We start from the raw sequence: 57,671 nt of genomic DNA, 5'->3' as shown, positions 1-57,671 counted from the left end.
CCAAGAAAGTGAGGGCTAAGACTATCCAGACCCCAGATATTTTTAGCACCGCTATTGGCGAATTGCTTTGCGTCAGCTTTTCACCTTTTACGGATGGTAAGAATTTCATCGCCAATAGTGCAATGACCCCACCTAGTACACCAAGCACGATAAACGATGTGCGCCACCCTACTTGCGTACCAATAAAAGTCATAATCGGTAACCCAAGACTCACGCCAAAGGTGTTACCCGCCATAATAATAGTAATCGCCTTACCCTGCATATTCTCGGGCACCAATTCAGTACCGTAGGCTGCAATCATTGGCCACATAATACCGGCGCAGATACCACCCAAAATACGCATGACCACGATGAGAGAATAAGAAGAAGTGAGGCCGACGACGATATTAGAGACAGCAAAACCTGTCAATAAAGCCATAAGGAGAATCTTTCGATTGACCCACAGCGTCATACTGATGAGTAGAATGGCAAAAATCGCTGATGCGAGCGCATAGATACCGACCAAGAATCCGACTTGGGTCTGTTCGATACCAAGACCTGCTGTCATTTGCGGCAAAATACCGGAAGGCATCAGCTCTGAGAGAATACCGATAAAAGTAACACTGGCCATGAGACTAAAGATAAACCAAGAAAGAGGATTTTGTCCGGTGCTATTGGTTTTTGCCAGACCGTCTTTTGAATGAGTGATTTCTGAAAAAATAGCCACATCCTCTCCTAGTTGAATGAAGTGTTCAGAAGATTAGGTAACCTTCCTTTATTAATAAGTCCGTCCATAAAAACCTAACCATCTCTAAAATGACGTTACAGCCTGTTTGCCCTTTGTAGGAAAGCGTCACGGGCTCTTTCACTTACCGCAATTTCTTTCTATAGTGGATAAGTCTAATAGAGACTGATACTTAATAGAAATCGTGAATATAGCATTTCTGATTGACTGCTCTATTAATAACTATAAGAGCCATTAATAAGTCAAAAAATAACAAGGATAATAATATGCATGCTAAAAAGTATAATATTCGTACTGCTGGACAAGCCAATATTCCAGTCCTCGGACTGGGCACCTGGCAGTCAACCGGTCAAGATTGTATCGATGTCGTTAGCCAAGGTCTTAAGATGGGCTACGAACATATCGATACCGCCCAAGCTTACGGTAATGAATTCGAGGTTGGTCAAGGTATTAAGCAATCGGGCGTCGCTCGTGATAAATTCTTTTTGACCACAAAGATTTTCCCTGATGATATGAAGTTTGAGCCAGAAAAACTCATGGCAGCAGCAAAACGCTCATTAGAGAATTTAGATACCGATTATGTGGATCTGCTACTCTTGCATTGGCCTGACGACCGCGTACCACTATCTGAGACAATCCCAGCACTATGTGAGTTGCAAAAGCAAGGTTTGACGCGCCATATCGGGGTTTCTAATTTTAATATTGCCAATATCATTGAAGCCAAGAAATATGCAGATGTGCCGATTGTGGTCAATCAGGTTGAGTTTCATCCCTTTATTAAGCAAAAAACCTTGCAAACTTTTTTGAACAATCACCATATTCTACTTGAAGCTTATTCGCCACTTGCACGCGGTGATGTGTTTGACAATGAGGTTATCAAAGAAATCGCTGATAAGCATAACATCACGCCTGCACAAGTATCGTTGGCTTGGATTCTGTCAGACAAGCACCGCGTTGCTATTCCAAAGACGTCTAATCCTGACCACTTACAAGGTAACTTGGATGCAATGAAGGTGCATTTGAGTGCAGAGGAACTAGAGAAAATTGGCAAACTTGCCAGTAGTGATGGACGTAAAATCGAACATCCTGATTATTCACCTGAGTGGGACGATTGATTGACGTAAAATCGTTATATACTTAATCAATTAATAATTTACTAAACAAAAAAAGCCACCGAGCAAATCGGTGGTTTTTTTATTGGTATTCGCAACCACTATTGTTGAAGCGTTTTGGTTTCATGTATCGGCTCAGCAGGGTTATATTGCTCAGAAGAAGGCACTGCGACGCTCCGATTGTTTTCTTTCATCGATTTGGCCACCTCTGGCGGCATATAGTTTTCATCATGCTTGGCCAATACTTCACCAGCCACAAAGATGTCGCCTTGCATCTTACCGGTAGCGACAACGCCTGAGTTTTCAGCAAATAAATCTGGCAAAATACCTTGATAGGTCACAGGTACGGTCGATTGAAAATCCGTGATGGCAAACTCAACGTTCAATGGATTGTCTTCGGCGCGTTGAACACTACCCGCGACTACCATACCACCAGCACGAATACGCTTGTCTTGCGGTGCCTCACCTTGCGCAATCGCGGTAGCATCAAAGTAGTAATCAGTCTGTTGCCCAATAGCATAAATAACCAACACCACGGCTATCGCTGCCCCTGCAAGCGTAAACATAACCCACATCAGTTTTTTGCGACGAACTGCGTTCATACCACTACCTCATTGATGAGTCGCTGTTTTGTAGAATATAGACAGTCTATAAAACAGAAAATATTAAAGAAACTACCATTAGAAAAACGTTCTAAAAATGTCTTTCTAATCGTACTCTTCTAATAGCTATATGGTAGCATTTTTCGCATAAATCAATAAGCCCCTAGCAACTGACGGGGTCATATCTTTACAATTGAGAGATCATAATTTTGTGAGCTAACGTTATGATATTAAAATATTTTTTACATCGGTTGCTTAGTTTTAGAATTAGGAGTTTTAGCCGTACGCTGTGCTTGCCGCGCTTGCTGAATAGTCAGCTGCTTGATTAAAGCCTGTCGTTGCCTGCGACTATAAATAACAAAAGCCAGCATCATGCCAACGGTAATGGCCCAGCATGACCAAACGAACACGCCATGCTTACCCATGGCAAGAAATTCAGATACGCTATAAAAGTAAGGCTGCATAATATTTTCCTAGCCGTTATTTGTTTTGGCGACAGTCGTTGCCGTCATTTGGCTTGCCCGCGAATATACTCTTTGACCCACGCTTTACCTTGATCACGATACAAGATAAGCGTATTGGTACGATAAATCGCTAACGTCGCGACCAATAAATAACTACCGACAATCATTAGTAATAATGGCATCCACATATCTGCAGACATTTTGGGCGCGGCGGTTAGAGTAAAGGTCGAGCCTTGATGCAAGGTGTTCCACCACTGTACCGAATACTTAATAATAGGCAAGTTTACTGCGCCAACAATAGACAAAATAGCGGCAGCTTTACCACGATTGGCAGTATGCTCAAACGCGGCAAACAGGGCCATGACGCCCGCATACAAAAATGCCAAAATGAGCATAGAGGTCAAACGCGCATCCCAAACCCAGTAAGTGCCCCACGTCGGTTTTGCCCAAATAGAACCCGTAATCAAGCTAATCACACAGAGCAAAAATCCTAGCGGAGCAAGCGCCTGCGCCACAAGACTGGCAGTCTTAATTTTCCAAACCAAAAAAATGACCCCGAGCACTGCTAAGGCAAAATAAATAGAAATGGCAATGCTAGCAGCAGGCACGTGAATAAAGATAATGCGGTAGCTATTACCTTGTAGGTAATCAGGCGGCGCAAAAGCGAGACCCCAGACACTACCGATCACAAGACAAATAGTGGCTAATATTGCCAGCCACTTGACCCAAGGCGAAAAAATGCGAAAAAACTGCTTGGTACCCACAGTGGTCAAAAAGCCCTGCCAGATGCGCTGCCACAGGCTAGGAGATGAGATGTTATTCAGGTTGGGCATGGGAATAAACCTATTGGCACAGCGTATTGGTTGTAACCGATATAGCGCATCATGGGCGCGACTACCTGTCAACCTGCCGGCGTTAAACACTGGATAGAATCTACGAGTGATTGTTTACTTAGTTAGCTGGCTATTATAGCAAAGTTGCCAGTTTTCAACATGCTGTTAATACATTGGGTTTAAACGACTGGGTGTTGATAGTACAGAAAGTCTACTGTTTAATTGAGCCATGACATTTTTAAGGTCATCGCAATCACCCATGGCATCACCAACACTGAAATAATACTACCTGCCAATAATAATGCCAGTATCGGTAAGCCATTAAGACCAGTGGCAAATAAATCCACTGCTCCTGTGGCAAAAATCAACACCGGCAATTGCATTGGTAAGGCGATCAAAGGCACTAGCACTGCACCATTCTTCAATGACAGCGTCAAACTACTTGCCACTGCTGACAGCATCAAGAGCATCGGACTGCCGGTCAAAATAGACGCCATCAATATCCACGCCTCAAACCAGCTAAGCTGAAACAAAGGCACGGCAAGTAAACTAAGCGCTGCCACAATGCCACTACTAAAAATCCAATGGATGACTAGGCGGATGAGCACCCATAACGGCAGCGACGCTTTGGCAACAACCAATTGCGCCAGTGTGCCATTATCAAGAGCGGGCTTAAATAAGCCATCAACACCCATTACTAATGACAATAGAGCAGCAATCCACACCGCTGAGACCCCAAGACGCTGTAACAGCGCAGGTTCGCTACCAACGGCTAGCGGAAACAAGGTGATAATCACTAAAAACAGTACCAAAGGGTACAACCATTGTACTGCCCCTTGCTGCTTTACGTGCCACTCGCGCCGCCATAGCTGCATAAAGCTGATAGCGCGCGCAGGTGATACGCTAACGTTTGAGCTTGTGTTAACCTTGTCTACTGGCTCGTCTATTTCTATCATTTATTCGCTCTTCCACGGATGACTGGCACACTTATACTACTTATCACACTTATGCTAACAACATTCAAACCATATAGTCGGACAAATCGAGCACTTGATTGGCGACGCCGACAGCCTGATGACTGGTCATTAATATAGCGCCGCCAGCATTAGAAAATTCGCGTAATCTGTCTTCCATCCGCGCCACCATATCGACATCAAGAGCAGTAAAAGGCTCATCAAGTAGCCATAACGGTGTCACCTCAGGGGTCAACAAGTAAAGCCGTGCAAGGGTGATACGGCGGGTTTGTCCAGCAGATAAATGGCTTGAGCTAATCGTCTCAAAGCCTTGCAGTCCAACCCAAGCTAAAGCGTCATCGATATCAGCAACACTTGGGCTGATGCCGTATAAATTCAACAGAAAGGTGAGGTTTTGTGCGACCGTCAGATTTGGATGGATACCCAACTGATGCGACACATACAAAGGCTGAATAGGTAAACTTGCAGATCCTTGATAGTAAACTTGACCTTCCAACACTGGTAATAATCCAGCCAGCTGCATCAGTAGCGTCGTTTTACCCGTACCATTAGCACCAATCAGATGACAAATACTGCCCGCCGGTAAATCGAGCGCAACGCCTTCACATAGAGGGACTTCACCGCGCTGAACGGTCAGCTCATCAAGCGTAAGTAAGGCGATATTCAGAGCTGTCATTCAAACCTCGTATTATTTATCAAGCGGCAGTCAATATTCATCACCAACAAATATCATGTTCGTGGCATAATACTTTATGCTTACCCCAACCACACAGTATAACAAATTGTCGATAACTATGACCTCAAAACCTATGCAGACTTCAAAAGATAGCCAACATTTAGGTACGCCAGCGCTGACCATTGACAGCTTAATCGAGGCACAAGTTGCCTTTATGCAGCAATGGTTACGCACGCAAGCTGAACCGCTGAGCATAGAGGCTTGGCAGTGGTTTGCTGCCCAGCCATTGAATAAATATGTCAGCGCCGATGATTTGCAACATCTGATCAACGACTGGCTACTGAACCAACCGATAACGGATGTGATACGTAAAGATATTCGCGATATCTTGCATACGATTATTTATCATCCGGTCAATGACAATGTGCCGTTGTCTGAGCTGGTAGATGACACTCAAGTGCAGACCTTAGCCGATTATGTGGGTAGCCATGAGCAGCAGCGTAATGTTTTGATTCATACGCTAGTCGGCAACGAGACTTTTGCAGATTTGCTGACGCAAACGCTCTATCACGCGATCAACGACTTTATGGAAACCACGCTGGATAAAGCAGGCGCTGCTGGTAAACTGATGAAATTTGGGCGCAGCTCTTTTGAAAAGGCGACCAATAGAAACCTTGATGAAAAACTGCAAACGTATTTGCACCGTAATATTAAAGACTTAGCACGTCGTGCAGAAGCCAATGCCCAAGAGCACTTATCAAATGACGAAGTCGCTCGGTTGCTAGTAAGCGGTTGGGCAAGAATCAAAGATCAGCCCATTAGCCAACTGCAAAATTATTTAACTGATGAGCCTGGCAATAGTAGTATCGATCATATTGAAGCCAGTATTCAACAGAGCTACAACCGTCTGCGTATGTCGCCTTATCTGCACAGCCTCGTGTCAGCCAGTATCGATACGTGGTATGCCAACCATCATGGCGATAGCATGGCAACGGTGGCCGCGAGTTTATATATAGATGAGCAAGCCATGACGCAATTTAGTAGTGCCCTACTGCCCATCGTATACGATGCGCTTGAAAGTCCGTGGTTGGCAGCGCATATAGGTGAGATGTTGCAAGCATTTTATGCGCAGCCCACTATCAAAGAGGGTTTGGTGTTTAATAATAACTAACTGACTGTTTTTGCTTATCGGTCATTTTTTAATATCATCCATTTATATATCAACACAATACCTATGAGTCAACGTAATAAACTCAGCTTGTGGCAAAAACTCAAACGGCTACTGACTGCTTCAGCACCGCAGTCTATTATCCATGGCGCAAAAATGCCAACACAGGCAGCAGCGGCTGACGATGATATTGATCTTGATATGATGCAGGCAGGAATCTCGAGCGCCAATACTCGTAATAGCGATGAGGCAAATACGGCTGACTCTACTGGCAGTTTGACCAGTCACCGTGATAATAATCATGATAGCGAGCGCTCGCAAGCTCAAGCGAATTTGCAAGCATCGCAGCAAGAAACCAATGAAACGCCCATCGTCGACTGTCTAAAACAGTACTTTAGTAATAATCAGTGGCAATATACCTATTATCGACCCAGAAGCAGTGACAGTCAGCAATCGCATCACTTATCCTTAAGAATGCGGCATAAACAACTGAACTGTGGCTACCTATTTCGGGTGCAAGAGAAAAACAAGCTGCTAGCGGTCTATGGAATTTTGCCATTTTTAATACCAGAGAGTCATCAAAGTGCAGCGATGTTACTGATTACTCAAATCAATTATGACATGCTGATTGGCAATCTAGAAATGGATATCAACGATGGCGAGATACGCTACAAGCATGCCATCGATGTCGAAACTATTGGTATTAATGACGAAATCATCGAACATTTACTACAAAGTGTCATTGCCATGACCACGGTAGCGAATGAGCTGTTTAGTGATTTACTCAATAACCAATATCCCGCTGAAGATATGCAAACGTTATTAACAGAGCTGCGTCAACAATCCGACTCACGCACCTTCTTTTTGCCGACTCAGTTTGTCCAATAAAGATGCTTAAGTTAAAAAGTAGTTTATTTAAGAAAATCTCTTAACTTACAAAAGCCCTTTAATTTAGAAAGTCTATTAACTTAAAAAAGCCTTTTAACTTAAAGAGTTTAGCAAAATATAAATCAGTCATTCGTCTATTTTCTACCCCTTTATCACGCTTAATAAAAAACCTTCTAAAAACACCTTATCACCTCTTAAATACCGACACACTTAAACATTATGCTAAAAATTGCTTACTCCGACGTCTTTCGTTATTCCGTACCTGACAAGCATCGTTTTCCCATGCAAAAATATACGATGATTCCTGAGCGCTTATTGGCTGAAGGCACTATCAGTACCGATAGTTTCTTTGCGCCTGCGCGATTAAGCGAAGAGGAGATTTTGACCACTCATACGGCAGACTATTGGTATAAACTTAAAACCCAAACCTTACCGCGCAAGGAAGCACGCCCTATCGGCTTTGAGATGACTGAAGCTTTAGTCGATCGTGGTCGTCATATTGCCCATGCGACTTATGAATGTGCGCTTTATGCTCAGCAATATGGCGTGGCGATGAATGTCGCCGGCGGTACGCACCATGCATTTGCCGATCATGGCGAGGGCTTTTGCGTGTTTAATGATGTTTGTATCGCGAGTAATTTATTATTAAATCGTGGACAGGCGCAAAAGATTTTGGTGGTCGATTTAGACGTCCATCAGGGCAATGGCAATGCTAGTATTATGGCAAATGAGCCACGGGTTTTTGTGTTTAGTATGCATGGCGCCAAGAACTATCCATTTCGCAAAGAACTATCTGACCTAGATATTGAACTTGCCAACGATACTGGTGATGCTGAGTATTTACAGATATTAGAGGACACGCTACCGCGCTTAATTAGCGACGTTGCACCAGATATGATCTTTTATCAGTCTGCGGTCGATGTACTGGCGACCGATAAACTGGGTAAGCTTGGATTGACACAAGCTGGTTGCAAGGCGCGTGATGAATATGTGTTACGTCAAGCAAAAGCCGCCAACATCCCCGTTGCCATCGTCATGGGTGGTGGCTATTCAGAAGATATTGAAGATGTGGTTGAAGCGCACTGTAATACTTTTCGAGTGGCGCAGCAGCTTTATTTTGGTAAGGCGGTTTAAATAGTGACTTTGTCGCATATCGATGCTTAAGACAAAATGAAAAAACGTCAGAAAGTTAGCGAGGTTTTATATGGCAAAAATATTGATTGGTATAGGCACTGTGTTCATTGTTATCGGAATCATTTGGCTGGTGTTTCCCAGTGCGTTTTCGTGGATAGGCAACATGCCAGGAGATATTAAACACAAATCAGGCAATACACGCGTGTATTTTCCGGTCGTTACCATGATAGTGATTAGCATCGTCGCTACCATCTTACTGAATTTGTTTAATCGTTAAATCACCAGCGCAAATATGAGTGACGACATGCCAAGCATACCTTTGACCTAAAATCTAAAACTTAACTAACACCGCAAACTGCTTAGATTGATAAAAATGCCGTAACTCCTTGCCAACCCACGCGCAGCCCAAGTACGGTCAAAATTAATAAAATAAGCTGACGAAAACGTGCTTGTGGTAAATAACGACGTAAGCGGATACCAACTAAAAGGGCGACAATAGATAAAACACTCAGCAAAGTAATCAGCTGCCATTCACCACTACTCAGCGCCATGATAGGCTCACGCAATACAATGATTTGGGCGATTTTACCCAAGAAATAGCACATATTGCCGACTTTGGCGACGGTGTTTTTATCATCGCTGGCAGACAGTAGATACATCATCAATATGGTCGACATTGCATTGGTCGCGCCGCCAATGATACCAGCACTCAGTCCAACGATAATCAGCACAGGCTTGGTAGCAGGTAGCCGAATTTGCTTGCCGAGTAGCGCACTGATCACATAAAAGCCAATGACAGCCGCCAATACCAATAAAATATAAGCGCTATCGACCCATAGCAAGAGCTTCGCGCCCACAATACTACCGAGCAGGCTAGTTAAAGCGAGCAGCCAATAACGCCTGCCGTAATAGATAAAGTTTTGCCAAATAGTGCGACCACCACCCGCCAGCCAAGTCATTGCATTAAGCAATAATGACGGGAATATCACCAATACAATGGCGTGTGGCAACGGATAGATGCTGGCAAGCGCAGTGGTGGTCACCAAGGTCACACCCAGACCGCTAATCCCGTGCAGCAATGATGCCAGCGCAAAAATCACAATCAGCAATAACGTCTGGGTGCTATCGCTATCTATCATATTTGCCACCAGTATTTAGTGTCTAATAGCGACATTAGCGAAAGCATAACTAGGGCGTGTCTTGTGCATTGTGACGCTGCCAGATAGCTTTACCAATAATACTGGCCAACTGCTCAGCTATTTTATCTTTGCTTGCTTTCTCTAGCGTTACTGCTTCATTCTTATAGCGCTCAGAGAAAAACACTTGCATCGCATTGTCATCACTGGCAAAACCAATATCTGCACGCGACACGTCATTACAAGCAATCAAATCTAGATCTTTAGATATCAGTTTACCGCGAGCATAGCGCTCGACATCTTGCGTTTCTGCCGCAAAGCCGACGACAAATAGCGCTGGATGGGCAAGCGAAATGGTTGCTAAAATATCAGGATTTTTGACCAAGCTCAGCGTCATGGCATCTTGGGTTTTTTTAATTTTTTGCGGGGCAGCCTCTTCAGTACGATAATCAGCAACCGCCGCCGTCGAAATAAAGACATCTGCGACTCTCACGCTATCATTGGTAACCATGGCATCAACATCGTGCTCATCGCTGCAATCACAGTCACCGTGGTGATGAGCATGATGATCTTCGTGTGAGTGTTCGTGTGAATGATCATGCTCATCTTCAGAGATATACTGTAGCGCACTATGCGTACCTTCCACACATTGCTGTGCGACAATCAGCATCTCTTGCGCGGACAACACATCAATACGGGTGACATTAAGCGGTGTGGGCAGTGCTACTTTACCACCCGCAATCAAAACCACGTCTGCACCAGCGGCCACGCAAGCACGCGCTAAAGCAAAACCCATTTTACCGGTAGAGTGATTGGACAAATAGCGTACCGGATCAATCGCTTCGACAGTTGGTCCAGCAGTAATCACCACTCTTTTACCTGCCAATAATTGCGGCGTGGTTTGCATGGCATTAAATAACAACACCTCAGCCAATAACTGCTCAGGTTCGGGCAATCGCCCTGCCCCCACATCACCGCAGGCTTGTTCACCACTGGCGGGCTGTATAATTTGGTAATTCATATCACTTAAGGTTTGGACGTTCAGATTCACCGCTGGATGCGCCCACATTTGCTGGTTCATCGCTGGAGCAATAATGACTGGTGCCGTCGTTGCTAGGCACACGGTCGTCAACAGATCGTCTGCCATGCCCATTGCCAGACGCGCCAGTGTATTGGCAGACGCTGGCGCAATGACGATTAAGTCCGCCCATTTGGCCAATTCAATATGACCCATCCCCGCCTCGGCTTGCTCATCCAGCAAAGAGGTATGCACCTCATTACCTGTCAAAGCCTGCAGCGTCAGCGGTGTGATAAAGGCCTGTGCGCCTGTGGTCATAATGACACGCACATCAAAGCCTGCCTTGATGAGCAGACGGGCAAAGATAGCGGATTTATAAGCGGCGATACCGCCGGTGATAGCGAGCACAATATTGGACATAAGCGTGGCATCAATAAAAAAGTTGAAAGATAAAATTGCGCTTATAGTAACAATTATGAGATAAGTTGGGTAAGGTTTTCCGCATTTATATCATATATCTAGCATTCATCCCCCATTAAGGAGTGACAATGGCGATTAAAGACTGGCATGAAGATGATCGACCTCGAGAAAAACTGCTGAAATTTGGCGCCGCTCACTTAACGGATGCTGAAATATTAGCGATATTCTTACGCACTGGCACCCAGTCGCAGTCGGCAATCGAGCTGGCGCGTCATTTGATCGATGAGTTCGGTAGTCTTGCCGAGCTATTGGCAGCGCCGGCACAGACCGTGCTTGCTTGTCATGGTATCGGTCCTGCCAAGTACGCACAGATACTGGCGTCGCTTGAGATGGGTACGCGTTATTTAGACAGTAAGCTAAAGACAGGGCAAGCGCTTGGGCGCTCACAAGTCGTCAAGGACTATATCAGCACCCAATTGCGCGGTGAGCATCGTGAAGTCTTTGCCGTCCTTTGCTTAGACAATGCGCTAAATCTGCTAAACTTTGAAATACTGTTTACTGGTGGCATCTCGTCGTGCTCGGTCTGTATCAAGCACGTACTCCGTCACGCGTTGAGTCACGCTGCTGGTCAATTAATCGTCGCGCACAATCATCCGCATACTGATGCGACTCCTTCAACGGCAGATAACCTATTGACCTACGAGCTAAAAAAAGCCTGTGATTTGATAGATTTATCCTTGGTAGACCACATCATCGTTGGACGTAATGAAACATTATCTTATGCCGAAAGCTGCTTAGCGCCCTTCGGTTAGTCGAAAATATAATTAGTTCTATAGTCGGTTCAAGATAATTCAGGTACAAAAAAGGCGAGTAAAGATTTATAGGCCATCATTCAAGCGAGATTAACACCGTAATGCTTTGAGAATGGAGCTCCAGTTGTGTTAAACCAATTATAGCGCTGGTTTATTGACGATATATCTAGGGCGTGTCCTCATTTTAAAAATGATCATAAAAATGAGATAAATTGCCCTCAAACGAGGAAAATAGCGCAAATAATATCGGGATATTAATCAGCAATTTGACGATGTTTGGCAAAATTTAGCCATTTTTAGCCCATGTAGATACAATCGCTTGAATTGAGGACACGCCCTAGTAGTTGATACATATTATCGACACAGAATAGCATTTTCGCTATTGATAGTTATCATTAACTATTTCATATTGGTAGCTAACTTTCGCTCAGTTATTTATATTTTGATTCATTAGTTTTTGTAGAGCATCAAACGTATATTTCTAATGGTCAGCAATGCTTGTTTTATCCTACTTTTTTTTGACTCAAGAACAGTGCTTTGAGTCGAAATGATGTTGTGATAGACGTTTATAAGTTTGTTTACCAATAGGTTTTTAGTTTTTAATAGCATGGTTATATAATTAATGACATTGTTTGTTTTAAAAGGGTTTTGATTTCCCGTTAATTGATTTAAACCCCTGATCTTAAATAAGATGCTTTCTCAATATAATTTTTTTCTGAGTTTTACCCCATTTTCCAGTTAGGTTTTACCAAGGAGACAGTCATGGCAGTTGGCTTATTTATTTTGGCAGTAATCATACAGTTAGCCACGGTTTTGGCCATATTTTTGCTGTCTTTATCGCGCGTCACTGGTAGTATAGTCGCCATTATTGCTGTGGTCGTGACCGCTATTATCAGTCCATGGTCGCTCATTTTGGGCATACCGATATTGCTATTGTGTCTGGTGCTGCTTGTCGCGCCTCTGCGTCAGTCACTGCTGACCAAGCCTGTTTACAAGGCACTTGCGGGTGCCATGCCTAGCATGAGTGATACGGAACGTGAAGCCCTAGATGCTGGTACTAGCTGGTGGGAAAAAGAGCTGTTTATGGGTGCACCGAACTGGGATACCTTTGCCAATTATCCCTATCCACAGCTCTCTGCAGAAGAACAAAGCTTTATCGATAATGAGGTAGAGACGCTGTGCGCCATGATTGATGAATGGAAAATCCATCATGATGATAAAGAGCTGTCTCCTAAAGCATGGAAATTCATTAAAGAAAACGGTTTCTTAGGATTAATCATTCCGAAAGAGTACGGAGGTCTTGAATTTACCTCTTATGCACAAAGTCGGGTGATGAGTAAAATCGCCTCACGTTCGCCGACCGCTGCTGTGACCTGTATGGTCCCGAACTCGCTCGGCCCTGGTGAGCTGCTCATGCATTATGGTACGGATGCGCAAAAACAGCGTTGGTTACCCGGTTTAGCCAAAGGCGAAGAAGTGCCTTGTTTTGGTCTGACTGGCCCCGAAGCAGGTTCTGATGCTGGCGCGATTCCTGATACTGGTGTGGTGTGCTACGGAACTCACGAAGGCAAGCAAATGCTTGGTTTGCGCATGAATTTTTCTAAGCGTTGGATTACCTTGGCCCCTATCGCTACCGTGGTTGGCTTGGCCTTCAAAATGCACGATCCTGAAGGTTTGCTTGGTGACCCCAATAAGACCGATTATGGCATTACTTGTGCGTTGGTTCCTGCCAGCCACGAAGGGGTCATCACAGGACCTCGTCATAACCCCATCGGCTCGCCATTTATGAATGGTACTGTCGATGGTACAGACGTCTTTATCCCGTTGGATTACATCATCGGTGGCGTTGAAAACGCTGGACGCGGTTGGCGCATGCTGATGGAATGTTTGGGTGTGGGCCGCGGTATCTCCTTACCAGCGTTATCTACCTCAGCCAGTGAGATGACTTATCTGTCTGTTGGCGCGTTTGCCAAGGTTCGTGAACAGTTCAAAATCTCAGTCGGTAAATTTGAAGGCGTGCAAGACGCTACGAGTCGTATGGCCAGTAATACTTATATGCTAGAAGCCTTTCGCCACTTAGTTACCTGTGGTCTTAACCAAGGTGGTACGCCATCAGTAATGACTGCAATGGCAAAATACTATGCGACAGAAACCATGCGTAGTGTGGTCAATGATGGTATGGATGTCGTTGGTGGGCGTGCTGTGCAGATGGGTCCACGTAACTTTTTGGCCATTCCTTATCAGTCCATTCCGGTATCTATTACCGTAGAAGGCGCGAACATATTGACGCGTTCATTGATGATATTTGGTCAAGGGGCTATGCGTTGTCACCCGTATCTATTTGACGAATTACAACTTCTACAGAGCGAAGACAAAGAATCGGCGCTCAAAGAATTTGATACGTTGTTCTTTAAACATTTAGGCTATACCTTTAATCGCGGGGCAAAAGCCTTTATCGCAGGTTATGTCGGTGGTAGCAACGATGCGCCAAGCTTTGTCGATGACTTTACTCGCCCTTATTACAAACATATCAACCGCTTAAGTGCCAGCTTTGCCTTAACAGCAGATATGGCATTAGGATTATTGGCAGGTGACTTGAAGCGCAAAGAGATGCTCTCTGGCCGTTTGGCAGATATTCATGGTCATTTATTCATTGCGACGGCTATCTTGCAGTTTTATGAGCATGGCAGCAAATCAGAAGCCGAACGTTTACATGCCGAGGTCGCGCTACAGAATAGCCTCTATACCATTCAAGAAGCCTTTGTTTCTTTCTTTGCCAACTTCCCGAATCGTATGGCGGCTGGTGTTGTGAGCTTTGTGACATTCCCAAGTGGTCGTATCTTTACCCCAGCGAGCGATGAGTTAAAAACCAAACTGGGTGATGTCTTTATGGATGATCATGAAGCCAACCCGTTCCGTGATTACCTCAAAACCATGGTCTATTATAATACCTTACCTGATGATGTCAGCGGTCGTATGGAGCACGCTTATCAGACGCTACTTGAAGTCGAACCATTGTGGCAGAAGTTCAAAAAAGCGGAGCATAAAGACAGCTTCGAAGGCTTGACGTTCGAAGATCATGTGGTCAATGCTAGTCAAAGCGGTGATATCACTGAAGAAGAAGCGGAGCAACTGATTAGATATAATGGTCTACGCTTCGATTCATTATTGACAGATGTGTTCGATGAGCATCTTGAGGTAGCACAAGAGCGTGAAAACCCTCATAGCTTAGAAAATGCTGTGCACAAGCTGACTGATTATGCGCAACTAAAAAATGATGCCCAAGCAAGAAATGGCACAGCGACCAATAATACGGTTGCAGCGGCGGATACTCAAGAGCAAACGGGCGATGCCAATCCTGATCACGGCTATGAAAGTGATGGCGATGTAAAAATGGTAGATGAGCAAAATACTGTCGAAGAAATACGCGGGCAAGCGGATTTTGATGAGTCTAATCCAGAGGCAGAAGCGCTAGATCCTCGTTATCGTGACGCCGAGTCGACTCTGAATCAGCGTATGAGCTACAATCATAGCCTTGATAAAGCAGACTCTGATTTGCCTAATCATTCAGACTTAACCTCGACCGAGACAATAGCCGAAAGAGCCGAGGAAGCCAAGGACAGTAAATGGCAAGATGGTCTCCGTCGTGATGAAAACGATAAAGCTTAAATGGTAATCAAAGAGACTTATGTTTAAAGGGGCTTATGTTTAAAAAGACTAAGGTTGAAAAAAACTAAGGCCCAAAGAAACTAATGGGCGCTAAACGTCACTTAAAAATACTGACAAGCAACTATTTATAATCAGTATGGCTTATACCTACTAATCTCACTTAACCTTGAACGTTAAATTGCTATTTAAATCAACCATATCACTTAAAAAAGCGAGACTGTCTACTTCAGACGGTCTCGCTTTTTTTACCTCAAATAATGGCCAATTATATTCATAAAAATCCATACAAATCTTCTTAACTTTGCGTCTTTTTGAGCACAAAAGAATAAATGGAACGGAAAAAATCGCTAATGTCACGTTATTTAAATCATAAAAAAATCTTGCAGTACCCTTAACAATTATTTTATATTGTCAAAAAGTCTGACACCAAGTAACAAATTAATATAGACGTAACAATATCAGGCGTTGAGACAACAATCATAAATGTATTGATTTATTGCCGTACTGACTACTGAGCGTTGCATATAAAAGGATAGAGGTTATGTGGAAAAATATGGGACTAACGGGCAAGATTATTGTTGCCATGATACTCGGTATCGTACTGGGTTTACTTATAAACTATTCAGGGCTAAACGCTGAAGGCAGTTTTGTTAATACGTACATTACCAATGGCTTCCTTGCCATTATCGGTAAACTGTTCGTGAATTCGCTCAAAATGTTGGTTGTACCTTTGGTGTTAATCTCACTGATTTGCGGAGTTTGCGGGATTGGTGACATCCGTTTGCTGGGTCGTATTGGTACCAAAACCTTTATGATCTATATGATGACGACAGCATTAGCCATTGCGACAGCCATTGGGCTGGGTATCGTATTTGGCATTGGTAAAGGCATGAATGTCGAGACCGCAGCAGAATTTGAAGCAGCCTCTGCGCCACCTCTGCTTGATGTATTCTCCAATATTATCCCATCTAACCCCATCAGTGCGATGGCAAATGGCGATATGCTATCCATCATCTTTTTTGCCGTCCTAATCGGTATTAGTATCTTAATGGTTGGTAAGCCTGCTAAAGGGTTGGTAAAAAGTTTAGAATTGATCAACGAAGTCATCTTGAAGATGGTGACTATCATTATGAATCTTGCACCATATGGTGTCTTTGCGCTATTGACCAAAGCCATGGCTGAGCTCGGCTTAGACTTAATTTGGTCATTGCTTGGTTACGTTGCGGTATTGGTTGGCTCACTGGCTTTCCATTTCTTTATTACCATGATGATTGTCCTCAAGTTATTTTCAGGCTTATCGGTCAAAACCTTTTTGGCAAAAATGCGCGAAGTTCAGATTTTTGCGTTTAGTACCTCAAGCTCGAATGCGACGATTCCGATTACCTTACGTACTGTGACCAAGCGTATGGGGGTTAATAACTCTGTCGCGTCGTTTACCGTTCCTTTTGGCGCTACCATCAACATGGATGGTACGGCTATCATGCAAGGAACGGCGACCATTTTCATTGCCAATATTTATGGTATTGATTTGGGTGTGACCGAATATCTGACAGTTATCTTAATGTCAGTATTGGCCTCGATCGGTACGGCTGGCGTACCGGGTGTTGGCTTGATTATGCTGTCCATGGTATTTGCTCAGGTGGGCTTACCTATCGAAGGTATTGGTCTTATCTTAGGCGTGGATCGTATTCTTGATATGCTTCGTACCGCAGTGAACGTCGGCGGTGATGCAGCGGTGACCGCTATTGTAGCAAAGTCAGAAAACAAAATGGACGTTGCAATTTATAACGATCCTGATGCGGGTGCCAAAGACGTGTTTGATGGTCATATCGATGAAGACAACGAGCGCGAGTTCTCAAATGTCTTTAGCGATGGCATTATGGGTAGTGAATACGATGACGTCGATCGTCGCTAACCATAATTAACCATAGTCAATCTCATAACAATTGGATAAGGTGTCAGGCTCGCTTAGTCTACTACTTGTAGTACTTTCACCCACCTTCCTTGTATCTACATCAGATTGAACCGACTCTATAAAATTTGAATGCTTATTCAAATAAAAAACCTCAGTCAAATTGGCTGAGGTTTTTTTTGGTATAGTCTAAAGCATGTTTACATCAAGGAAACTAGCCAAGTACGTATTTGGTTACCATGGCTAAGCAGACCAACACAATCATCGGACGAATCAGCTTACTACCGCCTTTGACGACCATATGCGAGCCAAAATAAGCGCCGATCGTCTGTCCCACCATCATTGCCAGCCCTACTTTCCACAAGACATTGCCGCCCAAAATAAAGAAAATCAGCGAGCCAATATTGGTCGATAAGTTCAAAACTTTCGCCGCGCCTGTTGCTTCGATGATCTGACGCCCACGCAGTGCTACATTACCTAACGCAAAGAACATGCCGGTGCCCGGACCGATATAACCATCGTAAAAACCAATTAAGGGTGCAACGACTTTTTGCCATTTGCCTTCTGAGATGCGCGGTGCCGCTTCTACTTCGCCAAGCCTAGGTGCAAACAAGGTATAGATACCGATCGCGGCAATTAAGAAAGGAATGAGCTTTTCGAGCAAGTCAGGCGGTGACATCTGTACGGCGATAGTCCCAATAACCGAACCGATAAAAGCCGCAATAATGGCGACTTTGATACGTTGAGGCTTGACGACCCCTTTTCTAATCATGGTGATGGACGCAGCCAATGCGCCTGAAGCCGCTTGTAGCTTATTGGTACCTAGCGTGAGCACTGGCGGAATATTCGCCAGTAGCATGGCTGGGATAGTCAATAAGCCACCGCCACCTGCGATAGCATCAATAAAGCCTGCCAACGCTGCCACAGCAGTGAGCATTAAAATAATCTCTAACGAGAGGGATAAGTCCATGACGCCGACCTTCAACATTGAGGATAAAAAGAGAAACAAACTTTAGAAAACAATCTGTAGAAAACAACCCTAAAAATAAAAGTGAAATCGAGAGTAAGAACACCGCAATCAAACAGGCAAAAAGCGCCTAAATAACCGCGTGCGCAAGAGCATCTGTGTGCACGTAATGCCACTCATTATAGAGATAAAAGACTAAAAAAAGCCAAAAACGTAACAAAGTCTGCTAGATTTGTCTAACAGGTTACTGAAATCTTTAAGAATAATATTTTATTGACAGCAGATTTTATAGCTTATTTCCGTCCTGCCTTTCACCATATTGCTGTTATTCCACTGTCATTTCGCTATTATTGCGAGCGTAAGATAGTTTTATGGTTTCAGTTTGACGGATTTTGTTGTCTATCTGAATGAGATTATGAGAAACTGTTAGCATCTAGCTGCGCCAGCGTCAAAGTTGCCAGTATAGACACTTGAGGTTATTGAATTATTTAGCAAATTGTATTTAGTAAATGAGGATGATATGGCAATAAAAAGAATCAAAGCATTTTTCGAATTTGAGGCAGCAGGCGGTATCGTCTTAGCATTGGCTGCCATTGCTGCAATGATCATTGCCAATACACCTCTCAACGTTTGGTACGAGGCTTTTATTCACGCCCCCGTATCCATTCGCATTGGCGACTTTGGCATTGCTAAGGATGCGCATCATTGGATCAACGATGGTCTGATGGCGATTTTCTTTTTCTTAGTCGGGCTTGAGCTCAAGCGTGAAGTCTTGATTGGTGAACTCTCTAACGTTAAGCAAATTATCCTGCCCGCTGGAGCGGCGCTGGGCGGCATGATTATGCCCGCCATTGTCTATCTGCTCTTTAACTATAATGAACCTGATTTTTGGAAAGGCTGGGCAATCCCTGCCGCGACGGACATTGCTTTTGCTTTGGGTATCTTAAGTCTTTTGGGCAATCGCGTTCCTAACTCATTAAAAGTGTTCTTGGTCTCTATTGCTATTTTTGATGATATTGGCGCCATTTTAATCATCGCTTTATTTTATACCAGTGACTTGTCATTGGGCTCTTTAGCCGTCGCTGGTTTATGCCTGCCGTTTTTATACCTCCTCAATCGTCGCAACGTGACGAGCATCACCCCATATCTACTCATCGGTGTGATTATGTGGATTGCGGTACTCAAATCTGGTATTCATGCGACGTTGGCAGGTGTAGTGTTGGCTCTATTTATTCCAATGTTTGATCGTACTGATCCTGAGCATTCGCCATTAGAAGAGCTGGAGCATGATCTACAAAATACCGTCTCTTTTGGTATCTTGCCGTTGTTTGCCTTTGCCAACGCGGGTATCTCGCTGAAGGGTGCAGGCTTCGCTGAACTGTTCCACTCGGTACCGCTGGGTATCGCTGCTGGTCTCTTCATCGGTAAGCAGTTAGGAGTTATGATTATGTGCTGGTTAATCTTTAAACTTGGCATCTCAACCATGCCACGAGGCATGAACTTTAAACAAATCTATGGTGCCGCCTTACTATGTGGGGTTGGTTTTACCATGAGTTTATTCATCGGTGGCTTAGCATTCGCAGGCGACACTCCATTATTTGATGAGCGTTTAGGTATTATCATGGGGTCAATTGTTTCTGGTATCGCCGGTTACATGATGCTCAAAGCAACGCTAAAAGAAGACATCAACAGCACTTCGGTAGATTTGACCCGTCATTAATACGATTGACGGGCAATAAGGGAATCGATAAGTAACAGATGCAAGCGATAGAGGATGGGTGTAGAGACAAATATGGACAAAAAGTACAATGGTTTGAATTCAGACACCCATCGTCAGTCGGCATCTTCTTACCAGCGTCATGGTCGTACTACTGCTATCGACGATCATAGCGACTTACAGGTTTTAAAGCGCATCAAGCGTTATTTATTACCAAAGGACTTTGTAATCTCGCAAGATTTATTAGACGAGATAGTGGCAGGCTACGATATTGGCGATCCGTTGGCAGATACTTTAGCCGCTGATGGCATTCGTTTTGCCAAACCTTTACAGCAATTCATTATTAATGATCGCAGTGCAAAATTTGATACCAATCTGATAGATAACCCTGCGTTTAACGCCTTAACTGAGCAATTCAGTGGCCATCCTGCTTGGTTCGATCCCAAGCTTGCGCACATTGGGGCAGTCGCCTATCGCCGTTATCCATTGATGCTGATTTGGCTATTACGCAACGTCGCGCTGATGGCAGGCTATAGTATCCCTGCCCTCTCCTTGCCACTCATTCAGACCGGCGCTTTGATGCACGATGCGCTGCCGCGTTTGATGCGTACCTATGCTTATATCTTAGCCGTCTCTGAACATCCACAAGTCACTGCGCACATAGCTAACGGCCGCAAGCCTATCGACCAAGTACTAGCGATTGGCTCTGAAGGCTGGCGGCAATCTATTCAGGTGCGGCAAATTCATACATTGGTACGGCAGAATTTATTAAAAGGTAAAGGCAATGCTGCTAAGGGCGTCATACCGAGTGCCGATCAGCATCATAACCCCGATGGCAGCTGGAATACGATTTATTGGGGTCTGCCCATCAACCAGACCGATATGATCGCCACCCATTTGCAGTTTTCGTTGTTGATAATGCGCGGCCTACGACTACTGGGCGCACGCATCAGTCCCGAGGAGGCGGAAGGTATTTTACATTTATGGAATCTTGCGAGTTACTGGATGGGGGTGGATTTAGAGCGCTTGCCAACAGATGAAGCAGCGTGCTGGGAGTGGTTATATACCTATTTATCCATTCAACAGCTTGACTTTAAGATGGGACAACCACTAGCAAAAGCCTTGCACGATTTGCCTCGTCAGCTGATGGGTGAAGACAATCGTCGCGGGCGCTTCGTCGAGATGGTCAATGCCAGCGTGACTCGCACTCTAGTCGGCGATGATATCGGTGATGGCTTAGATTTGCCCAAATCAAAGATACGCTTTGGCGTCTTATCTTCGGTGCCGATTCTCTTTGCTCTTGACACTGCCAGACAGCACAATCAAGCCGTAGCGCATAAGTTAGAAGCCTTCCGTGCCAAACGCCAAGACAATATGAATTGGTGGCTTAAGAAAAACGATGACTATTATAAGTAGTCATTAGAATAGGTGAAAGCATTATCAATCGCCTCGACACTCATTATAATCAATCTATAACGGATAGGTTTACTCATGGTTTTGGGTGAGAAGTTATCAGCCGCTCATTCTTACTGCCTTACGTTTTGCGCTTGTTCATTTTGGATACGGTAGTACCATTCCAATTGTCGATCAAACCCCGTTTCTAACAAACTGGCGATGACGCGTCCTGTCAACCCCCAAACCGTCTCACCATCCACTTGCCAGCTGGGCGTAAGGATGGTCGCAGTCTCCTCTTGCATCGTATACTCTATCGCATACTCTACTGTCGGCTGTGTGAGCAGCGCTTCAAAATCTGCCCAAAAGATGCGCGATATCTCACCCATCTCAGGCACCAATACCAGACCCGGCGCAATGAGCGCCACAATAGGACGGACACTCATGCCGCTTTTGGAGGTTTGGATAGGCAGTTGACCGAGCAGCTGGACTTTGTTTGGTGGTAGCGCCGTCTCCTCGCAAGCTTCACGCAGCGCGGTGATGACGTTATTGCCATCGCCTATTTCATACTTGCCACCAGCACAGGATACTTCGCCAGCGTGACTGTTCATATGAGCTGCACGGCGCGTCAATAGCAGCTTAGGATGACGCTCATGAGTGATAGCAACCAAGACTGAGGCATCAGCTATCGGTGTCTGATACAGGCTGTCTAAGATACGAGCACTGCGCGAGGTATTTTGAGAGTTGTACATCGCTGGACTGGTCACCGCGTTTAAAGTTTCATGCTGCACCCGTTCTGCCAACTGTCTCAGCGTCGGATGACGAATAAAAGTGGGTACAGCGACTGACAATTCACTAAAAGGTGCAGACTGCTTGGGGGTTGCCATTATAATTGCCTTGTATTTTTATCGGTATAAAGCCTTGTCACCATATCCTAAAATCGCTACGGTACTGCTGATATCGATATTACTTCTCACTGACTATATTTGACGATGTTTAGCAAAATTTAGCCATTTTTAGCCCATTTAGGTACAATCGCTTGAATTGAGGACACGCCCTAACTAAAAACCTAAAATAATCTCTGAATCTAGATTAGCGCAATCGCCTGTCAACTGCATGCTATTTATGTGACTGCTTATTTGTATCATCAGAATTGCTTGAGGCCGTTTGGTTAATAGAATTATGCAATGTCACTACAAGTGAAATGATGCGTTACTGTTATCATCATTCTGTGCCACGAAAATGTGTGCTATCTTAAGGTAATAACGATTATTTATAGCACTCTTGTGGAATGACGCTTAACCTTGAGTATAATCAATCCACCATGATATCGATACAAACAAACTGAGTGCTAGCAATTACATTACACCCCCATCCTTTCTCATCATAATAACAAGGCAGTTTATATGCGCTATTGTCTACAATGTGGCCACGAGGCTGAACGTAAAATACCGGCCACTGATAATATACCGCGTTTGGTCTGCCCGAATTGCGGCTACATTCACTACGAAAACCCAAAAGTCATCTGTGGCTCATTGGTCGTGCATAAGCAACGTGTGCTGCTATGTCGCCGCGCAATTGAGCCACAATATGGCTTATGGACGCTGCCCGCAGGCTTTATGGAAAATGGTGAAACAATGGCGGAAGGTGCTGCGCGTGAGAGCTTTGAAGAAGCGGAAGCGGTGGTCACCAATCCGCACTTATATTGTTTATATGACATCCCTGATATCGGGCAAATCTATAGCATCTATATCACCGAGTTAAAAGACGGCGCTTACGGTATTGGCTCTGAAAGTCTGGACTGCGCTTTGTTCGCCGAAGAAGACATTCCGTGGGATAAGCTTGCCTTTGAAGCCGTGCGCCGCACTTTAAAAAGTTATTTTGCCGACCGTCAGCAATACGATAACCATGAGAACTTTCCCATTCATCAAGAGTTGATTGGCAAAGACCAAGCCATTAAGCGTTATTAATACAGCTTTTAAAAATACTTACCGGCAATAAAAACCGCCGCTTTCAATATAAATATTGAAGGCGGCGGTTTTTTTATACAGTCAATAATTTGCTATGACTGATTTCACGATAAGTCAAAAACTAGCTTTTAATCTTACAAACCTTAAAGCCAAGCTCTTTCACTTGCTCTTCTTTATCATAAGGTGCTAATACTGCACGAACATGATCCTTTCCTTGCAAATATTGCTTAGCCACACGTTGTATGTCAGCAACTGTCACGGCCAATATGGCTGCACGCATTTTACGTTGCCAGTCTGCACCGCGATTATGCAAATCAGCAAAACAAGCTTTGATAGCTTCACCTGCTGGAGAGCCTGGTTTATCCATACCTGAGATAATACCTAAGATGGCTTCTTCCAACTGCTCATCGGTTTGCGGCTCATTTAATAACCATTCGATACTGGCATCAAAATGCGCAAAGGTTTCAGCACACTGCGGATCGCGGTAGCTAAAGAACTTAAAGGCGCAAGCATTGGCATCGTAGCCTGCACCGCCACCATAAGCACCGCCGCGCTCACGGATAGCACTATGCAAGTAACCATTACGCAGATAAGGCGCTAATACCATCAAGGCAGCGGTATCAGGATGGTCGGCTGCTGGCACGGTATATGCGCTAGCATTATGATAGACGTTGGTCGGAACTAGCCACGCCAAATCTTCAACATCGAGCGCCACACCACTTTCTAGTGCTTTGACCGCGTCTGTCTCGCCATTTAACGCCGCATCAAGTTGCAACTCGGCAAACTCGCTTGGGATATTGTCTTCAATACCCGCATCAGAGTTTGTGATTTTTTCCGCAATCTTTGGCGCTTGGCTGTCTTTCCAGCTATCAACGATTAAGTTACTTAAGCGTTCGGTTTGCTCGGCTTCACAGATAATAACGGCGTGCTTAGGTAAACTGATTAAACGTTGATGTAAATCCATCAAGCTGGTTGCCAATTTATCCCACTGTGCATCATCAGTACTGGCATGGGTTAAGAAGTCTTTTAGCGCGTTTAGTGCTGGCAGACCGCTGCGCACATATTCTAACTGTGCTTGGCGACTCATGCCGCGACTGGCAGTTTGCATCGCATAAGAATGCCCTGAACCGGCAAGGTTTGATTGCCAACCTGCTTGACGCTGCTGCAAAATCTCTTTAATACGGTCATGCTCACTAAAGACGCTGTGCTCCATGACTTCTTTTAGCAAGTCAATGGCCTCAGGCTTGCGATTCAACGCGCGCGTTGCCACAACAAAATAGCTGCTAATCGCTTGGCTGTCATCGATATTAGTGCGCTGACTGATACGTGCCGTCACCCCTGATGAATGCGCCGCTTGCTTGGCTTGCATTTCATGAGCGCTTAGCGAATCGGTACCGAGCTCAGATAATAAGCTTAAGTAAATAGGCAACAATGGATGATTAATCACTTCATTAACCGGTAGCACGCTGGTATCCTGATTACCAATCGCATCGGTCAACGGCACAATCACTTGATAATAATACAAGCCATTGGTACCCGCTTCATATTCAAATAAGGTGCTCTCTTGCCCGCTTAAATTCACTTGTTTTTGCGTGCCTTGCTTAAAGCTGATATCGGTCGGGACATCTTCTAAGCCAACTTTTGGCAATAGGCTTAAATCATCAGGTGCTGCTTGGCGCGCTGCCAAATCTAAAGCCTGTTGTTTTAAGATAGCTTTATCATCAGCGGTCAAATCCATCGCAATGGTATCAAGACGGGTTTGCTCAGCTGCTGCAAGGCGGGCAGTTTTTTCGCTGTCAGGCGTCATAGTGACACGGACACGATGCTGATTATCGAGTAAATGAGTCTTGATTAAATTCGGTAACCACTGCGCATCTTTTACTTGCTCACGTAGCCACTGCAAATGCTCGTCAACTTCCCAGACGTCGATAGGGTTGCCATCATGAATCGCCGTGCTAAAGCCTTCTAGCATGAGATTCAAACCATACGGCATGCTATCACCACCGATATGGCGCTGATCAATCTCAATTTGATGCAAAATGGTTTCAATGGTTTCATCATCAATCGGTTTGCTCGCGACCTGTTTAAGCAAATCAATAATCCCCTGCTCTACCGCTTCGGCATGCTCAGGGTTTGAACCACGCAGACCGGTATAAAAGACCATTTCATAATGACTGTCGTCGAGTCCCAATAGCGGACTTGGCGCTTTACCAAGTGGATGGCTATCCAAATACGCGCGCAATGGCGAGCCAGCATGCTCAACCAGTACGCCCTCTAGTAGACGCAGTGCTAAACGCTGCTTTGGATCGGTAATTGATGGCAATAACCACGCCACCACATGATGGGTTTGGTCAGGACCGGCTTCGTCAGCGGTATAAGTATCGACCGCGCTAATCGGTGCAGACAGACGTTTTTCTGGACGCGATACATGTTTTTTGCCGGCTTCAAATTGAATCAAGGCATCTTCATGAATTTTCGCTTGCGTTTGGGCAACTGGAATATTACCAAAGCTCATAATCACACTGTTTGATGGGTGATTATGGCTTTGATGAAATTCAACCAGCTCATGATGGGTCAAGTCAGGAATATCAGCAGGATCGCCGCCTGAATTATAATGATAGGTCGTCGTTGGGAACAAATGATGGGCGACCGTATGATAGAGCTGGTCAATCTCACCACTCATCGCGCCTTTCATCTCATTAAAGACGATACCTTTAAACTGCGGCTTATCATTTTCGTCTAACTCGACACGAATGCCTTCTTGGGCAAAATCAAGCGGATGAATATTAGGGAAAAATGACGCATCAAGATAAACGGCAAGTAAGTTAAAGTAGTCGTTCTTATTTTGCGTGGCATACGGATACGCCGTCCAATCGGCAGCCGTCATCGCATTCATAAACGTGTTCAATGAGCGTTTAATCATCGAAAAAAATGGGTCACGGACAGGGAATTTCTCAGAGCCACATAAAGCCACGTGCTCTAAAATATGCGCCTCACCTTTTGAATCCATTGGCTGAGTGCGAAAGCCGACCAAAAAGGCATTTTCATCACTCGGGTGTGCCAAATGGTAATGCATGGCCCCAGTCTTAACATGCTGACTGATCAGCACATCCATCGATAGCGCCTCAATGTGGCGATGCTCAATCAGCTCAAACGCTGGATGTAGCGTTAAATCTACAGTAAATGGCGTGTCAGTCATAGTTGTCCTTATAGCTTATTAGGTAAATAGCACCCTGCAATTCAGGGTAAATAGAATGGTCAAAAGGTGTGATGTATTGGTTTTTATAGTGGCAAACGCTAGTCATGAAAACAATTGGTCTAGCGCTAATAGATGGGGTTGGCAGATTGAGAAGTCAAGACAGTGACAGCAGAAAGAACAGTGCTGATACTACAACTAGGAAGCACGACACCGCAACCGTTTAAAAGTACGCCGACATTACTTAACAGCAGCCATCAGTAGTGCTATAGTTAAGACTACTTGCTACGAGGAGCACCTCATGAGTTACCAACATATTTTACTGGTCACCGACTTGTTATCTGATGCCGACACAGTGGCACAAAAAGCCAAACAGATCGTCGATAACCGCCCCGGTTCTAAGCTATCTGTACTGCACATTGTCAAAGACACCATGGTCGGTTTTGGTTATGAGTTGGTGCCCGCATCAAGCTTATATGACCAGATTGACGATGAGCGCTGCCAAGAGGCACGAGCCAAATTGGCACAATTCTTAGAGCGCAATGGCTTAACTGCCGTTAATGCCGAGGTAACCACCGCCATCTCTAGTAGCGAAGGTATCGTCAACTATTGCCATAAGCATGACGTTGATCTTCTGGTCATCGGTCGCCATGAGCGTCATGGTATCGTCGCATGGCTCAGCGGTGCCACAGCAGATAATATTTTGCCAAACGTCCCCTGTGACAGTTTAGTCGTTAGACTTGACAAGCCCGTATCAAAACGCAGCTAACCTGAACCCAAATATCGTTTTGATAAATGGTTTGTATAAGTTGATAAAAAGCGCATCGGTGAGCAATCTACGGGGCGCTTTTTTTAGCTCATTCATTTTAGCCCTAACTTATTTATTATCCTATTCAATAATATCAATAAAGGTCTGCCAAATCGGGCTTTGATGGCGGGCTTTGTGCCAAACTAGCCACCATGTGCGTGACAAATCGATACCGGCTATTTTTACTTGTACCAACTTCCCTGCTGCTAGCTCTGCCTCGATAACGTGTTGTGACAGACAGCCAAGCCCAATATCGGCACTAACCATACGCTTGATGGCCTCTGACTGTTGAATAGCCATGACCACTTTTGGATCGGGTAAGTGCTTTAGTAACTGCTCATCGATAATCTGCCGTGTCCCCGAACCTGCCTCCCTTACCAATAAAGGTAGCTGTGCCAATTGCTCGATCGTCAACAAATAACAATGCTCGTCCTTGTCATAGTTGACCAATCCTGCCAACCATTTGCTATGGTGTTTAGCAAATACCATCAAGGTATCGGTGCGCCACTCTCGCTGCTCGATGACTTTTATATCAGTCGGACGCGGCATGCCTTCGACCACAGCAATATCGATGTTTAATTGCTCAACCTCGCTGACCACCTCTTGCGTATTAGCAATGTAGACATCGACATTGGCATCCGGTAGCACCTCATATAGCTTGGCAAGTAGCGGCGGCAATACATAGTTGCCGATGGTGGTACTCGCACCAATATGAATCTGTCCTGCTTGATATTTATGATAATGCTCTAGCGTTAATGATTGCCCCAAGATCGCTTGCGCTTGTACATACACGGGATGGGCGTTGGGATGTTGGTTAAGCCTGCGCCCGACCCGTTCAAACAAGGGCATTTGCAACCTTGACTCGAGCTCAGTCAACGCGCTACTCACCGCAGACTGTGATAGATGCATCTCTTCACTGGCACGGCTGGTGCTACCTGTCTGATAAATACTAACAAATACCGCCAATTGCTTGAGGGTAATTTTCGGTAGCGTCTGCATGGGCTTTTTCATAATCTTTCTAACATCCTATACAAACTATAAATTTAAAAAATCACTTAATATTAAAAACCAATTATTAACCTACTTTTTCGATAGCTTGTATCTTATTAATCTGTTTTTATTATAAATCAGCTTGGCTTATACTGTCTATTCATAAGCTTATGCTTATTTTGATTATCAATAATAGGATGCGTACGCTATGCACGCTTTTGCCCAATCAGTGAATCATTATGTTCCAAACAACCGACATTTGGCAGGGTTGTTTGTCGTGCTGAGCGGTAGTGTATTTTGTCTATGGTTAAATACGAGTCTGGCGACGTGGTCGAACGGACGCATCGTTGGTTTGTCTTCCTTAACATTGGCCATTTTGCTTGGTATGCTATTGGGCAATACCATTTATCCTCATTTAGCTGAGCGCTTGAATGCGGGAGTATGCTTTGCCAAAGGGCAAATTCTACGCCTCGCTATTATGTTTTATGGCTTTAAGTTGACGATGACCCAAGTGGCCAGTGTCGGTATGCCAGCGGTGATGGCTGATGCCTTGGTGCTAACATCGACATTTTTGCTCACTTATTGGCTGGGTACAAAATGGTTAAAGATCGATCAGCAAACCACTTTATTGATTGGCTCAGGTGCTAGTATCTGCGGAGCCGCGGCGGTGATTGCAGCTGAACCAGTTGTCAAAGCTGAAGCCCATAAAGTAACGATTGCTATCGCGACGGTGGTAGTCTTTGGCACGATTGCCATGCTGCTCTACCCTTTCCTCTATCATCTTGGCTGGTTACAACCTTGGCTGAGTGCCCAACAATACGGTATCTATACCGGCTCAACCATTCATGAGGTGGCACAAGTCGTGGTAGCCGGTAATGCGATCAGTACTGACGTTGGTAATACTGCGGTGGTTTCCAAAATGATTCGGGTGATGATGCTTGCGCCATTCTTACTGGTACTATCTTTTGCCTTAACCAAAGGCGCGGGCAAAAATCCTGAAAAACAAACCCTACTTATGCGTGCCAAACAGGTCAAAGTACCTTGGTTCGCTTTTATTTTTATTCTTATTGTGGTATTGCACACGTGGGTGCCAATGACTCAGAATTTTGAGCGTAGTATGGTTATGCTAGATGACGTCTTGCTGACCATGGCTATGTTTGCATTGGGACTCACCACCCACCTAGGCGCTATCAAGCAAGCTGGCGTAAAACCTCTTATCTTGGGTGCCATTATGTTTGCTTGGCTTATTCTTGGCGGCGGACTTATTAATATAGGGATTGCTTCACTCTAAAACAGTTACTGACTAAACACCAAAACCAAAAATGCCTACGACTATCATCACAATCGTAGGCATTTTTACTCTAAAACCTTGCTTAATGTCTTATTATCAAAGCATTTATCATAAGTCATAGGCGATAAACATAAACAATAGACGAAAAAAAACGAACCCGAAGGTTCGCTTTTTTTTCATCTTGCTCTAGTTGTCTATAAAGACAAATTAGATAGCAACGATGTTATGGGCTTGTGGGCCTTTTTGACCTTGAGTTACAGTGAACTCAACTTCTTGGCCTTCAGCCAAAGTTTTAAAACCTGAACCAGTGATTTCGCTGTAATGAGCAAAAACGTCTGCGCCAGTTTCTGGAGCGATAAAACCAAAGCCTTTAGCTTCGTTGAACCACTTAACTGTACCTTTTTGAGTATCTGACATATTGATAATCCTACTTTTTAATTTATTAATGGCCTAGTGACCGGTAACGCTTGCAAATAGCTACTGAACGATAAATATTAAAACGAAGGATTATAACTAATACTACGAGGTAATGATTTGGTGCAGAACTGCTCTTAAGCTTGGGCGTATTATAAGGGGTACATTCTAGTAGCGCAAGCCTTATCTGACATTTCGTGTAACTAAAGGTCGTTTTTTTCTATTTTTAGCCTTAATTTTATAGCTTTTTAGGCGTTTGGCAAACGGAACAAATAGACCGCAACCCCACTACACACCGTGGCTACCAGCCATGCAACCCACATCATGTCGCTGGGTAAACGATAAAATAACATTGCTGTCGATAACGCCATCATAATTGTCGCCAGACACTTGGCATACAGCGGTACGGCATGGCGATCTTCCCAATCACGGACGAACTTCCCAAAATATTTATGATTGATCAGCCAAAAATGAAAGCGCCGCGAGCTACGTGCCCAGCAACCCGCCGCCAGTAGTATAAAGGGCGCGGTCGGCATTACGGGCAATAACACGCCAATAATGCCCAAAATAAAAAATATCCAGCCAAGCGTTACAAACGTCCAGCGCACTGTAGGGCTGTTGGATTGATTGGTCTTTGGTCGATAATAAAACGCTTTCTTTTCGGTCATGGTGATAGCTTCGTCAAAGGGATTTGTTATAGGTAAGGGTCAAGATGTTTGTTTTGAGGCGATAATAACGCTAGCAAAATTACCTCTACGACTTAGTAGAGCATGCTATAACCTTTAAAACGGCTCAATATTATTTTTGCATTTTTATGTCATTTTTGCACTGACAGATCATCATTTAATATCTCTCTCGAACCCAGCTCTTATGGTTAACAAAACAATAGTTATCCTCCATCCTAACTACTAGAATATTGTTGAACTATAAGGCATAATCCTTTTGTTACTAGATTATGTGCGATAGTAACTGTCCATACAAACAGCTCGTTTAGTTCTTAATCACTATCAAGATATTTTTTATAAAAATGCGCTCAACCGTGCACTACTCAATAAATCGCATAAATTAAAACCACCAAATTCCAAACATGAATTAAAACCCTGTCTAAATTAGAGACCCCCTTATGACCAAATTTAACACCCTAACTGCCAGTATATTGTTTGCTGCTTTGAGCTTAACGGCTTGTGGTGATGACAACGATACAGTCGCTCAGCCCAACAAACCTGACACAAACACTCAACAACAGCGTATCAGCGGTACGATAAAAGATGCTAATGGCAGCCCTGTGGTAGGTGCTGAAGTCAAAATCGGTAAAAGTGCGGTGACTACCGATAGCTCTGGCGCTTATTCATTGAGCTTAGATAAGCTAAAGTCTGATGCTGTGATTTTAGTACGTAAGACAGGCTATTTGACGATGGCACGTGAATTCAAAGTAGCGCCTAAACGTTCGCATAAATTAGACATTACCTTGACAGCCGACCAAGTCACAAACGCCTTCGCCACCAGTGCAGGTATTAGTGAACTACAAGTATCAGGCGCTAAGATAAGCATTCCCGCAAATAGTATCATCAAAGCAGATGGCAGCAGCTACACAGGTACAGTCAATATCGCTGCCAACTATTACAATCCAGACTCTATCGCAGGGGCACAGTCCTTTGCGCAGCCTTTTGCCGGACAAAATAGTGATGGCAGTCAGCAGACAGATCTGGTCACCGTCGGTGTCATTGACGTCAAGCTCACTGACCCTGCTACAGGCGCAGCGCTTAATCTCAAGAAAGGTACTCAGGCCACTTTAGTTTATCCTAAAGTATCAACTGACCAAAACCTACCTTCTATTCCTTTGTGGTATTACGATGAAGAGCAAACTGTTTGGGTGAAAGAAGGTGTCGCTACTCGTCAGACAGATGGTAGTTATAAAGGACAAGTCTCTCACTTTACGTTATGGAACCTCGACATTCCTATTGGAGAATATTATGCATTATTAGAAGGCTGTGTAATTGATGCCAAAACTAAAAAACCGTATGTTAAAGATGACTTTGCTGGTCAGATAACAGGGCGAGGCAGTTTCTTTAGTGCTGGTGGGGCTGATAGCGAAGGTAAGTTTAGTATCAAAGTACCTTTTAATACGCCTTTAACCTTATCTTCTCATCCATATTCGGTTACATTCAATGCCATTCAAATTCCTGCCTTGGCACAAAATGGTACTTACCAAATCAATAATGGTAATTGTATCGAAGTAGGAACTATTGATAGTGATGGTGAAATAGATCTAAATAATAGTGATGTGGGCGGGAATTTTAATGAGCTTCCCTTATCACCTGTTTCTATTACGCTTACGCCTACCTCACCAGAAGATTCTTTTCAACCACCTGCTACTAGTAATAGCAATGGACTAATTGGTTATAATTTTGAGTTTGATCTAGATAATAATGACAAGCTTGAGAACGTATCATTGACGACGTTTAATTCATTGACAACTAGTGTTGCTTTATATTTTGAGTCCCTATATAAAACAGGAAACTATCAACAAAGCGTGAATTTCTTAAATGCAACTGGTCCGTCCTTCATACTTACGCGTCAAGGGACAGCTATAGAAACAGCACCATATACTATAGATAATAATAGACTCAAGTTTGAGGTTTTAGGTACGACTGTAAGAGGAAACCAGCTCATACAGCAGTTCAATAATGGTTTTAGAAGTATACTTACATTCAATGACAAGTCTATATCTGGCCTAAAGATAGGGGATGTATTGTCATACAACATTGATGAAGAAGACTTCCCTAATGCTCTCGTCGACAATTTGAACAATTTGCCCTTTTCAAGAGGAACTTTTACAGGAGCTGCAAGCTGTAAAGCTATAAGATCTATAAATAATAATTTAGACTTTATAACCTTCGATGGACTTGGCTCTAGTAGTAATTTCGAAGATGAAGTTAGAGTTTTAGATCTAAATCCTATTCGAGGTATATGGGCAGGTATTCCTTGGGCTGCTAACAGAGTAGCAGATGAAGACCAAGAATTTGAGGCTCTTGTAAATTTTGATAATTTAGTATACGAAGGTTATTATACTAAGGGTGGGTTTGCTAACTTATCTACAGCGGATACTAATGAGTGCGCTTACTACAATGAAGCCGCTAAAGAGCAAATTCTTACAGCATTAAGAGAAGCTTATCCAACACTTTAAAAATTTATAAATGTATTAAATTCTAAGTAAAAAGACCGCTACAGCATGATATTGTAGCGGTCTTTTTGCTCTAGGCAAGCAGAATGAAAACTGAATTTAAGCGCCTAAGGGTGAGCTGTTAATCAATAATGGCTACCTCGCAGATATCATGAAAATCCACAGTATTTATCTAATAATGTCGAGTAAATAATATACTCATTTGCGCTAAACAATGCTAGATTAAACTCAAATCGCATCAGCAAATTAAAACTATGAGCAAATTACTCCGACAACACTTTGAAGACCGTGAAATTAAAAAAGGCTCAGGGCAAGTGTCTGCCTTTATTGCGCTGTCTTTAGGCATACTTGCCACGCTTGCTGCTTTGTGTTTTTTATTCCCCAATCTGCTTACCACACCAGATTTTAGACCCTTATATGATGCCAATATTTTACGAGGCCTATTGTTTGCCAGTGTGGTTATTGGCTTTGTGTCGGGTGTTATTAGTCTACTACGCAATCCGTCTAAGCGCTGGGGCATGGCGGGTATGTTACTCAATGCCTTGGCAGCGCTGCTCGCGTCAGGACAGATCGAGCCCAATTACTATGAGCGTAGTCTATATGCAGGCTTGGATTATTTTGTTTTGACTCTAGTGATTTCCGCATTAGTGTTTATACCTATGGAGCGGTTTTATGCCAAATATAAAGAACAAAAGCTATTGCGATCTGGCTGGGTAACGGACATTAAATACTTCATGTTTAGCCATTTAGGTATTCAGTTATTGAGTTTTTTTACCATCATTCCAGCGCAGATTTTATTTAACCAATGGCTCAATCCCTCATGGCATCAGCTGGTCAGTGGTCAGCCTTTAGTGCTGCAATTTATAGAGATTTTGATCATAGTGGACTTTTTTAGTTACTGGATTCATCGCACTATGCACAAAGTCCCGTCGCTATGGCGCATACATGCCGTGCATCATTCTTCGCATCACATGGACTGGCTGGCGGCAAGTCGGGTGCATGTATTTGAGCTAATTGTGAATCGTTTTGTCGGTTATATTCCCTTATTGTTTATGGGCTTCTCTCCAGCGGCAACTTATGCTTATTTGGTGTTTATCTCTTTTCATGCCATTTTTATTCATGCCAACGTACGGTTCCGTTTTCCGTATTTTCGCTGGCTACTTGCAACGCCAGAGTTCCATCATTGGCATCATTCCTCAGAAAAAGAAGCATGGGACAAAAACTTTGCCGCTTTTCTGCCTATTTATGATGTGCTATTCAAAACTGCTCATCTACCAGACCATTTACCAAAAAAATACGGTACGACAGCGAATACAAAAATACCAGAGGGCTTTGTGGCGCAGTTGGTATATCCGCTGCAAAATGAACAACGTAAGAAAGATTAATGCTGCTAATGTCTACTTACTTTGCTATCAATCCAATCTTACGAGCCTCTTTAAGCCAGCTTGGGAACTCTTCTAGCATGTTTTCATACAAGGCTTCTTCGCTAATGTCATCCAAGTCATCTAATTCAAAAAAGTTGCAGTTATCAATCACGCGCCCTGTCATGTCGTCTAGTTTTTTTAATATGCCATAACCACGACCACCCAAGCCCACAAACTGCCAAAATACCGGTAGTTTCGCGGCTTCAGTCATGACTTTAGTAATACCGCGATTATCACTCACTCCGCCATCACTGATAAATAGTACGTACACAGGTACATCCAACCCATCTTTTTGGTAAAAATCCGTCACTGCTTTCATTACTTCTGCTTCGTTATTCACACGCGGGCCAAGTGCCCATTTGCGCCAGCCGCCATGAGCGTTGTCAATGAAACCGTCATAGTTGCTCAGCCCAATCTCGCCCAAATACTGCGGGTCTCGGGCAAACGCCCAGCAGTCTAGCGCTTGGTCATCATCGAAGCTCACTGCCAATGGCAATATGCGATTGACTACCTCTTGCACGCGACCTTTTTTGTACTGTCTGTTCATTGAGCCTGAGGCGTCTAACACCAACGCTACCTTTGCGGTTAATTGCTGCAATTGGCGTTTCTCAAGCGATATCGTGGCTTTTTTGGCCAGATTGACCAGTTTTGGCGCTTTGTCTAGCATGACTTTTTCTAATGATGGTTTTGCTTGAACTGGCGTGGCGGTTACGTCTGCTGTTTGTGGGCTACTTTCTTCTACATCGCCACCGAAATGCTGCACGATGGCGGCAAGTCCACCATTAAAGCCTTGTGCGACGTTAGATACTCGCCAAACGCCACTCTTACGGTAAAGCTGCATCAGCATACTGGCTTGCTGCTGGGCAAAGTCTGCTGCTTGATATTCTGCCTGTACCTTTTGTGATTGCTGCCAAATGCCAATCGCTAACGATTGAATTTGATTCAGTGGGGTATCAGCTGATAACACAAAAAACAAGCTGTCTATATTCGCAGACAGTTTGGATAAACTCACTTCAAACTCGGCTTGGATACCCTTATTCGCCGTTGGCTGCGACTCGTAATGGGTGAGCTTGATTTGTCCACAAGGTGAGGTTGGCTGATTATAAAACACCATGTAATCATCATTGATCAGTTTGCCCGCTGCATCTAAGGCAAAACAGCTGATGTCCATCTCTATTGGACTTTGTCGGGTAAACTTGAGCGTGATTGGCACGGTATCGTCAATAGCAAGGTTGCTTAAAGGCGCGCGCTGTCCGACGGTGAGATGATTCACGGTGTTCCTTACATGAGAGTTTTATTCTTTTAAAGATAATAGACTAATTACTGATGTTAAAAGACCACTGCAACATATTATGTGTACTGTAACTGTCTTTATACATCAGGCAAGCTAAAGAATAAGTTATAAAAACTAAAAGTCAGCAGTAGTTCATCTTCGACAGCTCTATTTGCAAATCGTCAACAAGTTTTAGCTAAAGTTTGTATTTATATGATAATAATTAATAGCAAAGCTTTAATACTGTTAACTAAATTTTCTTTTAATATAATCGTTTATATCGAAAAATTTATTGAATAAGAGCATTCTACTAAAATATCTGTTCATAAAAAATTTAACTATCTTTTCAGATTTAGTATTTTGAAAGTTCTCTAAACGATCTTTGTTCATCCAGTATTTAATAACGTTACAGAAATCTTTTGTATAACCATCTCCATAAAACTCTGAATAGAGCGACTTTTCCCACCAATCTCTATGAGCAACAACCCACCCTTCAAAATCTATCTCTTTATTTAATTTTTTTAGGTTTCCGTGCTTTTCATTAAACTCTGTATCAACAAAATTGAATACCATTTCACAATACTGCTCATAAATAAGAAATCTTTCATATACCTTATTTTTTTTAATTCTAAAACTATTCTCTTTATCTACATAAAAAAAGCAAAACTCAGACCAGTATTTTGTAAAATTACAGTCCTCTACATATGGATTAGAGATTGATATTTTTTGTAAGTCCGATAATTTCTGTAGAACATTACTTCTTACAGTGGTATTTCTATTTAACCAAAAGGCATAAGCATTAAAAAATAAAGTAATGAGTAACACTCCATCTTTTAAGCCAAATTCATAAGATGGAATGCTTAAAATAAGTTCTTGGAATGAGTTATCTAACATAATATTATGCAACGCTAAAAGGTAATTTTTTACCACTTCTAGGTCTTATATTGTATGCTGGATTTTGTTCATTTTGACTACTTCTAACTACTTTTGGCTTTGCAAGCTCAAAAGCTTCGAGAATAGATAAGTCGTCATTAGAATGTATTGCAGAACTAATCAGAGCTTGGGTAAAATCTCCACCTTGCTCAGACTCTCCAGAAGACTCATCTTCAGAGCAAGCATATAAACTTACTTTTTGCGAAGGACATTGATTTATCCAAGCTAAATATTTATTTCGATAATACCCCATGCTATCGTAAGTTCTACTTTCCACACCAAACTCAAATTTTTCAGTAATACTACGTTCAAAATTAGCACAAGTATCAAAAATACAAATTTGTTTTTCTGAAAACGCACCAATGTCCTGCTGAGTAAAGAAATCCTCGTCATCTACATAAAATTTGCGTCCTAGTAAATGACTGTATGAACCATGTCCAGCAAAATAGAACAAGACAAAGTCATTTTCCTCTGATCTTATTTCATTTATTAAATTTTCTATACGAGATTTGAACTTAGTTTCTAGCTTAACTATTTCATTAGATTTCCATTGCCCTCCTCTATCGCTTAGCAAATAGTCATACATTCCTTGAATGTCTTTACTGACGCCCGGTAAGTAGTCATCACCTTCCCCTGCACACCCAATTAATACAGCCTTTATTTTCATAAATTTTCCTTAAAAAACGATTAAAACATAGTTTAATGACTTTTTATTATTCTTTCTGAAACACTGGCATAACAATATCAGCCTCAGTAGAGAAAACTATATACAACAAAATGTATAGTAGCACACAAATATTCAGTTATTTATCAGAACCAAGCGATGGTTAGAGAACTAACCAGTAGACAATAAAAAACGCCATCACAATCGTGACGACGTTTTCTACTTCTACAGATATTTCTATGCTAATTACAACGCTTTTAACTGCTCCATCTGCGCCGTCATCGCGGTCAACTGACCTTCTAGCTCAGCCAGTTTTGCTTTCTCAGCATCGACCACTTCCGCAGGTGCTTTACTGACAAAGCCTTCATTACCGAGCTTGCGCGCGATACCTTCGGCTTGACCTTTCAACTTATCATATGACTTACCCAAACGAGCCAGCTCAGCCGTTGGGTCAATTAGACCTTTCATCGGTACAAGTACGCGTAGCTGACCGACCATACTTGATGATGACAATGGCACGTCATCACCTTCTTTGACGATCTCTAGGCTCTCGACTTTGGCAAGCGCTTTAAACTGGTTTTTGATACGTGACAGACGCGCATCTTCATCATGAGAGACGTTTTGTAGTAGCACTGGCAGACGTACCGCATTGCCCAGTTTCATCTCACCACGGATGTTACGGACGCTCGCGATCAGCTCCTGTAGCCACGCCATATCTGCTTCAGTCTGCTCACTGATTTGGCTATCATCGGTCTGTGGATAGTCAGCGACCACGATGCTGTCGGTGTTTTTGCGACCCAGTAGCGGCGCGATGGTCTGCCAGATTTGCTCAGTCAGATACGGCATGATTGGATGGGTGAAACGTAGCGCCGTCTCTAGCACGTGCAGTAGCACATAGCGGATTTGCGCTTTGCGCTCGTCAGATACCGAGTCATCATTTAGACTGGCTTTGGCAAGCTCAACATACCAATCACAGTACTCATTCCAGATAAACTCATAGATATCTTGGCTGACCATATCGAGACGATACTGAGCGAAATGCTGATGAATATCGGCAACGGTAGAGTTCAAACGACTCATGATCCATTTTTCTGGTAATTCCCATACGTCAGGATTCGCTGCTTGGTCGATAGGCTTAGCATTGCTATCAACATCGACACAGTTCATGAGGACAAAACGGCTGGCGTTCCAGATTTTATTACAGAAGTTACGATAGCCCTCGACACGCTTTAGATCAAAGTTGATATCGCGACCAGTACTGGCAAGTGATGTAAACGTAAAGCGCAATGCGTCCGTACCATAAGCTGGGATGCCCTCTGGGAACTCTTTACGCGTTTGCTTTTCAATTTTGGCCGCGTCTTTTGGGTTCATCATATTGCTGGTGCGTTTTTCGACCAACGCTTCTAGCTCAATACCGTCAATTAGATCGATCGGATCTAAGACGTTACCCTTTGATTTTGACATTTTTTGACCATTGCCATCACGTACCAGACCATGCACATAGACGGTCTTAAATGGGACTTGCGGCGTGCCGTCTTCGTTTTTCACGAAGTGCATGGTCATCATGATCATGCGCGCCACCCAAAAGAAGATAATGTCAAAACCTGTCACGAGCACGCTGGTTGGGTGGAAGGTGTCCATCACGCGTGGATCAGCGGTAACGTCTGCCCAGTCAAGCGTACTAAATGTCCAAAGCCCCGAACTAAACCACGTATCAAGTACGTCATCGTCTTGGCGCAATGTTACGTCATCGCTTAGATTGTACTTAGTGCGAACTTCGGCTTCATCACGCGCCACATAAATCTCACCCGTCGCATCGTCATACCATGCAGGGATACGATGACCCCACCACAGCTGACGGCTGATACACCAATCTTGCAGATCGGTCATCCACGACATATACATGTTTTTGTACTGGGCAGGAACGAACTCGATGCTGCCGTCTTCTACCGCGTCAATCGCAGGCTTGGCCAGCTTGTTCACTGCGACATACCACTGATCGGTCAACCACGGCTCAACGATTGTACCGCCACGCTCAGCACGCGGGGCTTTGAGTGCATAGTCTTCGATATCTTCTAGCCAGCCCTGCTCGCCTGCTTGCTCAACGAGGAATTTACGCGCGGCAAAACGCTCAAGTCCCGCGTACTCAGCAGGCGTAGGCTCAAGTGCAGGCTCACGCACTTGCAAGTCAGCGTAGACCTCCATGTCAGCTAAGATATTGGCGCGCTCATCAAGGATATTAATCAGTGGTAAGTTATGACGACGACCAAGTTCATAGTCATTAAAGTCATGGGCTGGGGTGATTTTTACGCAACCCGTACCAAAGTCTTTTTCGACATAATCATCAGCGACGATAGGCACGACGCGACCCGTAATTGGTAAGGTAATCGTTTTACCAACCAAATGCGCATAACGCTCATCGCTCGGATTAACTGCAACTGCGGTATCACCAAGTAAAGTTTCAGGGCGTGTGGTGGCGACAACCAGATAGTTTTTGCCGTCTTGTGTAGTGATATCTTTATCGGTGAAATGATAGCGGAAATGCCACAAGCTACCTTTTTCGTCGTGGTTTTCGACTTCTAGGTCAGACAGCGCGGTTTGGAATTTTGGATCCCAATTGACCAGACGCTTACCGCGATAAATCAAACCATCATCAAATAAACGTACGAACACTTCTTTTACCGCATTGGACAAGCCATCATCCATCGTAAAGCGTTCCCGCGACCAATCCACCGAGCTTCCTAAACGGCGAATTTGGCTAGTGATATTGCCGCCCGACTCTTCTTTCCATTCCCATACTTTATCCACGAAGTCTTCACGAGTCATGTCACGGCGCTTGATACCTTGCGCCTCCAAACGACGTTCAACGACCATCTGGGTAGCAATACCCGCATGATCGGTACCCGGTTGCCACAAGGTATTGTCACCATCCATACGGTGATAACGCGTCAATGCGTCCATAATGGCGTTATTGAAACCGTGTCCCATATGTAGCGAGCCGGTGACGTTTGGCGGTGGCAAAGCAATAGAAAACGATTCGTCTTTATCAAAGCTTGGCTTAAAATAACCACTGTCTTCCCAGCCTTGATACATGCCTGCTTCGACATCGCTTGGATTGTAGGCGTTTTCTAATTGGCTTAAGGCGGCTTGAATCGATTGGGTTAAATTATTTTTGCTATCAGGGTTACTCATAAGGCTCTCAGACTAAAATGTAAATGGATTAAATAATAAGCAAAGGTATGGTTATCGCTGAATTCATACAATTAACCAACGCAAGCTAGGTTCAGACCTAGCGCTAACGTTGGATAATAATAAGTCATCCGAGCAAACAAAAAAGTTAGTAGGATGATTTTATCTTATATGGGCAAATTTTGTTAGCATCGAATGCTTTTTCGCTGCTTGCAGTCGTTATTGGCTTACTGTAACTTATTAAAATAAGCTGTCTTTAGTAATACAGCAGCACGGCATAGCGCCATTACAGCATGGCAATGGCTATAAGTCGATGTCGGTTTGACTCGCACTTTTATATCTTTTACTCACCGCTTCTCTTATATAAGTTTACTAGCATGCCTAATAACAAAGATCATTCTCATGAAAATAATGAATCCAGCGTCACCACTCACCGTCACGCAGCAAAGAGCAGTGACGATAATAATGCCAATACCGATGACAAGAACAATGCAGTAGCAGTGAGCAATGAAACCCATCAGTACGTCGCTCAGGATGAAGACCAAAATGATTCTAAAAATGAAAGCCAAGATGACTCTAAAGATGAAAACCAAGATGAAAGTGCGTCAGAGGGCAAAACCCTAAAAGACGAAGACTTTTCAGAAGGCATGAGCGATGAAGACAAACAATCTATCAAAGAAGTGGCCAGCGATGACAACTTAAGCGAACCTAAAAGCTATGCCAGTATCTTGGTTGAGCAAGTGATGGATGCCAAAGAAACCTTTGAACGCTCGCTTGGCTCGTTATTTACCAGTGCCTTTACCGCTGGACTGGAGATTGGCATTAGCTTTTTTATGATTTTATCAGCTTTTGCGCTGTTGAGTGGCGTGCTACCCAGTCATTATGCCATTGTCCTCGCTTCCCTACTTTACCCGATTGGCTTTATCATTGTCGTCATCGGGCAATCGCTATTGTTTACCGAGCAAACGTCTCTGTTGAGTCTTCCTGTACTAAATGGCATCGAACCATTAAACAAACTCATGCGGCTGTGGGGCATTGTGATCGCGGGTAACGTCGTTGGTGGCTGCTTATTTGCAGCGTTAATGATCGGGTTGGGTTTACATATGCAGCTATTTAGTGCGAGCGATATCGACGCCTATTCTGAGCATGTCTTGGGATTTGAATGGTGGGTGATATTTGGTAGTGCTGTGCTGGCAGGTTGGATGATGGGGGTCGCCGCTTGGCTGGTGACCTCGGCACGCGATACCATTAGCCGTATCGTGCTGGTGTCATTAATCACGGGTAGTATTGGTTTTTTGGGTTTGCATCATAGTATCGTGGGTAATATCGAGGTGTTTTCTGCCCTACTGTATGGCAATACCGTCAGCTTTTGGCGTTACTTGATATTTTTGGTGGTAGTGATATTAGGCAATACCGTAGGCGGCGTGGTGTTCGTCGCGGTACTCAAAAACCGTACCTTCTTATTTGAAATCGAAAGAGTGAAGCAACAAAACAAAGACAACCAAGTCGCGAGGATGAATAGACGACGGCGCTAGGGTAATCAAATGCCTATCGACTCGTAAAGCCTCTGACTCATACAAGCAAATGCCAACGCAAACTCATTATTTAAGAGTGTGCGCTGGCAATATTTTATCAGTAATTATATTTTATAGGCAATAAGTGCTCAACACTGATGATACCTTTAGAGCATACGGGCGGCCAAAACCCCTTTCTCAATTTCCGTCTTCTTCAACTTATTGAACTTCGAGCTAAATACTCTCACCAATATACCAGCGGTCAAGAACATAACTAAGGTATAAATAGCTGGGGTCATCGACATATCGTAATTAGACAAGAGCGTGAGCGCCATAAATATAGATAAGGTACTATTTTGCAAGCCGACTTCCATAGTGATAGACGTTCGTTGTGCTAGGTTCAAGCCCAACCATTTACTACTGTAGTAACCAAGCGCCATGGTTGATAGGTTTAGTAGCAACGATACGGGGCCAGTAGCGATAAGCGCCTCAACGATGATATCTCTTTGTACATAACTCAAAAACACCACTAAAAATGTCAAAAACGTCACGCCAAAACGAGAGACCAATACTTGTGAGCTATCGGCAACCCTTGGCGCAAAGCGTTTGATCAGCATACCAATACTAATAGGCAAAATGGTGATGACGAATAAAGAAATCATTGTCTTTATAATTGGCAGTTGAAACTCGCTTCCAGCACCCATAAAGTGAATCAATGAAAAGCTTAGAACAATAGGAATACTAAATACCGTGATGATACTAGCAATCGCAGTCATAGTGACGGATAACGCTACATCGCCTTTGGCAAGGAAGGTAAATAAGTTGGAAGTGGTGCCACCCGGACAGAGCACGAGTAACATGACCCCTACCGCATATTCAGGTCGCAGCGGCATGATATTTGCCAGTGCAAAACCTATAATAGGCAACAAAATAAGCTGATTGAGCAAGCCAATACTGACCGCTTTTGGGTATTTTAAAACACGTTTAAAATCGTTGGTAATGAGGGTCATACCCATACCCATCATGATCAAAAATAGGCAAAGGGGAATCACGACTGAGTTTACTAAAGTGACTATTTCAAGGTTTTCCATAACTACATCCATGTAGAAGACCTAATACTAGGTCAGTTTATAATGATTAAATGATGCCAGATTAGCGCTCCTTGCTAATACGGGTTCATCGTTACCGACCCTTATGAATAACGGACATCACCCATTTTTTTATACCATTTCTGATATAGATTTTTATAAAATACTTTATAGATACTGTGATTAATCATTGATAATTATTAAGAATCAATAAAGGGAGTATATAGGGCGAAAGTTAGGTTTATCTGCTTTATTCAACGACTCATCAGTCAAATGCAGAATAGGGTCTATTGAACAACAATAAAAGCGGGTTTAATAAGATTAAATGAGAGTGTGTACCGTCAGCTTCTAAAGGATTTGGCTTTTAAATGAATTGGCGGTCGATAATTTGGCGTGAAGTAGTTATAGCTAAATAATGATGGCTAAATATTGATAGTGCTATGAGCGCTTATTTTGGGGACGTTTTGGTAGCAATCTCAGTGCTAAGAACTGCCGTACCATAGGCAATGGCTTCAACCATGCTGCCCAATTGATTGATATTAGTGACTTCCAAACGCAAACCATAGATATGATTGTAGCCTTTGGCTTGTGCCTGCGAGCGCATACGGACGATAGCCTCACGTCGTGCACGGTCTAACAGCGTCTCATAAGTGGTTAGATTTTTGCCAAACAAACTCAGCACCCGAGCGATAATCATCTTAAAGTAATCTTGCGCAATCACCACGCTGCCAAGCACCAGCTCACTGTCACTATTGGCTACCAGCTTGGGGCGATAAAAGCGCTCGCTTGAGACCACAATATGACCCACGGCTTGCTCTGAAACCATCAGCTGCGCCAAATGCTGACGCTCATGACGCGAGCCAAAGAACCACCCTACCACGAATAATATGATAAGCGGCGCGTAGTTAATGAGGAACTGAGTCATAGAGTTATTCATGGCACGTCTCTTATCATAAAAAAGCTTTAGTGTTTTAAAACTTAATTAACTAACCAAAAGGATTGAAACGTGGCAAATCATCCGCTGGGGCTGGCGGTTGTGAATTCTGAATAGATGGGTCGTGACTAGAGGGAGAATGTGGTGGTTGCGCTGAGGCAGGCTGCTGTTGTACCGGCACTGCTTTGACCGCAGTACCATAGACAAATAGCTCAGAAGCGCCTTGGGCAATGCTAGAGGTCGAAAATCGCAGACCAACGACGGCATCAGCACCGAGTGCTTCGGCTTTTACAATCATGCGATCTATCGCCTCTTGGCGCGACTCTTCTAGTAGCTCAGTATAGGCAGTCAGCTCGCCACCAACGATGTTTTTTAGACTGGCGAACAAGTCCTTACCGACATGCTTTGAGCGCACGGTACTGCCGTAAACCACGTCCAAGCGCTCAGTGATCTGATAGTTGGGCAAGTGCTCAAGATTGGAGAGTTGCACAGTCATAGTACGACCTTATCGGTGACTTATAAAAATAATTTAGCGAGTAACATTCAGCGTTCATCGACGTTGATTAAGGGTAATGTTAGCGCGCATGGCTGCGAACAAAACCCAATATTAATAGAAATAAATAGTGTTAATAATAAATGCTGTCTCTAACAAACTAATCATTTGTATGGAACAATAAAAACAACTCAGTCAGATTGCCTTCGATACTGTTGGCCATCTGTGCCATTTTATCTTGATCCACACGCATTTCGGCCAGCTCTGGATCTTCATCATCGATACCGCTGAGCACAATCATTGGCAAGGTTAATACAGCCACGTCTTCTGCCGTTTCTTCGTTTTCAAACCAGTCGCTGGCTTCATCACCATACATGGCATCGACAAAACCAATTGACCAAGCAACGATATCGGACTCTTCAGAAAAATCAACAGCCACTTCTTCGTTGCCCGCATCTTCACCAAAAGGCAATTCAATAGGCGTCTCGTTCTTTAGCTCAGCCATGATAGAGTCGCGCCAGCGCTGGATACCATCAATAACGTTTTCTGGAATTTCGCTCACATGACCTTCAAAAAGCGCCTCAAGCCAGTTAGGCAACGGACGCCCAATGACAGTCGCCGTCAAAAAACCATGGGTTGCGACACTATCAAGCACGAATTGGCTCTCTTGATTGTCCAAATAGTCTAATAATTCGTCGAAACTTAATTGGTTATTCATGGTGTGATGGTCCTTGAAAGATAGATTGCGTCAGTCGCCACAAACGATCGATTAAATGTAAGGTGGTAAATAAAAGATGGTAAATAAAAAGAGGATAGCAGTTGCTTGGCGAGCATACTTAAAACCAAACAACCTTTATAAAGCATAGTCAGTCCTCTATAAATCAGATACGGTATCAAGCTCGCTTAGTCTACTATTTGTAGTACTTCACTCGCTCTCCTTGTATCCAGATTATATCGAACAGACTATAAGTCTATTAGATAAAGTAGATAATGTCGCAGTCGGTAAAAACGAAAATCAAGCGTTAACCACTAATATGTAGACAGTCAGCTTAGCACAATTAAGTCGCGATAATCTGCTAAGGCGTTGGCTTAGTTTATTGAGCTTCTTTTGCGCGACCTAATTTACATAACCTAGTTTGCGTGACCCAATTTGTATGATCTACTTCGTATAACCAAGGTTATAACGGCTGTTTGGCTGACGCCTCTAGCGCTTAACTTAAGTCTAAAGCTAGAGGTCGTCATCATCCCAATCATCGCCATCTTCATCGAAGTTATCTAGATCATCAAGGTCGTCTTTTAACTCTTTTGCCAAACGCTTTTCTTCTAGCAAATTATCGATTAGTCGACGCTTCTCGAGACTGCTTAGGCGCGTACGCACACTGGTCTCAGCCTCTTCTACCATCTTTGCGTCGTCATCGTCGACAAAATCATCATCAAAATCGTCGTCAATATCAGCGTCACTCATGACAAACTCCTATCATTTTTCGGCAAGTGTATTAAAAATACATGAATATATATATGCCTTATAAAGTCTCTACTGAGCGTTGTCAATCCTTTTTATCACTATGCGCTATTTAGTCGCAAATACAAAGTGAATCTGACCAGCTATCGCGTAGGCAATTGTAGAGAAAGTAGCTGCGTTAAAGGCAACGAAATACCATACTTGTCATCATCACTCGTCGTCTTCAATCATCAATACGGCATTACGGACATCGGCTAAGCGCTGAATCATGGCGTCATTGCCACCATCAAATATCGCGCACTCACGCTCATAGACAGTCGTTGGGCGCATGATGCTGTGTACTTGGACATGGTTGCTGATTTGCTTAAGGCCAGCATTGGGGAGCAATATCAGCATCTGCTCTTTTTTGCCCACGCTTTGTAGCAATTGGCTCATGGCATCGGCTTGGGCATCATCACTCACCCCAGCTTTGGCTGGCAAAGCAAAGCGTGATAGCTCAATATGCTTGTCGTGGATGATTTTATTAAGCATTAAATAGAGCTTACCCAACATTACACCTGCTAGCGCAACTTTGGCGTGGCTATTATCTGCTTTGAGCAGCGCACAAGCACCGTTTTCATCAAAGCGCGGTTCATTCATCGCACTCACACCCATCAGCAGTGGCTGTTTGAGTAGCTCGGTCATTGCTTGATTTAGAAGCTGCGTACATAGCGCCAGATAAGGCAAGCGCTGAGAAGGCGCTAGGCGCTCAAGCATATTAAATTCGTCATGAAAGACGATTTGGACGCTGACCGTGTCAAATGCGCGGGTGGCAGATAGCTTGGCGTTAGATAGCTTATTAGTAGATAGCTGGGAGGCACTACGAGTAGTTTTGTGAGCGCCGTTATCAGTATCAAGCTCCTCATAGTGCGTCGCGTTGGTTACCTGATAATCTGTGTGATTTTCAGATGCATGATCAGAGTTAACAGCAGTCGCCTCTTGATTCTGCTGCGCTCTTAAGTAGGCATTGACTTCATTGTGAACATCAATTTTGCGAGTACGCGTGGTTGTATCGTTTGTCTCACCACTGGCATTCGCTTGGCTATCAGTAAGGTTAAGATCTTTATCCGCTGTCTCAAAATCGTCTGAGCGCTTGCCTTTTCCATCATCCGCATAGCCACGAGCATTCTCGCGGTAATGACCACGCTGATCAATCTGCCGATATTGCTCACGGTGCAAATCTTCGATATCACGGCTCAGGGCATTAATCTGCTCTTTGGTCGGACGGGCAATATAGCCATAGATGAGCCACAATAATAAATGCAGCAGCATAGTACCGATTACAAACGGCCACTGCATGGTGATGATCTCGCCTTTGCTAATATCCTTCAACGTCAATGACACACTGCCAATCACCGCATCGCCTTTAGTCGCGATTTGACTGATCGTATTGCCTTGCTGCATCGGCGCATTGCCGACCGGCACTAATATATCGTCGTTATTGTCTTTGATCAGTATGCGAGTCACGTCTTGCTCGCTGGTATAGCGATTGGCAATGACGCTCAAGCTGACACGGTCTTTGTTTTCCAAAGACAAGCGCGCCTCATCAATCAGTTGGGCGACCATCTGTTCGCCCTTTTGCGCCCGACTCTCGCTCAGCTGTTGATCGGTACTGATGACCAATAATAGAGTTTGCAAACAAAAACTAACCAGAAGAATAATGGCAAACAACCCTTGCCGCGGCGCTAAATACGTCATGATATAGTAAACTTTTTTGGATAAAAGAAATTAAAAAACAAGGCGATGGCTCATTTTTTGGCTAATTTTAAAAAATTCTGCGATGTTTATATTTATAAAGATGATGACATTAAGCACTACATTATAAGACGTAATATGTTCTAAAAAGCTCCACAATCTAAAAAGCCTTACCATCTAAAAGGCACCACAGCCTTAAACTTAACGAGGTCTAAAAAATAGCACAGCTTAAGATAAAATTGCTCAGCATCGCCTTTTAAATATAAAGTCATCATCTTAAATATAAAGTCATTATCAAGGCAATAACGCTACTATATCACCATAGTAAGCCTGATGGCGTTAGCCGTTTTATAAATTTGTCATAATCGTTTGAATTTATTCTAACGGCTTTTTTACCCCTCAGAGTCGTTTTGATACAACGCTGAGACTTTGCGCCTCATCTATAGGCGCTGCCGAGTAAAGCTGTTATTATTCCCAATCTTATATGAGCATACAAGGGACAATTGAGCCATGCCAAAAAATACCTCTTATTCGTTACCAAAAGACAGCAAAGCATGGCAACAAGCCGTCGACTCTATCGCTTCACTACTACCCGACGGTACTAACTTGCAAGATTTCGACGCGCTGCAATCACTACCGGTTTTTGCCCTCATTGTAGTGTTGCCGATGCAAGTCACAACGCTTGATATTCATCAGTATATACAGTCATGGGTCGATGAGCAGCCAAGCTGGCATTTGGTGACCGTCGCTGAAGATACCGATGCCAGCTTCGTCGACATCATGGTTTCTGATACAGAATCGACAGCAGCAGACGCGCAGCGCCTGCCTTTTACGCAATCACAAGTCTTCCGCTATTTATTGGTACCAGTGACTGACACGCTCATGCATCCTGGTAAAAAGACCGCAGCAGCTCATATCATCGACGATCAGCTAACCACGCGTCTGCGTCATGACTTGACCGAAGCCTATAACAATACGCGTAGCGCTGGCAGTGCAGATGACTTAAACGTCGTCGATTGTCATATTTTATCAGTCGGTCATATGCTACGTACTCACAAACTTGCCTGCTTTGATATGGATTCAACCTTAATTGAGCAAGAAGTCATCGTCGAGCTGGCCAAAACAGCGGGCATCGGTGAGGAAGTCGAAGCCATCACGGAAGCCGCAATGCGCGGTGAGATGGATTTTGACGAATCTTTTGCCCAGCGTGTGGCGCTATTAAAAGGTATCTCAACCGATGTACTGGACGATATCTGCAGCCGCTTAACACTCTCAATGGGTGCGCGCACGACGATTAAGGCACTCAAAGCATTGGGTTATCATACGGTATTGGTATCTGGTGGCTTTACCTACTTTGCGCGCTATATCGCTGAGCAATTAGGTATTGACGAGATTCATGCCAACGCTTTAGATATCGAAGAAGGTGAAGTCACCGGTTATATACAGCTGCCCATCGTCAATGGTGCAAAAAAAGCAGCTATCGTTGAGCATACTGCCGAGCGCTTGGGTATCGACATGTCGCAAGTGGTCTGTATCGGTGACGGTGCTAATGATTTGCCAATGATGGCTATTGCTGACCTGGGTGTTGCGTATCATGCCAAGCCTATTGTACAAGCACGCGCCGATGCCGCAATCAATGTCACTGGGCTAGAAGGCACGCTCTATGCGCTTGGTTATCCAGCGCTTGCTTCTACTGTATAGAGGCTAAATGCTTAGATCTGTTCATACAAATTAGGTTAATGCTTTATCATTACTCTGGTTTGTATGGTCAGTTCAATATAAAAAAGAGCCAGCGTGACTGAGATAAATTTTTTGTCGCCTCTGTCTGCGTAGGCACAGCCAGCAAGAAAAATTTGTACCAGTCATGCATTTTATACTGCCGTATCTCTATTTTATTTAGTATCGACTATATGTTTCGCTGATTTTTAGATTTATTATTTTTTAATCATAAAGGATAGTCCATGACGGCATCACCATCACCACGGCCAAATGCGCCGTCAGCGCCACAACCATTGCCACAATCTTTGGATAACAGCATCAACCCTGCTACCGCTACCGACAATCCAAAACAGCTACTGGGCGTGTATTTCAAAGGCATGGCGATGGGCGCGGCTGATATCGTACCTGGTGTTTCTGGTGGTACCATCGCGCTGATCGCCGGTATTTATGAGCGTTTGATTAATGCGCTCGGCAGCATCGGCCCCAGTCTCTGGCGAGTATTTCGGCAAGATGGTGGTATCAAAGGCTTGCTTGCCGTTTGGCGACAAGTCGATGCCACCTTCTTATTGTGTCTGCTACTCGGCATTGCGACCAGCTTTGTGACCTTGGCTGGCATTATTAAGCATCTACTAGACAATGAGCCGCTACTGATTTGGTCGTTCTTTTTTGGACTGGTCGTCGCCACTGTCTTTATTTTATTGAGTGAGATTAAGCGCTGGAACATGGGACGGGCGGTGCTGTTTGTCATCGGGATTGCGGCAGCGGTCATTATCAGTAGTTTGCCTGTATTGACCACCACCCCAAGCTTACCCTATCTGTTTTTTGCCGGAGCCATTGCCATCTGTGCGATGATCTTACCGGGCATCTCAGGGTCGTTTATCTTACTGCTAATGGGCGCTTATGATACGGTATTAGAAGCGGTGCATACCCATAACTTTACTATCATTCTTACTGTTATGGCGGGTATGGTCACAGGATTGTTATTATTTACCCGCGCACTCAAATGGCTACTGTCACACTATTATCAAGCCACCTTAACGTTGCTTACCGGTTTTATTGCCGGCTCCTTGGTTAAAGTCTGGCCGTGGAAAACAGACGCTTTGGGTACTTTAAATAGCGAAGCAATCACTAATGTCATGCCGTGGCAATACCCTACTGGCCCGCAGTGGCTCACCACTATAGGACTGATGGCGTTAGGCGCAGTTTTAGTCTCACTATTGGCTTGGTGGGGCAACCGCAGCAATCGTCTATAACCGTTAAACTGTCAAACTGTCAAAATTCGATTTAGCAATAGTTTTGTTAATATCTTATTCTTAAACCATCGCCAGTCTCAAAAATAAGCGCCCATCCTTGCGGCGCTTTGCCTGCCAATTACACATGCTCAACGGTCAAAATTAGTCAAAAAACCAAACGTCATCTGTTGTCGCAAAGTCGCCTCTGCCCTCTTTAGCTTTACTCAGCAAACTTTCATAATGGTCACATTGGAATTCACCTTATGACTAGCGAGATGAATGATGTTATTGACGATATTTTCTATGATCAGTATAGACACGTGGAGCAGCGCGACGTGGCTCGGCTATGGCTTGTTGGCAAGCTTGGTAGTGGCGCTTGCCTTGTCATCACAGCGCTGGCTGCTGCTATATCTGTTTGGTGGTATGGCCTATTGGCTAGCTGTTGAAGTCATCCAAGGTTTGTTGGCGACTTGGCCGATGCTCGCCACGCTCTCAGAATGGCACAGCTATGTCATCGCCATGGGTATCAGCTGGCTACCTTTAGGTGCTTGGGTACTGTATCGGGCGCTACGTTACGACGACGTCAGTCAAACGGTACAACAACAGCGAGAATTGGAAGCGGCACGCTATATCGAACACACTCCTGTCTACGACGACGATTATCAGCCGCGCTTTCATTGAAAGGTTAAATAAAAAGCAGACAATCAAAAAGTAATCTATAAAAAAGTAGATAACTGCAAACAGTTCAGCAGAAGTAAGAAAGCCAATGCGAAGAAACTGATAATCAGTAAACCTTGAGCGATTAATGTTACAAGATACTTAACGCTCTCTACTTAACTACTAAAGAGTTGTGACCTTGCAATGGTTTATAATCTACTTATATATTTGTCGCAAAAATTGGTATAAAGTACGCTTTATTTTTATGTCCATTCTTTAGGAGTTGCACTATGTTTACTGTTCCTGTGTTAGATATCAAATCTGATCCGTTAGACGTGTTATTGGCTGTGGTTGGCTATCGCTTATCGATGTTGGCTGATAGCGATAACGAAGACGTTAAAGCGCTGTTTGCTGATCGCAAAGTCACTATCGAGCTTGCCAGCACTGAGGCGGATATCGCACGTTATTTTAGCTTTGATAATGGACAGTTTAGCCAACATAGCGGTCATGCAAAAGAAGCAGATTTAACGATTAACTTTAAAGATTCTATGACTGGCGTCAAGCTTTTGACTCAAGGCAGTCTTCCTGCTTTTATGACTGCCGTACAAGAAGGCAATCTGAGCATTGAGGGTGATTATAGCCTGATGATGTGGTTTAACAAGCTTGCTAAGCACATCGTGCCAGCCATTCCAGAAGAGTGTAAGCCATATATTGATAAAGCCAAACCTTATGCCTATAAAGCGCAGAAATTTGCGGAGCATTGGATTGGTTTTGCTAAGCACAAATTGGGCAAATAATCAGACATAAGTCGCTAAATCATTGAGTAGCTATTGGTTGCGCCTGAGGTGCAGCTAAAATGATTCTAATGTGCTTAATTGTAGTCATTATAAATACTAGCTAGTCGCGTTCTGACTTTCTAAAAAGGTTGCGGTATACTATATCGCAGCCTTTTTTATTATTTCAAAACCCTTAAAGGCACCAATATTCAAATTTTAATACCGTTATAAAAGGATTTATATTATGGCAGGATTGCTTAGTATCTCAGAACCTAACGCCGACAGCCAAACGCCAACTAACACGCTTAATCATTCAGCCAATGCAACCCATGACTTGCTAGCGGCACTAGCTACAGATGCCACTACAGTGAACTCAAATATGGGCGTGAAACACAGTCGTGAACAAATTGCTCAATTGTTTGATTTGCCGTTGATGGATTTATTGTTGCAAGCACAGACCGTTCATCGCCAGCATTTTACTGCCAATGAAGTGCAGATCAGCACATTGCTATCCATCAAAACCGGTAACTGTCCTGAAGATTGCGGCTACTGCTCACAATCGGGTCATCATCGCGACACAACCAACCTGCAAGCAGAGAAGCGTATCGAAGTCGATAAAGTCATTGCCGCAGCCAAGCGTGCCAAAGCCAGTGGCTCATCACGTTTTTGTATGGGTGCGGCATGGAAGCACCCTAGCGCCAAAGACATGCCCTATGTGGTTGAGCTGGTCAAAGAAGTAAAAGCCCTCGGTCTTGAGACTTGTATGACCCTTGGCATGCTCGACACTGAGCAAGCAGCGCAATTGGCGGATGCCGGATTGGATTATTACAATCACAATTTGGACACCTCGCGCCGTTATTATGAGCAGGTTGTCAGTACGCGCAGCTATGATGAGCGTTTAGATACGATTACCAATGTGCGCAATTCTGGTATTAGCGTGTGTAGCGGTAACATCGTTGGCATGGGTGAAAGCCGTGATGATCGCATCGATTGGGTGCATGAGCTGCTAAAAATGCCCAAAGCGCCAGAGTCGATTCCGGTCAATCTATTAGTGCCTATCAAAGGTACACCGATTGGCGATAAGGTATTAGCAGAAGGTGAGCTGTCCGTTCTTGAGTGGATTCGTACCATTGCGGTGACACGTATTTGCTGCCCAACCAGCTACGTGCGTCTGTCCGCTGGTCGCGAAAGCCTATCTGATGCTGAGCAAGCATTAGCCTTTATGGGTGGTGCCAATTCGTTCTTTTATGGTGACAAGCTGCTGACCACGGGTAACGCCAGTCAATCAAGCGACAATCGACTGATGCGTGAGCTTGGTTTGACCGCGCAATTTGCCGCGCCGAGAGTACCCAAGCAAGTGCCCGTTATGGATGCGATGAATGGTCATCAATCGCAAGTCGTATTGGCGGAATAGTTTGCGGTATAACGCTACCATTATTGGATAATCTGCGCTAAGCTTGCCAACATTATTGAACGCCCTAATAAACGAGGGCGTGTCCTAAAATAAGTAAGAGAGAGGATGATGCCAGATTATTTTAACTGGATTAAAGCGGCACATATTATTTCTATGGTGTGCTGGTTTGCCGCGATATTTTATTTACCGCGACTGTTTGTTTATCATGCGATGAGCGATGATAGCATTAGCCAAGAGCGCTTTGTCATTATGGAGCGCAAGTTATATCGCGGTATTATGACGCCATCGATGATAGCGACATGGGTATTCGGTTTATGGATGTTGGGACTTGGCTGGGATGTTTATAAAACCCAAGGCTGGTTGCACGTCAAGCTGTTATTAGTGGTACTACTATCTGGCTATCACGGTGCGTGTGGTTTTTATCGCAAAAAGCTGATGGATAATCCTCACTATAAATCACACAAGTTTTGGCGCTGGTTTAATGAAGTACCAGTTTTTGCCTTAGTAATTATCGTCATTTTAGTGGTGGTCAAACCCTTCTAACATTCAGACAAATGACTGATGACCGGCTTTAGAACTAACGATCTAAAAATAAAAACGTCCGCTACTTTAATAAGTAACGGACGTTTTTTATTAGAACCTTTTGAACCTTAGTGCTTACACACTAGGGCGCATGATTTGATAGACATTGCTTAAATCATACACACGGTAGCGCGCAGGCTCACGGCGGTTTTCGCCTGCATAGCTCAGTATCAAGGCTTGCTTTGCACGTTCATCGACCCAACCGACGAACAAACCGCTATGCTCGACGCCATTGTAGCCATGATTGATATAATAGAGCCAATCACCGACCTCAATCTCACTACTGTTGGCATAAGGTCCTTGCCCATAAGTGCCTTTATGCACAGTATCACGAGTCACCCCTGCGCGCTTAAATACCGCATCCAGATAATCCCAACAGCCGCCTTGAACAATCGCGCGCTCGTTCAGTGCCATTTTGCGCGCGGTACTTACCACCTCACGCGCCGCCCTGTTGCTTTGCATCTCAGCACTGCTGAGTAACGGTAAATACTCACTATCGACATTGTCATAATTACCGGACAAAAACGCGGGTAATGCCCTAGGTGCTTGACGTTGTACGTCAGGATAACGATAAGCAGTATTGACAGCTGGCGGATTGGTGTAAAGGGTGTTATTAGAATAAGTCGTGGTTGAATAAGTGGTGTTGGTTGTCGGGCGAACATTGATAGGGCTTGAGCGATAGCTGCCAGCACGTTGAATCGTAGAGCGCGTGCTCACTTTGGCAGAGGGCACGGAAGAGTATGAAGGTGAAGCATAATCAGACTGGACGGACTTTTGGGCAATGAGTGCGCTCATACTATCTGCTTGAGCTTGGCTGACAACGCCAAAAGTTAATAAAAATAAGCTACACGACGCTGAAACCAACGATATGGGCAAACACGACATGGGCTAACTCCTTGCCAATAAAATATAAGTCATCGCATAAATGACAATCGAACATTGCAGGCTTACTTATAAACTATTTCGCTATGCGTCTGCAAGCTTTGTGAATACATTCTCAAACCCAAATGCATTATAAGAAAACCTTAAGACCACCTTACCATTTAAATTTAGTTGAGTTATTATTCATCCAAACGATAAAAAACTTAGGAAATAGCGTGTTGTCGATTAAAAAACTGATTATTGTTTGTATTTTTATACCCACTTCTATGGTTCATGCCAATGAAGAGTGCGTCAAACCGTCAGTGAATGGTGCTACCTACGTAGGCTGTTTACGCGAAGATAAATTAACGGTGGCAACGCTTGATAACACCTTATGGGCTTTAGTCAATGAAAAAGGGGCGCTGTTAACAGATTATACGTTCGACAACTTTATTGATATTAATGACACGCTATTAGGGGTGGCTAGTGGCAGTAAAAAAGGTATCATCAACAAACAAGGAAAACAGATTTTACCGACCGTTTATGATGGCATTACGCTCTATGACAATCACTACTTTCGCCTAAATCAAGACGGAAAGTATGGAGTGGCTGATCCTCTTGGAAACATCGTATTGCCCTTGGAGTATGATTGGGTTGACAGTCTAGATAATGACCACAATCACAATCGAGCCTTGATTTCAAAACAGGAGAAAAAAGGGTTAATTGACGAAAAAGGTCATATTGTCTTACCTGCAAAATACGACCGCTTATTTTGTTGTAGAGAGCCTTATTACGGCAAAGTTGCTATAGGTAACCGATATGGTCTAACCAACGAACTAGGAAATCTACTGAGCCCAATTGAGTATCAAGAGATTAAAACGTTTTCGCATCGTCCTATGATGCTAAAAGCAAGGAAGGAGGACAAATGGGGGCTCATAGATTTAAAAGGCAATATTCTACATCCCTTTGAGTTTGACCAACTGCCTAGCTTCTATCCCGATGAGGTTGGAATAGAAACATTCAAAAAGGATGGCAAGGTTGGCTTTATTAATAACGAAGGTAAGATTGTATCGTCAGCCAACTACGATAACATCTCCGTTTTTGACGATAAAAAATACGAATTAAAAAACGACAATCTTTACGGCCTTGCCAACTCCGCGGGTCAACTTATCGCTCCAGTTGAATACGCTGATATTAGTACCGCCGATGAACAAGATTTGAGAGTGGTTGAAAAAAACAAAAAATACGGTCTCATTAATGGTGCTGGCGAAATCATTTTAGCAGTAGAATACGATAAATTGGGATATCCAGATGATGAATCAGGTGTTCGAACGATCAGGAAAGAGGACAAGTACGGGCTTATCGATCGTCACGGCAGCATCCTGATACCCCCTGAATATGATATGCTAATTTGCTGTTATGCAAATGGCTATGGCTCTATCGCAAAAGGCCATAATCAAGGAGTCATTGATTCGTCTGGGAAGATATATTTGTCCGATGACTATGATTATGAAGGCGTCTCACTCAATGGGCTATTTTTAGTGGCACGTGATGATCTACAAGGTTTGGCTAATAAAGAAGAACAGCTCATGACTCCTATCGTATATGAAGATATATCTCCATTTAGTGATGGCCTATCAGCAGTTCAAAAAGACGGCAAATTGGGATATATAAATACTGCTGGAACGCTGGTCATTAAAAACATTTATAAGCGTGCACAAGCATTTCATGACGGTATTGCGGTTGTCAAAATAGACAATAAAAACTGGTTTATTGATAAACAAGGTCGTAAGGTTTTACCGCTACCCTTTGACAGGATTACTTATAATAATCCTAACCGCTATAGGGTCAGTAAAAACGGTAAGACTGGCATGATAGATGTGAAAGGCAACGTGCTTATACCGCCCATGTACAATAGACTGATGCAAATTGGGGCGCAGACCTACTTTGCGGCAAAACCAAACGCATGGGGTATGATAAGTTCCACCAATAAGACCATAGTGCCTATCAAATACCATGATATAAAAGAGTTTAGTATATTTGATAGTGCAACGACAGATAGTATGACGACCACAATGGTAGGGTTTTCTGACCCAGGAGACTGGCGCCTATATGATGCTCAAGGCAAGCGCCTTCATCCTGATAAGCGGTTCTCTAAAATCACAGCATTAAATAATGACAGCATTGTCGTTCAGTCAGAAGAAAAATGGGGATTAATTGACGCTAAAGGAGAAATCATCATTCCTATAGA

At 43.8% G+C, this 57,671-nt stretch carries 48 protein-coding genes (2 of these 48 cut by a window edge); 23 read left to right on the top strand and 25 right to left on the bottom strand.

The window, feature by feature from the left end:
• Positions 1 to 706, bottom strand: the 5' portion of a protein-coding gene (locus W293_RS0110150) for an MFS transporter (RefSeq protein ID WP_240990875.1). Its footprint begins 524 nt before the window's first position; the window shows 706 of its 1,230 coding nt (coding positions 1-706); the start codon lies at positions 704 to 706; its stop codon lies beyond the left edge, outside the window.
• A gap of 284 nt (positions 707 to 990) precedes the next feature.
• Between W293_RS0110150 and W293_RS0110145 the strand changes: the two genes are divergently transcribed.
• Positions 991 to 1,839 (top strand): aldo/keto reductase, encoded by an 849-nt coding sequence (locus tag W293_RS0110145; RefSeq protein ID WP_025652322.1) that lies wholly within the window; start codon positions 991 to 993, stop codon positions 1,837 to 1,839.
• A gap of 98 nt (positions 1,840 to 1,937) precedes the next feature.
• Here the strand turns inward: W293_RS0110145 and ccmE are convergent, their stop codons facing one another.
• The 5 genes from ccmE to ccmA all read right to left on the bottom strand — a co-directional run bounded on the left by ccmE (position 1,938) and on the right by ccmA (position 5,385).
• The gene (gene ccmE / locus W293_RS0110140; protein ID WP_025652321.1) at positions 1,938 to 2,438 is read right to left on the bottom strand and encodes a cytochrome c maturation protein CcmE; all 501 of its coding nucleotides are present in this window, start codon (positions 2,436 to 2,438) and stop codon (positions 1,938 to 1,940) included.
• Between the two features lie 242 nt (positions 2,439 to 2,680).
• On the bottom strand, positions 2,681 to 2,902 hold the full coding sequence (gene ccmD, locus W293_RS0110135) for a heme exporter protein CcmD (protein WP_025652320.1): 222 nt from the start codon (positions 2,900 to 2,902) through the stop codon (positions 2,681 to 2,683).
• A 44-nt stretch (positions 2,903 to 2,946) separates the two neighbouring features.
• Positions 2,947 to 3,735 carry a heme ABC transporter permease CcmC gene (gene ccmC / locus W293_RS0110130; RefSeq protein ID WP_025652319.1) on the bottom strand — a complete coding sequence of 263 codons (789 nt, stop codon included), beginning with the start codon at positions 3,733 to 3,735 and terminating at the stop codon, positions 2,947 to 2,949.
• A gap of 218 nt (positions 3,736 to 3,953) precedes the next feature.
• Positions 3,954 to 4,610 (bottom strand): heme exporter protein CcmB, encoded by a 657-nt coding sequence (locus tag W293_RS0110125; RefSeq protein WP_037025405.1) that lies wholly within the window; start codon positions 4,608 to 4,610, stop codon positions 3,954 to 3,956.
• A gap of 145 nt (positions 4,611 to 4,755) precedes the next feature.
• Positions 4,756 to 5,385: a heme ABC exporter ATP-binding protein CcmA gene (gene ccmA / locus W293_RS0110120; RefSeq protein ID WP_025652317.1), complete on the bottom strand. Its 630-nt coding sequence runs from the start codon at positions 5,383 to 5,385 to the stop codon at positions 4,756 to 4,758.
• Between the two features lie 133 nt (positions 5,386 to 5,518).
• On the opposite strand from ccmA, the gene W293_RS0110115 reads away from it, so the two are divergent.
• From W293_RS0110115 to W293_RS0110100, 4 genes are all read left to right on the top strand, one after another.
• On the top strand, positions 5,519 to 6,556 hold the full coding sequence (locus tag W293_RS0110115) for a hypothetical protein (RefSeq protein ID WP_084212310.1): 1,038 nt from the start codon (positions 5,519 to 5,521) through the stop codon (positions 6,554 to 6,556).
• Positions 6,557 to 6,619: 63 nt separating this feature from the next.
• Positions 6,620 to 7,441 carry a YbjN domain-containing protein gene (locus W293_RS0110110; protein WP_025652315.1) on the top strand — a complete coding sequence of 274 codons (822 nt, stop codon included), beginning with the start codon at positions 6,620 to 6,622 and terminating at the stop codon, positions 7,439 to 7,441.
• A gap of 219 nt (positions 7,442 to 7,660) precedes the next feature.
• Positions 7,661 to 8,575: a histone deacetylase gene (locus W293_RS0110105; RefSeq protein WP_025652314.1), complete on the top strand. Its 915-nt coding sequence runs from the start codon at positions 7,661 to 7,663 to the stop codon at positions 8,573 to 8,575.
• Between the two features lie 70 nt (positions 8,576 to 8,645).
• Positions 8,646 to 8,852: a DUF2905 domain-containing protein gene (locus W293_RS0110100; protein ID WP_025652313.1), complete on the top strand. Its 207-nt coding sequence runs from the start codon at positions 8,646 to 8,648 to the stop codon at positions 8,850 to 8,852.
• Positions 8,853 to 8,934: 82 nt separating this feature from the next.
• Here W293_RS0110100 and W293_RS0110095 read toward each other — a convergent pair whose 3' ends face one another.
• Together W293_RS0110095 and coaBC are read right to left on the bottom strand one after the other, a co-directional pair.
• Positions 8,935 to 9,714, bottom strand: a complete 780-nt coding sequence (locus W293_RS0110095) for a sulfite exporter TauE/SafE family protein (protein ID WP_037025369.1) — start codon at positions 9,712 to 9,714, stop codon at positions 8,935 to 8,937.
• Positions 9,715 to 9,763: 49 nt separating this feature from the next.
• Positions 9,764 to 11,149 carry a bifunctional phosphopantothenoylcysteine decarboxylase/phosphopantothenate--cysteine ligase CoaBC gene (coaBC, locus tag W293_RS0110090; RefSeq protein WP_025652311.1) on the bottom strand — a complete coding sequence of 462 codons (1,386 nt, stop codon included), beginning with the start codon at positions 11,147 to 11,149 and terminating at the stop codon, positions 9,764 to 9,766.
• A gap of 128 nt (positions 11,150 to 11,277) precedes the next feature.
• Here coaBC and radC point away from each other — a divergent pair, with 128 nt between their 5' ends.
• The 3 genes from radC (at position 11,278) to W293_RS0110070 (ending at position 17,545) form a co-directional block, all read left to right on the top strand.
• Positions 11,278 to 11,961 (top strand): RadC family protein, encoded by a 684-nt coding sequence (radC, locus tag W293_RS0110085; RefSeq protein ID WP_025652310.1) that lies wholly within the window; start codon positions 11,278 to 11,280, stop codon positions 11,959 to 11,961.
• Between the two features lie 762 nt (positions 11,962 to 12,723).
• Entirely contained in the window at positions 12,724 to 15,630 is a 2,907-nt protein-coding gene (locus tag W293_RS0110080) for an acyl-CoA dehydrogenase (RefSeq protein ID WP_025652309.1), read from the top strand.
• Between the two features lie 541 nt (positions 15,631 to 16,171).
• Positions 16,172 to 17,545 carry a dicarboxylate/amino acid:cation symporter gene (locus tag W293_RS0110070; protein WP_025652308.1) on the top strand — a complete coding sequence of 458 codons (1,374 nt, stop codon included), beginning with the start codon at positions 16,172 to 16,174 and terminating at the stop codon, positions 17,543 to 17,545.
• A gap of 211 nt (positions 17,546 to 17,756) precedes the next feature.
• Here the strand turns inward: W293_RS0110070 and W293_RS0110065 are convergent, their stop codons facing one another.
• Positions 17,757 to 18,512 (bottom strand): TSUP family transporter, encoded by a 756-nt coding sequence (locus W293_RS0110065; protein WP_025652307.1) that lies wholly within the window; start codon positions 18,510 to 18,512, stop codon positions 17,757 to 17,759.
• A 517-nt stretch (positions 18,513 to 19,029) separates the two neighbouring features.
• Between W293_RS0110065 and nhaA the strand changes: the two genes are divergently transcribed.
• Positions 19,030 to 20,229 (top strand): Na+/H+ antiporter NhaA, encoded by a 1,200-nt coding sequence (gene nhaA, locus W293_RS0110060; RefSeq protein WP_025652306.1) that lies wholly within the window; start codon positions 19,030 to 19,032, stop codon positions 20,227 to 20,229.
• A 72-nt stretch (positions 20,230 to 20,301) separates the two neighbouring features.
• The gene (locus W293_RS0110055) at positions 20,302 to 21,642 is read left to right on the top strand and encodes an oxygenase MpaB family protein (RefSeq protein WP_025652305.1); all 1,341 of its coding nucleotides are present in this window, start codon (positions 20,302 to 20,304) and stop codon (positions 21,640 to 21,642) included.
• A 110-nt stretch (positions 21,643 to 21,752) separates the two neighbouring features.
• Here the strand turns inward: W293_RS0110055 and W293_RS0110050 are convergent, their stop codons facing one another.
• Positions 21,753 to 22,505, bottom strand: coding sequence for an NUDIX hydrolase (locus W293_RS0110050; RefSeq protein ID WP_037025361.1), 753 nt, complete (start codon positions 22,503 to 22,505; stop codon positions 21,753 to 21,755).
• 519 nt (positions 22,506 to 23,024) lie between these two features.
• On the opposite strand from W293_RS0110050, the gene W293_RS0110045 reads away from it, so the two are divergent.
• Positions 23,025 to 23,588, top strand: a complete 564-nt coding sequence (locus W293_RS0110045) for an NUDIX hydrolase (RefSeq protein ID WP_025652303.1) — start codon at positions 23,025 to 23,027, stop codon at positions 23,586 to 23,588.
• A 121-nt stretch (positions 23,589 to 23,709) separates the two neighbouring features.
• On the opposite strand, the gene W293_RS0110040 is transcribed toward W293_RS0110045, so the two are convergent.
• A complete protein-coding gene (locus W293_RS0110040) occupies positions 23,710 to 26,787 on the bottom strand; it encodes an insulinase family protein (protein WP_025652302.1) in 3,078 nt (1,025 codons plus the stop codon).
• A 298-nt stretch (positions 26,788 to 27,085) separates the two neighbouring features.
• Here W293_RS0110040 and W293_RS0110035 point away from each other — a divergent pair, with 298 nt between their 5' ends.
• Positions 27,086 to 27,553 (top strand): universal stress protein, encoded by a 468-nt coding sequence (locus W293_RS0110035; RefSeq protein WP_025652301.1) that lies wholly within the window; start codon positions 27,086 to 27,088, stop codon positions 27,551 to 27,553.
• A 120-nt stretch (positions 27,554 to 27,673) separates the two neighbouring features.
• Here W293_RS0110035 and W293_RS16355 read toward each other — a convergent pair whose 3' ends face one another.
• Positions 27,674 to 28,603 (bottom strand): LysR substrate-binding domain-containing protein, encoded by a 930-nt coding sequence (locus tag W293_RS16355; RefSeq protein WP_037025358.1) that lies wholly within the window; start codon positions 28,601 to 28,603, stop codon positions 27,674 to 27,676.
• A 187-nt stretch (positions 28,604 to 28,790) separates the two neighbouring features.
• Between W293_RS16355 and W293_RS0110025 the strand changes: the two genes are divergently transcribed.
• The gene (locus tag W293_RS0110025) at positions 28,791 to 29,873 is read left to right on the top strand and encodes a YeiH family protein (protein ID WP_025652300.1); all 1,083 of its coding nucleotides are present in this window, start codon (positions 28,791 to 28,793) and stop codon (positions 29,871 to 29,873) included.
• Between the two features lie 207 nt (positions 29,874 to 30,080).
• Here W293_RS0110025 and W293_RS0110020 read toward each other — a convergent pair whose 3' ends face one another.
• Both W293_RS0110020 and W293_RS0110015 read right to left on the bottom strand, forming a co-directional pair.
• Positions 30,081 to 30,290 (bottom strand): cold-shock protein, encoded by a 210-nt coding sequence (locus W293_RS0110020; protein ID WP_010201661.1) that lies wholly within the window; start codon positions 30,288 to 30,290, stop codon positions 30,081 to 30,083.
• A gap of 245 nt (positions 30,291 to 30,535) precedes the next feature.
• Positions 30,536 to 30,955 carry a YbaN family protein gene (locus tag W293_RS0110015; protein ID WP_025652299.1) on the bottom strand — a complete coding sequence of 140 codons (420 nt, stop codon included), beginning with the start codon at positions 30,953 to 30,955 and terminating at the stop codon, positions 30,536 to 30,538.
• A 455-nt stretch (positions 30,956 to 31,410) separates the two neighbouring features.
• Between W293_RS0110015 and W293_RS0110010 the strand changes: the two genes are divergently transcribed.
• Together W293_RS0110010 and W293_RS0110005 are read left to right on the top strand one after the other, a co-directional pair.
• On the top strand, positions 31,411 to 33,474 hold the full coding sequence (locus W293_RS0110010; protein ID WP_025652298.1) for a carboxypeptidase-like regulatory domain-containing protein: 2,064 nt from the start codon (positions 31,411 to 31,413) through the stop codon (positions 33,472 to 33,474).
• 251 nt (positions 33,475 to 33,725) lie between these two features.
• Positions 33,726 to 34,856 carry a sterol desaturase family protein gene (locus W293_RS0110005; RefSeq protein WP_025652297.1) on the top strand — a complete coding sequence of 377 codons (1,131 nt, stop codon included), beginning with the start codon at positions 33,726 to 33,728 and terminating at the stop codon, positions 34,854 to 34,856.
• 16 nt (positions 34,857 to 34,872) lie between these two features.
• Here W293_RS0110005 and W293_RS0110000 read toward each other — a convergent pair whose 3' ends face one another.
• From W293_RS0110000 to W293_RS0109985, 4 genes are all read right to left on the bottom strand, one after another.
• Positions 34,873 to 36,168 (bottom strand): VWA domain-containing protein, encoded by a 1,296-nt coding sequence (locus tag W293_RS0110000; protein ID WP_025652296.1) that lies wholly within the window; start codon positions 36,166 to 36,168, stop codon positions 34,873 to 34,875.
• 246 nt (positions 36,169 to 36,414) lie between these two features.
• Complete coding sequence (locus tag W293_RS0109995; RefSeq protein ID WP_156915618.1) at positions 36,415 to 37,062, bottom strand: hypothetical protein; 648 nt, start codon at positions 37,060 to 37,062, stop codon at positions 36,415 to 36,417.
• A gap of 4 nt (positions 37,063 to 37,066) precedes the next feature.
• On the bottom strand, positions 37,067 to 37,768 hold the full coding sequence (locus W293_RS0109990; RefSeq protein WP_025652294.1) for a caspase family protein: 702 nt from the start codon (positions 37,766 to 37,768) through the stop codon (positions 37,067 to 37,069).
• A 243-nt stretch (positions 37,769 to 38,011) separates the two neighbouring features.
• The gene (locus tag W293_RS0109985; RefSeq protein ID WP_025652293.1) at positions 38,012 to 40,957 is read right to left on the bottom strand and encodes a valine--tRNA ligase; all 2,946 of its coding nucleotides are present in this window, start codon (positions 40,955 to 40,957) and stop codon (positions 38,012 to 38,014) included.
• Between the two features lie 374 nt (positions 40,958 to 41,331).
• Between W293_RS0109985 and W293_RS0109980 the strand changes: the two genes are divergently transcribed.
• Positions 41,332 to 42,489, top strand: coding sequence for a formate/nitrite transporter family protein (locus W293_RS0109980; RefSeq protein ID WP_025652292.1), 1,158 nt, complete (start codon positions 41,332 to 41,334; stop codon positions 42,487 to 42,489).
• A 146-nt stretch (positions 42,490 to 42,635) separates the two neighbouring features.
• On the opposite strand, the gene W293_RS0109975 is transcribed toward W293_RS0109980, so the two are convergent.
• From W293_RS0109975 to W293_RS0109950, 6 genes are all read right to left on the bottom strand, one after another.
• Positions 42,636 to 43,559 carry a bile acid:sodium symporter family protein gene (locus tag W293_RS0109975; RefSeq protein ID WP_025652291.1) on the bottom strand — a complete coding sequence of 308 codons (924 nt, stop codon included), beginning with the start codon at positions 43,557 to 43,559 and terminating at the stop codon, positions 42,636 to 42,638.
• A 445-nt stretch (positions 43,560 to 44,004) separates the two neighbouring features.
• Positions 44,005 to 44,493, bottom strand: a complete 489-nt coding sequence (locus W293_RS0109970) for a YbjQ family protein (protein ID WP_025652290.1) — start codon at positions 44,491 to 44,493, stop codon at positions 44,005 to 44,007.
• A 49-nt stretch (positions 44,494 to 44,542) separates the two neighbouring features.
• The gene (locus tag W293_RS0109965; protein WP_227502364.1) at positions 44,543 to 44,980 is read right to left on the bottom strand and encodes a YbjQ family protein; all 438 of its coding nucleotides are present in this window, start codon (positions 44,978 to 44,980) and stop codon (positions 44,543 to 44,545) included.
• Between the two features lie 163 nt (positions 44,981 to 45,143).
• A complete protein-coding gene (locus tag W293_RS0109960; RefSeq protein WP_025652288.1) occupies positions 45,144 to 45,701 on the bottom strand; it encodes a UPF0149 family protein in 558 nt (185 codons plus the stop codon).
• Positions 45,702 to 46,211: 510 nt separating this feature from the next.
• Positions 46,212 to 46,448 (bottom strand): PA3496 family putative envelope integrity protein, encoded by a 237-nt coding sequence (locus W293_RS0109955; protein WP_025652287.1) that lies wholly within the window; start codon positions 46,446 to 46,448, stop codon positions 46,212 to 46,214.
• Positions 46,449 to 46,655: 207 nt separating this feature from the next.
• A complete protein-coding gene (locus tag W293_RS0109950) occupies positions 46,656 to 48,182 on the bottom strand; it encodes a hypothetical protein (RefSeq protein WP_025652286.1) in 1,527 nt (508 codons plus the stop codon).
• Between the two features lie 507 nt (positions 48,183 to 48,689).
• On the opposite strand from W293_RS0109950, the gene serB reads away from it, so the two are divergent.
• From serB to hemJ, 6 genes are all read left to right on the top strand, one after another.
• Positions 48,690 to 49,880 carry a phosphoserine phosphatase SerB gene (gene serB / locus W293_RS0109945; RefSeq protein WP_025652285.1) on the top strand — a complete coding sequence of 397 codons (1,191 nt, stop codon included), beginning with the start codon at positions 48,690 to 48,692 and terminating at the stop codon, positions 49,878 to 49,880.
• 260 nt (positions 49,881 to 50,140) lie between these two features.
• Positions 50,141 to 51,151, top strand: coding sequence for a DUF368 domain-containing protein (locus W293_RS0109940; RefSeq protein WP_025652284.1), 1,011 nt, complete (start codon positions 50,141 to 50,143; stop codon positions 51,149 to 51,151).
• A gap of 282 nt (positions 51,152 to 51,433) precedes the next feature.
• Positions 51,434 to 51,811: an AciT family ciprofloxacin tolerance protein gene (gene aciT, locus W293_RS0109935; protein WP_227502360.1), complete on the top strand. Its 378-nt coding sequence runs from the start codon at positions 51,434 to 51,436 to the stop codon at positions 51,809 to 51,811.
• 266 nt (positions 51,812 to 52,077) lie between these two features.
• Positions 52,078 to 52,584, top strand: coding sequence for an SCP2 sterol-binding domain-containing protein (locus W293_RS0109930; protein WP_025652282.1), 507 nt, complete (start codon positions 52,078 to 52,080; stop codon positions 52,582 to 52,584).
• Positions 52,585 to 52,942: 358 nt separating this feature from the next.
• Complete coding sequence (gene bioB, locus W293_RS0109925; protein WP_025652281.1) at positions 52,943 to 53,977, top strand: biotin synthase BioB; 1,035 nt, start codon at positions 52,943 to 52,945, stop codon at positions 53,975 to 53,977.
• Positions 53,978 to 54,085: 108 nt separating this feature from the next.
• Complete coding sequence (gene hemJ / locus W293_RS0109920) at positions 54,086 to 54,520, top strand: protoporphyrinogen oxidase HemJ (protein ID WP_037025402.1); 435 nt, start codon at positions 54,086 to 54,088, stop codon at positions 54,518 to 54,520.
• Positions 54,521 to 54,634: 114 nt separating this feature from the next.
• Here hemJ and W293_RS0109915 read toward each other — a convergent pair whose 3' ends face one another.
• Positions 54,635 to 55,444, bottom strand: coding sequence for a hypothetical protein (locus W293_RS0109915; protein ID WP_025652279.1), 810 nt, complete (start codon positions 55,442 to 55,444; stop codon positions 54,635 to 54,637).
• Between the two features lie 215 nt (positions 55,445 to 55,659).
• Here W293_RS0109915 and W293_RS0109910 point away from each other — a divergent pair, with 215 nt between their 5' ends.
• Positions 55,660 to 57,671, top strand: the 5' portion of a protein-coding gene (locus tag W293_RS0109910) for a WG repeat-containing protein (RefSeq protein WP_198015440.1). The gene runs 121 nt beyond the window's last position; only the first 2,012 of its 2,133 coding nucleotides appear in the window; it begins with the start codon at positions 55,660 to 55,662; the stop codon falls past the right edge of the window.

This window comes from Psychrobacter sp. TB67 (assembly GCF_000511065.1).
Taxonomy (GTDB): Bacteria; Pseudomonadota; Gammaproteobacteria; order Pseudomonadales; family Moraxellaceae; genus Psychrobacter; species Psychrobacter okhotskensis.
This window is presented reverse-complemented; position numbering and strand designations above follow the sequence as displayed.

Bases quoted from the DNA above. Each gene is read 5' to 3' on its own strand.
- W293_RS0110145 (WP_025652322.1), top strand. From the start codon at position 991: ATGCATGCTAAAAAGTATAATATTCGTACTGCTGGACAAGCCAATATT.
- ccmE (WP_025652321.1), bottom strand. From the start codon at position 2,438: ATGAACGCAGTTCGTCGCAAAAAACTGATGTGGGTTATGTTTACGCTT.
- ccmD (WP_025652320.1), bottom strand. From the start codon at position 2,902: ATGCAGCCTTACTTTTATAGCGTATCTGAATTTCTTGCCATGGGTAAG.
- ccmC (WP_025652319.1), bottom strand. From the start codon at position 3,735: ATGCCCAACCTGAATAACATCTCATCTCCTAGCCTGTGGCAGCGCATC.
- W293_RS0110125 (WP_037025405.1), bottom strand. From the start codon at position 4,610: ATGCAGCTATGGCGGCGCGAGTGGCACGTAAAGCAGCAAGGGGCAGTA.
- ccmA (WP_025652317.1), bottom strand. From the start codon at position 5,385: ATGACAGCTCTGAATATCGCCTTACTTACGCTTGATGAGCTGACCGTT.
- W293_RS0110115 (WP_084212310.1), top strand. From the start codon at position 5,519: ATGCAGACTTCAAAAGATAGCCAACATTTAGGTACGCCAGCGCTGACC.
- W293_RS0110110 (WP_025652315.1), top strand. From the start codon at position 6,620: ATGAGTCAACGTAATAAACTCAGCTTGTGGCAAAAACTCAAACGGCTA.
- W293_RS0110105 (WP_025652314.1), top strand. From the start codon at position 7,661: ATGCTAAAAATTGCTTACTCCGACGTCTTTCGTTATTCCGTACCTGAC.
- W293_RS0110100 (WP_025652313.1), top strand. From the start codon at position 8,646: ATGGCAAAAATATTGATTGGTATAGGCACTGTGTTCATTGTTATCGGA.
- W293_RS0110095 (WP_037025369.1), bottom strand. From the start codon at position 9,714: ATGATAGATAGCGATAGCACCCAGACGTTATTGCTGATTGTGATTTTT.
- coaBC (WP_025652311.1), bottom strand. From the start codon at position 11,149: ATGTCCAATATTGTGCTCGCTATCACCGGCGGTATCGCCGCTTATAAA.
- radC (WP_025652310.1), top strand. From the start codon at position 11,278: ATGGCGATTAAAGACTGGCATGAAGATGATCGACCTCGAGAAAAACTG.
- W293_RS0110080 (WP_025652309.1), top strand. From the start codon at position 12,724: ATGGCAGTTGGCTTATTTATTTTGGCAGTAATCATACAGTTAGCCACG.
- W293_RS0110070 (WP_025652308.1), top strand. From the start codon at position 16,172: ATGTGGAAAAATATGGGACTAACGGGCAAGATTATTGTTGCCATGATA.
- W293_RS0110065 (WP_025652307.1), bottom strand. From the start codon at position 18,512: ATGGACTTATCCCTCTCGTTAGAGATTATTTTAATGCTCACTGCTGTG.
- nhaA (WP_025652306.1), top strand. From the start codon at position 19,030: ATGGCAATAAAAAGAATCAAAGCATTTTTCGAATTTGAGGCAGCAGGC.
- W293_RS0110055 (WP_025652305.1), top strand. From the start codon at position 20,302: ATGGACAAAAAGTACAATGGTTTGAATTCAGACACCCATCGTCAGTCG.
- W293_RS0110050 (WP_037025361.1), bottom strand. From the start codon at position 22,505: ATGGCAACCCCCAAGCAGTCTGCACCTTTTAGTGAATTGTCAGTCGCT.
- W293_RS0110045 (WP_025652303.1), top strand. From the start codon at position 23,025: ATGCGCTATTGTCTACAATGTGGCCACGAGGCTGAACGTAAAATACCG.
- W293_RS0110040 (WP_025652302.1), bottom strand. From the start codon at position 26,787: ATGACTGACACGCCATTTACTGTAGATTTAACGCTACATCCAGCGTTT.
- W293_RS0110035 (WP_025652301.1), top strand. From the start codon at position 27,086: ATGAGTTACCAACATATTTTACTGGTCACCGACTTGTTATCTGATGCC.
- W293_RS16355 (WP_037025358.1), bottom strand. From the start codon at position 28,603: ATGAAAAAGCCCATGCAGACGCTACCGAAAATTACCCTCAAGCAATTG.
- W293_RS0110025 (WP_025652300.1), top strand. From the start codon at position 28,791: ATGCACGCTTTTGCCCAATCAGTGAATCATTATGTTCCAAACAACCGA.
- W293_RS0110020 (WP_010201661.1), bottom strand. From the start codon at position 30,290: ATGTCAGATACTCAAAAAGGTACAGTTAAGTGGTTCAACGAAGCTAAA.
- W293_RS0110015 (WP_025652299.1), bottom strand. From the start codon at position 30,955: ATGACCGAAAAGAAAGCGTTTTATTATCGACCAAAGACCAATCAATCC.
- W293_RS0110010 (WP_025652298.1), top strand. From the start codon at position 31,411: ATGACCAAATTTAACACCCTAACTGCCAGTATATTGTTTGCTGCTTTG.
- W293_RS0110005 (WP_025652297.1), top strand. From the start codon at position 33,726: ATGAGCAAATTACTCCGACAACACTTTGAAGACCGTGAAATTAAAAAA.
- W293_RS0109995 (WP_156915618.1), bottom strand. From the start codon at position 37,062: ATGTTAGATAACTCATTCCAAGAACTTATTTTAAGCATTCCATCTTAT.
- W293_RS0109990 (WP_025652294.1), bottom strand. From the start codon at position 37,768: ATGAAAATAAAGGCTGTATTAATTGGGTGTGCAGGGGAAGGTGATGAC.
- W293_RS0109985 (WP_025652293.1), bottom strand. From the start codon at position 40,957: ATGAGTAACCCTGATAGCAAAAATAATTTAACCCAATCGATTCAAGCC.
- W293_RS0109980 (WP_025652292.1), top strand. From the start codon at position 41,332: ATGCCTAATAACAAAGATCATTCTCATGAAAATAATGAATCCAGCGTC.
- W293_RS0109975 (WP_025652291.1), bottom strand. From the start codon at position 43,559: ATGGAAAACCTTGAAATAGTCACTTTAGTAAACTCAGTCGTGATTCCC.
- W293_RS0109970 (WP_025652290.1), bottom strand. From the start codon at position 44,493: ATGAATAACTCTATGACTCAGTTCCTCATTAACTACGCGCCGCTTATC.
- W293_RS0109960 (WP_025652288.1), bottom strand. From the start codon at position 45,701: ATGAATAACCAATTAAGTTTCGACGAATTATTAGACTATTTGGACAAT.
- W293_RS0109955 (WP_025652287.1), bottom strand. From the start codon at position 46,448: ATGAGTGACGCTGATATTGACGACGATTTTGATGATGATTTTGTCGAC.
- W293_RS0109950 (WP_025652286.1), bottom strand. From the start codon at position 48,182: ATGACGTATTTAGCGCCGCGGCAAGGGTTGTTTGCCATTATTCTTCTG.
- serB (WP_025652285.1), top strand. From the start codon at position 48,690: ATGCCAAAAAATACCTCTTATTCGTTACCAAAAGACAGCAAAGCATGG.
- W293_RS0109940 (WP_025652284.1), top strand. From the start codon at position 50,141: ATGACGGCATCACCATCACCACGGCCAAATGCGCCGTCAGCGCCACAA.
- aciT (WP_227502360.1), top strand. From the start codon at position 51,434: ATGATCAGTATAGACACGTGGAGCAGCGCGACGTGGCTCGGCTATGGC.
- W293_RS0109930 (WP_025652282.1), top strand. From the start codon at position 52,078: ATGTTTACTGTTCCTGTGTTAGATATCAAATCTGATCCGTTAGACGTG.
- bioB (WP_025652281.1), top strand. From the start codon at position 52,943: ATGGGCGTGAAACACAGTCGTGAACAAATTGCTCAATTGTTTGATTTG.
- hemJ (WP_037025402.1), top strand. From the start codon at position 54,086: ATGCCAGATTATTTTAACTGGATTAAAGCGGCACATATTATTTCTATG.
- W293_RS0109915 (WP_025652279.1), bottom strand. From the start codon at position 55,444: ATGTCGTGTTTGCCCATATCGTTGGTTTCAGCGTCGTGTAGCTTATTT.